The following is a 57,671-nucleotide window of genomic DNA, read 5'->3' on the forward strand; positions in this document are numbered from 1 at the left end:
AAGATGGGACAAGCCAAACAGGAGATTTTACTTTTGAAGTAGGAATTTTCCAATTATTCCTTACTAATCCAACTGAAGATGTAACTTTGGTTAACTCAGCAGGAGATATGTTCAATATCATGGCGAATACAGCAAGCCAACCAGCTAATTTTGAACTTACCGCTAATGGTAATGTCGTTAATACTCAAAATAATATTACGGACTATAATTTTGACTACATGGTAAACGAATCCACAGATTTTGTCCTAACGGCAACAGAGGTAAGTACCAATACAACACTTAGTCAAAGCTTCACCGCCATAGTAAGCCCTACGCCAGCAATGCTTCCAGTGCCAGCAGGCGCAATAGATGGTGCTAATCTTGATTTTCCTTCAAACGGTGATATCACTTTTGTACTTTATGGTGAAGGTAAGGAATTTGTCTATCTCATAGGCTCTTTCAATAATTGGGAGATTGACGATATGTTTACGATGAACTATGACTCAACGACAAATAGGCATTGGATTACCGTCAATGGACTTGCTAATACAGATACCGTACTCTATCAGTATTTGGTTGAAGCAACTATTGCTGTTGCAGACCCCTATTCTACACTCATATTAGATGAATTTAATGATCCATTTATTACTAGTGACACATTTCCTAATATTCCAGCTTACCCAGATGGACAAACCAACAATCCTGTTAGTTGGCTCAGACCTAATCAAGCTGATTATGATTGGCAAGTCGATAACTTTATTCCACCCGCAAAGGAAGACTTAGTGATTTATGAACTTCTACTAAGGGATTTTGACGACAATCATTCATTCGACGATGTTGTAGCACGATTGGACTATTTGGAAACTTTGGGCGTAAACGCTATTGAACTTATGCCAGTGAATGAATTCGACGGCAATATAAGTTGGGGATACAATCCAGCATTCCACATGGCGCTTGACAAGTATTACGGTAGTCCAGAAGATTTTAAGGCTATGATTGATGCTTGTCACGAAAGAGGTATTGCAGTTTTAGTAGATGTAGTTTACAACCAAGGTACTGGTCAGCATCCATTCTACCGTATGTGGAATACTTCTGGTGGTGGTACAGGAGGTCAAGCTTCAGGTGATAGTCCTTTCTTTAACCCAGTTGCTACTCACAGCTATAGCGTGTTCAATGATTTTAATCACCAGTCGCCAGCTACACAAGAATATGTTGAGCAAACTATCAAATACTGGCTCGAAGAATTCCGCTTGGATGGCTTTAGATTTGATCTAACCAAAGGATTTACACAAAATTGTCTTAATAACGAGGCGTGTACCAATAACTATAATCAAGATCGTGTTGATATATTGAAGCAGTATGCTGATGCATGTTGGGATGCAAATGATAATGCGCTTATAATTTTTGAACATCTAGGTTTTGGTGGGTCACGAAATGAAGAGATTGAATGGAGCAACTATCGTCTTGCCGAAGGCAAGGGCATCATGTTCTGGAATAAATACACCGATCCTTACAACGAAGCAACTATGGGCTATACACCTTCTAATTTTAATGATATGGACTGGCAGAATATAGGTCTTAGTGCGCCAATGAATATCGGTTATATGGAAAGTCATGATGAAGAACGACTAATGTATAAAAATATAGCCTTTGGTAATTCCAATGGTGGCTATGACGTAACTGATCTTAGTACTGCCCTTGAGCGTATGAAGGCAGCAGGTGCATTCTTTTTTACCATTCCTGGTCCTAAAATGATTTGGCAATTTGGTGAATTAGGTTATGATGTTAGTATTTTTGAATGTGAAGACGGAACAATACCACTCCCTTATGGTAATGATGCTTGCAGAACAGGTGTAAAGCCCGATGGTTGGGATTATCTTACTGAAGCAGATCGTACAGAAGTGTACGATACTTGGGCTACTATTCTAGATTTCAAACAAAACCTACCAATCTTTAAAACTGATGATTTTACGATTGAATCTCAGACGACAAACGGTCTTAAACGTATATATCTAACGGATGATGATGCTATTGGAACTGAAATAAGTCAAGTAGTCATCCTAGGTAATTTTGGTGTTACGACCCAAGACATAGTTCCTTTCTTCCCTGAAGGTGGTACTTGGTTCAATATGATTTCCTCAGAAATGATCGACGTCATTGATACATCAGCACCCATTACACTAGGTCCAGGTGAATTTTTGATGTATTCTAATGAAGCTGTACTGAGCACTCCTGAGTTTGAATCTCTACAGGATTTTGCTCTGTATCCCAACCCATCGCGTACATTATTTAGCATAGATACAAATGTATCTAACGTTAAAATATATGACCTTACAGGTAAAATGGTTAAAGCCTTTAGCGGTGCTTTTACAAGAACAGATACGTTTGATATTTCTAATCTTGGTTCTGGAATGTATATCGTTAAAGTTGAAAATGACAATAACCAAACTATGACAACTAAATTAGTTAAACTCTAATTATTAAGTGTTATTTGAGTGAGAGAGCGCTTCTTAACGAAGCGCTTTTTTTATTATTTTTAAATTCCAGTTTTCAGATGAAATATCCTACATTAATACTAGTACTTTCATTGTTTGTCTCAGTTAATGCACAACAATTAGAAAAACACCTATGGAAAAATCGTGTTTTATTGGTTATCTCAGAAAATGAAACATCTGACTTATTAATGCGTCAGTTAGAATTATTGGATAAGCCCAAACAACTAAAAGAGCGAAAACTGATTATTTACCAAATACATCCAAAAAAACACAAAGTGTTGAACAAGGATAAATCCGATTGGGTGAAAAGTTCGGGCTTATTTGATGAATATAATGCTGAAGGAGTAGAATTTAAGATTGTTCTGATCGGATTAGATGGCGGCATTAAGCTTAAGCAAAACGATAATGTATTGACTAGCGAAATACTATTTTCTACTATAGATCGTATGCCAATGCGTCAAAGAGAACTGAGAGATCATTAAGAGTAAAAAATGATTACGATTTAATATATCACTTAATCAAGCTAATAGCCTTTATCAATACCTCATCCTTTTCACTTAAAATTGAATTGACTGTAGGCTCAACTTTATAGTTTGGAATAACCCCATGGTTATTGAACTTGGAGCTAAAATATGGGTTCTTTAAACTTATTAGAGGAAGGTTTACCTTTACCTTGGAATTCGGAAGATCGAGTGTAGGTATATACCCCGATACATTGCCTATAGAGCTTCCTCCAGTTTCTTCTCCTACAAACACAGCTCTTTCTTTATAATAGAGCATAGAAGCAAGATCAGCAGCTGCAGAAAAGGTAAAAGCATTAATCAATACAACTACCCTTCCTTTAAAACGTTCATCAAACGGCTTAAAGCTGCCAAGCGTGCAGTGGTCTTCCCATAAATGTTCGGTAGCATCATAGGTTCCTTTCTCATTTTTCTTAAAACAATTTGGTGCAATGTCCCAATGCTTACCATCTGGTAAGAACTTATAATTGTTTTGCCTAAACGTTATCTCACTATTAACGGTGAATTCTTTATCCAATAAATAACGGAGGAGATACATTATGTATGAGTCTTCGCCCCCAATATTGCTCCTCAGATCTATAATTAGATTAGAAATCATATCCCTATTTATGGTATTTATAATGCTATCAATTTGTTTATAAAACTCACCTTTTTGATAGTATCCAGGATTTAAGGATTTAATTGCTAATAATGCTGTATTTTTTAAGGTATCAATTTTCGCATAGTGCATTGGTTTTATTTTTTCTCTTTTCTGTGCAGAAGACTCAATGTACTCTGTATAGGATAAGCCATCGAGACTAGACGATAATATTTGCCCTTTTTTATTTTTGTATTTAATGCTATAGACTTTAGATGCTTTGCCCAGAGCCATTAACACTCTGGTAAAATAAAGCTGATTTTGAAGACGTCTGTACCTAATAGTTTCTATATCTCCGTCTCTATGTAGTATGGGAATTATCTTATTGAAGAAAACACTTGTGTTTTGACCATTTATCTCTAAGATTTCAGAACCTATTTCTATATCTTCGGATGACATATTTTTAATTACATAAGGTTTTTTATTGACAAATATGTATTTGACCGGAAAAATTAGATTTCCTTTTATATCATTCAAATTAGGTAAAAAAACCTGAGCATGACCGTCCCTAAGTTCAGCTATAATTGGCATTACAATTCCTGCAAACTCATTTCCTGAAATTGATTGCTTTCGTATCACCTCTTGCCTTGCCTTTTCAAACTGATCATTTAGATTCTTTGGCGTTGTAAACCTATACGGATCACCATGAGCTTTAGTTATCCAGTGTTTTAAAGTATCTAAATCCTTTATTAAAAGTGATGAGTTTATTGTATTATTTTTTATGGGCTCATCTTGCGCTTTAGACTTTTTACACGCAAAAGTGAAGAGTAGGATTAATAAAGAAGCGTAAACTCTTTTCATTTGGACTAAATTTAGCCAAAAGAAGAAAAATCTCTAGGCATTCAATTTTCAAATATTGCTAATTTAGTATCCACTGAAAAAAGCCGCAGAATAATTTTCTTACACTTGCAAAAAAATATAACGTTTAGCAATTTTTGAAATATTAATACCTATTGTGATAGTTACTTTTAGGCAAAACAGATGTTTTATGAAAAATCTAAAGCTAAAATGTATCTATTTATCTGTCGTATTACTTTTTCTTAACTGTAATACCAAACAAGACACAAATTCCACTACAAATAAGTCAATCGCAACAACAAAAATTCCTGTTGACGGTGGTGATACTTTATCCATTGAACAATTTATGAAAAAGAGTGGGCTTAAAGGTTTGAGCGTTGCAGTATTTGAAGACTATGAGATTATATGGAAAGGCGCATGGGGCGTAAAATACGATGATATACTCCTCGATCAACAAACCGCTTTCTCAACGGCATCAATTTCTAAAGCGATTACAGCATTACTCTTTGCTATCTTGGAAGAAAAAGGGAAAATAGATCTTAAAGTACCCGTAAATACCTACTTAAAGCGATGGAAAATTCCATCGAACTACTATACCTTAGACAATCCAGTTACATTAGAGCATCTTTTAAGTCATACGGCAGGCACCACTCAACACGGCTTTGCGGATTTTTATGAAGGGGATCATATTCCTACCATTTTAGAATCTGTTCAAGGTAAACTTCCTGGATACAATAAAGAGATTGAAATAACATTTGTTCCTGGAACTAAATGGCAGTATAGTGGTGGCGGTTATACTATTGCCATGATGGCTCTTGAAGATCACTTAGGCCAATCTCTAGCTGATCTTGCACAAGAGCATATTTTTACACCATTAGGCCTAATGCATACCACAATGAAACAACCTAATGAAGCTGGATTTTTAACAAACACTGCAAAAGCACATAACGAAAGTGGAGAAGTGATAAAAACGGGATTACCTATTACTCCTCAGGTTTCGGCATCTGGGATGTGGTCTAATCCAACAGATATGTCAGTTTTGCTAATTGAAATTCAAAAAGCACTAAACGGAAAAAAATCAAAGGTTTTCTCGGAAAATGTTGCCAGACGAATTACGGATAGGGTGATTAGAGAACCTCTAGGAGGCTGGAGTCTAGGCTGGGAAAGATGGATGGCCATGGGTAATCTGGACTGGTTCTCTCATGGAGGAGCTAATACTGGTATCGGCGGCAATATCTATGCAACTATGGAGGGTGGTAAAGGCATCGTATTATTTGGGAACGGTCCTAACAACGTACGTGTACCATTACTTGACAAGTTTAGAGATCATATCATTAAAACTCATGGTTGGAAAGTTCCAATAGATCAGAATCTAGTAAAGCCTGTTCCAGAATCGCTCCTTAGTGAAATAATAGGGCGATACCAACATTCGGCTTGGGGAGGAATTGTCTATGTTAAAGAACAAGACCAAAAGCTCTATATAACATTTAACGATGATATGGAACTGATCTATATAGGTAATAACGCCTTTCTTATAGATGAGCTTTCCCATATAGAATTTATACCAAAAGATGATGGCGTCACAGAAATTAGACATGTATGGGATGATAATAGTAAGGGTGACGTAATTATGCGCAAAATCATTGGAAAACTTCCCGTTGAGCTAGCAGAAGAAAACAAATACGACGAAGCTTTGGCCGCCTATATTAAAGTAAAGAATGATACTCCTGAAAACCCCATGGTTCAAGAATCCCAATTGAACAGAATAGGGTATAATTATTTGTCAAAAAAACAATACGAAGCTGCCGTGACTATATTTAAGATTAATACCATTTTATATCCCAATAGCTCAAATACCTATGATAGTTTAGGCGAGGCATATCTAGAGTCTGGTGATACTGTGAATGCTCTTAGATATTATAAAAAGGCTTATGAAATGAATCCTGATAATTCAAACGCGGAAAAAATTATACAAAAGTTGAGTGAGAATAAAACAAGTTAATATCCTCAACTACAGGAATACACCAATGTTATAATTATTGAAGTAACCTTATAAGGACATTTTTTAAAGCTAATAGAATTTATATTCTTAAGCATGTTACTATTCTGTAAGGTATAAACTCGTTGTTTACAAAAATGCCTAATGCCCATTTAAAACCGTTGTTTTTTATATCATAGAATTTTGACATCTCTATGGCACCTTCAACATTAGAGTTATTAGGTTTTCTTGGTATTTCAATTATCTCTTCACCATCTTTCTTGACTTCATATTCAACTTTAATTAAACCTCTAGAAGTAATCCATTTATGTTTTTTAACTACCCATTTATCTGTTATGGAGTCAATTGACCGAATAGAGATTTCTGGATCATCACCATTAATCCATGTTTTATCTTTCAATGACTTACATGATTGCAGACACTCTCCTAACCAAATTCCTTTTTCGACAATCCATATTTTTTTGTCATAAGCTATAGAATCTATTCTTTCAAATTTTCCGATTAGAAAATTAAAAAGCGAATCGTTGTTAACTATCGATCTTTCTGAACCGCATTTACCCTTGGCATTGATATTAAGTGATAACAATAAGCCTAAAACAATAAGAAAATTCTTTTTCATAGATAACTTAAAGTAATTATAAGTTCAATACTTACTTTGCATGACAACAATGATTGTTTTTCTACATTGAGATTTCTAAACCTAAACAAACCTAAAGTACGGAAGGTTTCAAAAATTGCTAAATTGAAACTGCTGATGAAATTATTTAAAGTTAGGTTACATAAGCATATCATTACCAAATCAAGTATCGTTCATATTCGATATGTAACAAAAGCCCCCATTAAATCGTCGATACAAAAAGCTAGGCAATGAACAATAAAATTTTACTACATCTAGGATGGATAACTTCGACATTATTTATTCTTGGGACAATCATTTTTGCCTTACTACTACAAGACTATAGTCAAATTTCTCAAACAATAAGTGAAATTGGGGAACAGGGTTCTCTATTAAGAAATGAATGGCAACTTTTCTCAATAGGAACTAGTTGTTTATTGTTGTTGTTTTCAATCGGACTTATTCGTTTTTCAGTTGAGCATAAGCTATCGATTGTTCCATGCATTTTTTTATTACTCTTCAGCTTATCAGAAATAGCTATTGGATTTTTTCCTTCTCCACACTACTTGCATAATATTTTTGGGTTATCTTTAATAATAGGATATTTTTCACCTCTCCTTTTTGCTCTAAAATGGCGTAACCAACTCGGCACTAGTTTTATAACGTTTTCAATCTATGCCTTTATTATTATCATTTCTGGAGTAATAATGAATTTATTGCCAATTTTTGTGGATTCTAGTTTTCTTATTGAAAACTACGGAATTATACAGAGATACTTAATATATTCATTTTACACGTACTGTGCTTATGTTAGTATTCGATCGATAAACAGAATAAGAACTAAGAAAAGTAATTAACCAAGTTATTTGTAAACGAACTATTTTAATAGATTTCATTTTAAGCCGAAAATTAGCTAGCAACTCAGAATCAGTCAGCTAAGGTTTTTAAAAATTGACAATCTAAGATGTTAGTTATGGTAGATTAAGAAAACCTTTTCTGCCTTAAATAAATAAGAGCAATTAGTTAATTTTACGATTAAATAAGATTTAAAACTTTCGATTTTGAATTGTATCTATTCATGCTTTAAATAATCTTAATCATGCTTTTAACAAAGCAAGTTATATTCATATTAGTTGGTATACAAGGTATACTACTTGGAGGCTTTCTACTTACAAAGAAATCTAATCAGTTTAAACTTCTTGCAGCTATAACATTAATTATTGCCATTGATTGTCTTAGTCATGTTAGTTGGATTAATGAAATAATACATCTTATTAATCATGGAAATCTTTTTGCATTGGGGCCATTGACATTTGTATTTTACGAATCCTTAAGAAAGAAACGACTTTTTACATCTTTTTTAGTTCATTTAACTCCCTTTTTCATCTTAAAGGTGTGCTTTATCGCAATTGAATTACTTCATCTAAAAATTGAAAGCTCATTAAGCACGTATATGTCTTTTTTAATGGCAATCTATAACATTGTGTATAGTGTGGTTTTGATTTTTATTTTATACAAAGAGCAATCAAACGATATTTCTAAAAAAAAGCTATTGTATATTTCATTGATTTTTTTGTTTGGTTGGTTAGTTGCTCTTGTCGCAAGAATATCGGATATATACATTAACCCAAACCAAGCCCTATTATGGAGTATAACCTATGTAGTATCAGGAGTTCTGGTCTATTATTTAACGTTAAGCTTCCTTTTAAATCCTCGTGTTTTTGCAGATTCTACATACTCGTACTATAAAAACAAAAACCTTGAAAATAGATTGATTAGTATAATGGAAAGTGAACAATTGTATTTAGACCCTAGTATTAATCGCGATAGTTTAGCATCCAAGCTTGGCATAAGTGCTCATGAATTATCGTTTGTTTTAAACAAAAAACTAAATATTACTTTTAATGATCTAATCAACAGTTACAGAATAAAATATTGTATAAACTATATCGAATCCGATTCTAAGATAAAAACTTTATCTGCTATTGGTCTTGATTGTGGGTTTGGTTCTAAAACAACTTTTCAAAGGGCTTTTAAAAAGCATACGGGCTTAACTCCAAAGGAATTTTTAAAAAAAGACGACCAAAAAACCAATTGAGTTAATTATTTGGTTTTCTTGAAAAACACTTTGTAATTATTAACTGGAAAAACAGTGTTCTTAATTGAATAATTCTTGTTTTGTACTCTACTAGCACTACATAAATATACCAATCGAAAACAAATTAAAGCCTTAGGGAATACTGTTAAATAGTTGTAATATTAAAAGTTTATTTATATTTTTTTATTTTTTAAGAAAAATCATCAATCAAAATCAATTTAATGGATATCAAAGAAATCATCAAGATTAACAATGGAGGTAATCATATTCTCCATACCAAGGTTAACAAAAAAGAAATCAACATATCAAATTCTGGTTATTCCATAAAACTACCACAACAAGGAATAGAACACTACAAGGTAGAAGGCAAAACTTACTCGGTAAAAAATGGTTCGTTTATGCTTACAACAAAAGGGCAAAGCATTAAGACAACTATTGATCATGAATTTGATGTGATAGGCAAATGTATTTATCTAGATGGCCAATTGGTCAATGAGGTATATTCAGACATAATGCAGGGGAATATTTCTATCTTTAATAATTCCGCTAAGGATAGATTCCATCTTCAACACGGCCAGTATAGGCTCGAAAATGACGACTTTAGTCGACTATTGAAAGTAATGGTTTTAAAAAATAAAAATGCATTTACACATGAATGTTATTACAATTTAGCATTTGAGTTATTCAAACACCAGATTGGTGTAAATGAAATAATGAATAAGCTAAACGTGAAGAATACCGCTACCTTGAATGAGTTGAAGAGAAGGGCCAATATAGCAAAAGACTACATAAATGATAATTACAATAAAAATATTAGCATAAACTGTATTAGTGAAAATTCTTATCTGTCTAAGTTTTATTTAATTAGAACATTTAAGAATATGTTTAACGAAACACCCTACAACTATTTAATAAGAGTAAGACTCTCTAAGGCTTGCGATATGATGAAAACAACCGATTTAACCTTAGAAGACATAGCACTGATAACCGGATTTAAAGACAAACAGAATCTAACCAGGAACCTCCAAAAGCATAATTATAAAATAGATCGAGAGCTATTTCTTGCTTAAAACGACATATTCAGTTTTCGTATAATAACTGTAGCATAAAAATTATTTGGAGTTAAAATCTAGTGTCACTAGATAGAATATCTTTCAAATATAATTATATATGTTGTATACACTTTTGCCCTATTCTTAGTGTTTTTTCAGTGTAAACAATAATTCCTCGTTTCTAATTATTTAGCAATTTTTGAAATTATTAGATCGTAAATCATTTGTTTTTTTAATGAAACATGGAATAGCTTTTTTTGATTTTGGCAGCAATACAGTATAATAAAACAAAAAAATGAAATATATATTCTCTTTAGCTTTAAGTTTAATAAGCCTTATTAATATTTATGCCCAAAATAAAATTACCAAACACCTTGAATTTGGAAAATATCATATAGGATATAAGGTAATACACATCTATGACCATAGCCGATCATACTTTTCCAAGTATGATTATTATGGAAACAGAACAGAATACCCAATCGGTCGACCCATTCAAATTTCCATTTGGTATCCATCTCAAAAAAGCAAAAAATCATATTCGGTTCTTTACCAAGATTACCTTGGCCATACCTCATCAGAAATAGATTTTGAAAAGAATACAGAAAAGGATAGAAAAACGACCATTGATACATTCATTAACTCAATAGACGGTAAATCAAAACAAGAACAACTAAAAGAACTTCTGAGCAGTAAAACACATGCTCATTTTAATGGGCAAGAACTTAATATTGAGTTCCCAATAATTCTTTATGCACCGCCGATGAACACTTCTGCGATTGATAATAGTATTATATGCGAGTTTCTAGCAAGTAAAGGATATGTTGTATTATCTACAATGTCTAAGGGAGAATACACCCAACTGCACCAAAGAACAATAAGATCAGTTAATGTTCAAGCAGAGGATCTGGGCTTTTTATTAGACTATGCGCAAAACAATTATGCCACTGATAAGGTTGGCGTATTTGGTTTTAGCCTTGGAGGATTAGCAAACATTATATTTGCTTCAAAGAACAAGTCTGTTGATGCTACAGTTTCACTAGATGGTTCCATTATGTCAAAGGGATGGTTAAACGATTTTAAGAATAGTGAACTCTACGCTCCCAAAGCCTTTACTTCAAACTTGCTATTTATTGGTAAAAATCTAAAAGCTCCAAATCAAAACCCTTCTACATTTTTAGATAGTGTAAAATATGCCGATAAAGCACTTATAAGATATGATATTGAGGAACATAGCTATTTCTCTGGTCTGTACCTTCTATATGGTATGATTAATAATACAAAGCTTGCAAATACCGAGAAAGAAATGAATTATAGATTTTATGCAGAAATGACAGAATACATAGGATACTTTTTTGATGAATACCTAAAGGGAATCGAAAATTTTAAAGAATACGAGCATAAGAGTTATGATTTTAGTTTTAGTTTTGAGAAAGGCAATAGAGTCCCTTTAAATCCTAATACTGTTGGCCAGTTGATAGTTGACAAAGGCTTTAGCTACGTTAATACGATTATCGATTCCACATTGATATATGAAAAAGACTATTTATCGTCGTTTGATTGGAGAAGCTTAGTACAAACCGCTAAAAACTTAAAAAGTAGCTACAGGATAGATGAATCTATCCAAACCTTATTATTGGCTGACAAAGTATTTCCAAGTTGGTATGTTATCCATAACCATTTGGGGAAATTATACCTAGAGAAAAAAGACATCGCTTTAGCTGAAAATCATTTCCGCATCGCTCTAGAGGACAACCCTAAAGATGTCAAAAGTTTGGAAGCTCTAAAACAATTGAAAAAGTCAACTCCAGATTATCACGTTAGTAAGATAGAAGATATAAAACCTTATTTAGGAAAATATATCGTGGATGAAGAAAGGTACCGAGAAATATACCTTAAAAATGGTAACGTCTATCTCAAATCAAATTATTGGGATGAGCCCCTTGTGCTTTGGCCTTACCGAACGGATTTGTTCTTAGTTGAAAGTGACAATCCTGGATCTAATATGCAAGTCTTATTTCAATTTAACGAAAAGGGAGCAGTAGTTTCGATGAGTATCCGTGGTTTAAATTCTGGTAGAATAAACGTTCCAGACCAAAAGGAAAAACCTTAGCTTTTTGCACCACTAGAATCTTATTCTTAAAATGATAACCCTTAATACCTTATAATCATGAAAAAAATACTAATTGCTGTTTTATTCATCGTGATCAATTCTTGCGATCAAAATGATTCAAAAGATCAAAAAAAAGATAATGATTTTCTTTCTTCGCAGCTAAAAGAAATGATCAATGAAAGGGAAAAAGCCATGATAAATAAAGACATTGAAACTGCAATGTCACAATTTTCGGAAGATATATCTTGGATCAACTCTCAAGGTTATTATTTTGAAGGTAAAAAAGAAGTAAGGAGGTTTCATGCATACTTAGCAGGCAATGATTCATTAGACTATTACTATAAAGCTGGCAAACCTAGAATCAGAATCATTGACTCTAAGAATGCTCTGGCTTATTATTCCTGGAAAATGTTTTGGTATAAAAAATCTAACCCTTTAGATACCGTAAATAGAGAAATAGGACTTATGACCCTAACTGCCCAAAAAAATGAAAGCAAATGGCAATGGATTGCCGTGACAAATCAACACACACCTTGGTTTTATGACATAATTGAGAATGTTACCATAGATTAAAGACTGTATGCATAAGTAAATTTAACCGATAATTAAACAGATACTAGGGTTGAAAATGTAGCAAATAATGCACTCAATCGTCTTATAGTAAAAGACCAAACCATGAAAAATCAAACGTTTTCAATTCTATTGTTTTCTATTTTATCAATTACTGTTTTGACTAGTTTCACAATATTTCAAAACAATTGGATCATTGAAAAGCACGAAGGCTATGCTTTGTGCTACACAGACATGGATAGAGCTAATATTTCTGAGTACCAGAGCTATTTTGAAAAAGGCAAAACGTCTGTAGAGAAGTTTTTTAGCAATCCTTTTAAAACTGATTTTTCAATATACATTCATCCTTCTCGCAAATCTTTAGACAGCACATGGCAGAAAAATTGGAATATGCCAAACTTTAAATCTCAATGTTGGATGGTTGCCAGTGGCGTTTCAAATCAGCTAGATATTATATCTCCAAAAAAGTGGGAGAGCCTTGCATGCGAGCATATTTATTCGGACTCAACTAAAACACAAAATCTAATTACCCACGAATTGGTTCATGTATATCACGGGCAATATAATGTAAGTCCAGATTTTAGTGACGTTGTAGGTATAGATTGGTTTGTTGAAGGCCTAGCGGTATACGCTTCTGGTCAATGTGATTCAATAAGAATCAAAGACGTTAAAAGCGCTTTATCAGAAGGTGAAATTCCAGAGAAACTAGCTAATTTCTGGTCTGGCAAGCTTAAGTATGGACTTTCAGGGACGTTAGTAATGTATTTAGATAAAGCCTATGGTAGAGAACAACTCATCTCTTTACTAACATATAACAATCTCAAAGAAATAACTGAAACGCTAGGTGTTACAGAAGATGATATGTTGAGTGGATGGAAAACATTTATGGATGAGTTGTAACTTCTATTCGCAAAAAAGAGGATTTACAAAACCCATAGAACGAAGCGTAGTACCCTCAACAAATAAGGATAAAACCTTTTCCATGGATATTCTTAATCTCTATGGAGTGGTCTCGGCTTAAATACTTACGCAATTTTGAAATAAAAACATCCATACTTCTACGGTTAAAATAATCATTATCTCCCCATATTTTTTTCAACATCGCATCTCTAGAAACGATTTTATTTTGGTACTTACAGAGTTCTAATAAAATCAAAGATTCCCTCTGTGTTAGTCTTAATGTATCACCATTAATAGTTAGTGTTTGATTTGAGTGATCAAACGCGTAATCTCCTATTGAATACTCTATTTTTTGGTTAACTTCAGAATATCTGCTTAAAATTGCGCGAATCCTGGCTATTAATTCTTCTTCATCAACAGGCTTTACCAAATAATCATCCGCTCCTATTTTAAAAGCTTTTAGCTTATCTACCTTCAACGACTTTGCCGTTAAGAATAACAAAGGTATGTTCGATATACTCCGAATATATTTTGCTACTTCAAACCCATCTTTAACAGGAAGCATCAAATCCAAAATGCATATATCTGCATCCGTAAAATTGGCTATGGCATCCTGCCCATCGGTCTCAAGCTGAACATCAAAGTTGTTCAACTCTAAATACTCTTTTAATATATAGCCTAAATTAGGATCGTCCTCTACAAGATATACTTTTTTCATACGACCGGAAATACGATTTTAATTTGTGTGCCATCTTTGCCTTCAGCTAAGACAGAACCATTGAATTGCTCTACAACCATCTTCACATAAGACAACCCTATACCATACCCCTTAATATTATGAATATTTTCCGTGTTCACTCTATAGAACTCATTAAATACATTTTTTTGATCCCTCTTCGAAATTCCAATCCCATTATCTGCAAAGATCATGATAATATTTTTTCCAGTGTTTACTGTTGTAATAGTAAATTCTAAATCCTTTTCTGAATACTTCATAGAATTATCAAAAATATTATAGGCCACATTTTTTAAATGCATTGGATCCATTTCTATAAAATACTCAGTAGCCTCAAAACGTTTAGAGATATCAACATTTTTCCCTATCAATTTTAACTCTTCAATAAGCGTGTCGAGAATGCTATGCACGTCTATGATTTCCTTAGAAAACTCAATCTTTCCTGATTTTAATAAGCTTGTTTCCAGCACTCGATTTGTGTTGTTCTTTAACCGCTCATTTTCGCTATAAATAAGGTTTAAATACCGTTTTAATTTTTCATCCTTTTTAAAGATATCAAATTCAAACATGGTTTTAACAGCAACAGAAATAGAGAAGATAGGAGTCTTTAATTCATGAGTCATTGTATTGATAAACTGCTCCTTGGTTTTGGAAAATTTGTACTGCTTAATCAACATAAAGATGGTGTAGTACGAAGATATAATCAATAAAACTGTAAACAGTATGGAAACCAATATATGAATCCACATTTTTTGTAGGAAGTACCATATACCGTAGCTGGGAAAACCCAACTTTACAATGATATTGTCTGTTCTTAAACTTGTAGAGTATTTAGATTCAAACGTATCTCCTAAGACAAAACTAGGCCGAAATCTGTTATAGATCGAATATTTGACATTCTTAAGTCTAGTGTACGAGGCTATTTTCTTTTCCAATAACGGAAACCTCTTTTTGTAACGCCTTTCTGAGAGCAATCTACGAAACTCTTCCGGAAGCGGTTCGCCTGGATCTAGAGCTTCTCTAATATTTTTCAAAAGCAAAGAAACTTCATCATCAAAGATTTCTCTTCTTTCATTGTAGGTGGTCTTAAGAAATAATATCTGAATTACAATCAAAACGATTAATGAAACAGTAGTAAAACCAAATACAATTTTGATTCTATTCATTTTCGAAATTAAAATTACATATAACAATATACATTATTTCATTTAAGTAAAACGCCGTTAACATCTCACTAACACTGTTTAACTTCTCGTTAACCTATCGATAACCCATATTGATAAAAACGACCTATATCTTTGGTCTGAAACCATTTAATATACTACATGAAAACATCACTTGTTACAATTGTACTGTTCCTTTTTACCATTATAGTAGCTGCCCAAAATAAGGACGTAAACAGTAAAGCAGTTGAAAAAACAGTTTTAAACTATATTGAAAATTTTTTCGAAAACAATTTCGATGAAATGAATAAATCATTACATCCCCGACTTGCTAAAAGGGGCTTAAATCAGGATGGTTCTACCTTGAGTGAAGATTTTCCTCCCGAAAAATTAAAAGAACTGATGTCTACAAAACCAAAGTTTTTACGAGAACGCCAAAATAATGCTGTAGAGAATATTTCCATTTTTGGAAACATGGCCAGCGCATCTCTAATTACTGGATACCCAACTGTGAGGTGGGTTGAATATATTCATCTTGTAAAGCTAAAAGGTGAATGGAAAATCATTAATGTGTTTTGGGAATTCGCAAAGAAGGAAAAGTAAAATCAGTATAAAGATAGACCCATCTTATTAGCTTAAGTATCAACAGTTAACTCCTCAAAGCTTCAATTATGAAGAAAATTTTTATGCTATGTGCACTGCTAACCATGGCATCTGCTCAGCAAACAATCAGTGCTCAATCTACCTCAGACAAAATTGATGAAGTCATGGGGCTATATCATCAATATGGCTTATTTTCTGGGACTATTTTAGTTGCAGAAAATGGAAAGCCTATTTATCAAAATGCATTTGGTTTGGCCGATTTGGAGTTCGATTTACCCCATAGAACAGACATGAGATTTATTTTGGGATCTATTACAAAGCAATTTACAGCGGTATTAGTTTTGCAAATGGTTGAGGATGGAAAAATAAAACTAGACGATCCCATAAGTAATTACATCCCAAATTATCCTACATCTAGAGGAAATGACATTACAGTTCACCATCTATTGAGTCACTCCTCTGGTTTACAGCATTGGGGAGGCATTGATGACTTTTTACTCAGTAAAGCTCGTCTTCACCACGAAAAAGACTCTATTATGACCATGTTTGCAACTTTAGAAGAACGTAATATACCAGGTGAACGATTTCGATATAGCAGTATAGGATACTATTTGCTTGGGATGATTTTAGAAAATGTATCGGGTAAAACATACGAAGCGTTGCTTCAGCAAAAAATATTTGATCCTTTAAACATGATAAACTCGTCCTTTTCTAACTCAAATGAAATTATCAAAAACCGAGTGACTCCTTATCGGTATAATTTCCTTACAGCGAAGTATGATAATGCAGAGTATAGAGATCCATCCACAACCTATTCTACAGGAGGAATTATAGCAACAGCCGAAGATTTATTGAAGTGGGATCAGGCACTTTACACCTATCAATTACTATCTAAAGAATCCATTGAGCTGCTATTAAAACCAAATTTTGACAGGTATTCGTATGGATTCCATGTTAATCTTAGGGGCGAACACTCGGACTTAAATGTTCGATGGCATGGAGGTTTGGTAACGGGCTATCGGTCGCAGATTACGCGATTGATCGACGAAAATAAAACCATTATTATACTTACCAATAGAAGAGATACGGATACAAATGGAATAACCAATAAAATCGTGAGTATCTTGATGAGCAGAGATTACGAGCTTCCAAAAAAATCGCTATTCAAACTAATCTTAGAAAAAACAGCAAGTGAATCTGTGGAAAATGCAATTTCTACTGTAGAGCACTTAATAAAAATAAAATCTAATGAATACATATTACAAGACATAGAAATAGCACGTGCTGGCTTGGAATTAAAAAGTGATGGTGCCTACGAAAAGTCACTAAAGTTAATGCAAGCTATTATTGATTTCTTTCCAAATACTGCTTACAGAGCATTTTTACAATTTCAAATTTCCCAAAGCTATTCTGAGCTTAAAAACGGAACAAAAGCCATCGAGTATGCTAAAAAGGTTTTGGAAGCTGACCCAAATCATCAAGGCGCAAATAGCATTCTAAATCAGTGGTCAAATTGATAAGCTTAGGTAATATTTTATTAATTTATATCATTCTTGAGGTAATATATCAATCTATAGAGATTTTATAAGAATCGAAAATTTGTTGTTTCAATACATTGAGCTTAGATCTAGAAATCGGAATTTTTATGTCAGAATCCAGTATCAACACCGCTGTTCTCGAATTGCCAACGATCTCCGTGACCTTATTGGCATTAACAATAAATGAATTATGACATCTTAAGAACTCATGATATATATTTAACTGTGACTCTATCTTCTTTAGGGACACCTTAATTTCCTTTTCTCTTAGTTCGTTATTGACCATATAGTTCACTATGGCGAATTTTCCCCTACTTTCAAAATAGAGTACATTAGTATCTGGAATGATAAGTTCCTCATTGGCTCTCTCCCCTGATATAACTATTCTGTTCTCACGATGTAAGCTGCTACTTACTTCCTTAATTTCTATAACCTGTCTATAGTAGGTCAAAAAGTCTACCATCTTTAATAAGATAAACAACCCATACCCTATTATAAAGTTGGCATAAAAACATAGTTTAATATAATCTTCAATAAGCTGTGCATTGTAGAATACCTTGCACACAAAATGCGCATACCCAATAGTAATAAGGCTAGAAATAAACAACATAAAGGTAACGAACACTAATTCTGTCTTAAGTTTCCACTCTTTTATAGAGACTGAGATTAAAGGTACAAACACCTTGATGGCGAGTACATAAATAACAAGAGGAATCGTAGCGAAAATAAGTGAGAAAATAACCGCCCAAATATCACTATATGCAGCGAGCGTAAAAGGTTTTATTAGCCAAAGGAAAAAGAACAATACGGCAGATAACAAACAGGTAGAGCGTATGGGTCTGTAATACGAAAAAAACACAATCGATTCCGTATTCAGTAATGAATATAGTTTACTTAACCACTTCATAATATTATGAAAAAGCTTTACGATGATACTATAGTCTAAATAGGGGTAAACTGAATTCAAAAGTCAAATAGTAAACAAGTCTAATATTCTATATACCTAGCCTACTTTCTGATGCAAAATTATCGTTCAACTTATCTTTGCAGTAATACTCCTGAATCTGAAGAACTCATTTAAAGTGTAGTTTCAGGAAGCACAATGTCTACTCTAAATAGTGCAAAACGACACTACTTAAAAGCACAATAGCAGTATCATCCTTATTGCTTTCATCTCAAAGAGACACAAATAAGGATAACTAAAAAATTCTGTTCTAAATGTCTGTTTCTCATATGTTATTAAGTATAGGTTATTACTTACTATAGCTGCCAATACTTTAAACATATCTCAAAGAAAAATAGGTCGGAGTGAATAGCATGGTGCCTTTTTAATGGAGCTAAGGCAGCATAAAGACCTTTTTCTTTAGTTTGTTAGACACAGAAGTGATCCCTAAAGTCACAAAAAAGTAAAAAAAGAAGAAAATAATTTAATTTTACCTGTTGCCAAACACCTTACAACAGCTTAAATTACAGTAGTCTTAAGAATTTAATCTCTTCAAAAAATCATCTTTGTAAGTAGCACTAATTGGGATGTAATTTTTGCCAATAACAATTCTATTGCGTTCAATAAAATCAATTTTATTCAATGCAATGATATATGATTTGTGCACTCTAATAAAAAGATTTTGCGGTAGTACTCGCTCAAAGTGCTTCATATTTTCTAGTGTGAGCGTTTTGTGTTTCGAACCTTGAATAACAACATAATCTCCTAGTCCTTTAAAAAACAAGATGTCATCAAAATTGACTTTTTGCAGTCTATATTCTGTTTTAACAAACATATAATCTTGCTTTGATTGTAGCTCAACCTGTGTATTTCTTTTTTTGACTTTTTCAAAAGCCTTATAAAACCGCTCAAAAGTAATCGGCTTTAACAAATAGTCTATGGCTTCCAATTCGAAGCCCTCGATAGCATGTTCGGAATAACCAGTGGTAAAAACAATGTTTATGTCGGAAGGTAAAATTTTAGCTAATTGTATGCCACTTAACTCTGCCATTTGGATATCTAAAAATATGATATCCACGTTTTCGGTTTGAATCCTTTTAAGGGCTTCTAAAGGGTTTTTAAATGCACCCAATAGATTTAAATCATCGATTTTCTCAATGTACTCCTTGAGTAAGTTTAAGGCTAAAGGTTCGTCATCAACAATTAAACAGTTCATTTTATTGGAATTTCAAGTTCTGCTAGAAATTTATTGTCACTTTTTGACGTATTAAAGTACATATTTCCATCGAATACTATATCTAGACGCTTTTCTAGGTTTTTAAGTCCAATGCCACCAACATTGTCTTTTACCTTATCTATATAGGTGTTTTCTACACTGTAGTTAAGCTTACCATCTTTAGCTATTATACGTATAGTTATTGGATTATTTTTATCTGTTACCAAGCCATGCTTAATGGCATTTTCTACAAAAGGAATAAAAAGAAATTGTGGTACTCTTGCCTTTGGCATCTTTATATCAGTCGTAAGAGTAACGGAATAATCCTCATCGTACCGCAAGGATTCAAGTTCAATATAATTCTGTAACTGTTCAAACTCATTATTCAATTGAGAATCTGTCTTGTTTTCATAAAGTGAATATCGCAATAATTGTGAAAGTCTATCAATAGCTATTAATGCCTTTTCAGATTTTACAAATACTAAAGAATAGATGTTATTGAGCATGTTAAACAAAAAATGAGGGCTAGATTGTGAGCGTAAAAATGCTAATTCCATTTTCTGTTTTTCTTCTCGCATTTCTAGCGCGCGCTCAGTATTGTATTTAGAGAGTTGAATAAAGTACAATACGGCACCTAAAACAGAATGCAATGTAGCCATATAAAGATTATCTTTAAGATAGTTGGCGTAGGTTACATTTTCGCCATAATTACTGACACCAGTATAGTGTGTTAAGATCACTTCCTCAAAAAAATAGCGCCCTGCAATTGTAGGCATCCATAGAATAATAATTAGCAATAGTATTATGCCTAACGGTTTACGCTTATAAAACTTAAATAGTACAGTATAGGCAGCCAATACATATAAAGAAAATAATGAAAACGTACTTACGAAAACCATATAGAATATGGGGTTTTTAAGTAAGCTAACTATAACATCCCAAGTTACCGTACTACCGATAGTCTCTCTTAGTGCATCTACTAAAAAAAAGAAAAGGAAATACCATTTAAGTACATATGTCAATTTATACTTCATATTGTAAAGTTAGCTTAAACGACTATATCTCAACAGGTCACATCGATAAGTTTGGAAATTTCATCGGTGAAATCGAACCATAAAAAGTCAACGATGAATTTGCCTGCATCATAGATTGCCTTTTCTACTCTTCTATACAATTTTCAAGTTTGCATTGAATTTAAAACTATCAGTCATGAAGAAGATTTTAATGTTTACATATTCAATAGCCGCCTATGCTATTGGATTCTCATCAATCCTATATTGGATACTTTCAGTAAGCAATCTCATTCCAGAAATAGCCATAGACCAAGAGCCGAGAGTATCCCTATGGTTAGCTTTATTAAACAACTTTTTCCTCATCGCACTTTTTGGTATTCAACATAGTGTTATGGCAAGAAAATGGTTTAAGGATTGGTTTGCCAAGTATTTTCTTAGACCTATTGAACGAAGCACCTTTGTACTGGTTTCAGGGTTGTTACTTTTTAATTTGGTGTATCATTGGCAACCTATTGGAGGTATTATATGGGAAGTGGCTTCGAACAGCCTATTGTATCATATCCTTTTCTTCCTCTTTTTTGCGGGCTGGGCCATCTTGTTTATCAGTTCCTTCTTAATTAATCATTTCGATTTGTTCGGTCTAAGGCAAACCTATTTGGAATTGATGGGGAAACCATATCAACCTCTCGAGTTTCGTGTTATTGGTTTCTACAAGTTGGTGCGTCATCCCATTTATTTTGGAATGCTACTAGGTATGTGGGCAACAACAACGATGTCCGTAACGCACCTTGCCTTCGCCATTGCAGTTACAGCCTACATTATTATAGGAACCAGACTAGAGGAAAAAGACTTAACCACAGAATTTGGTGAAACCTATAAAGCATATAAAAAAGGACGAGGGATGCTGATCCCTTTTTTAAAGGGGAGCAAAACTAAAGACACATACGTAAAACGTACGAACAAAAAAATTAAACAAGTACAATAAAACATAATCAATCTTAGAAATAATGAAAACAAAAATTACAATTTTAATGACTTTGTTGAACCTAATGATGTCAAACTATCTAACGGGTCAGACAGTTGCTATCCCTGATAGTAATTTTGAACAATATCTCGTTGATGAAGGCATTGATACCAATGGGCTTAACGGAAATATCCTTGAGTCTGACGCCGAGGTCGTAAACGGGCTCACCCTTAATAACCTCAACATAAGCGACCTTACAGGAATAGAAGCCTTTACAGGTGTTTCCTTTCTGAATTGTAGAGATAATAATGTATCTCAAGTGGATTTGAGCAGTAATATCAGCTTGAGCTATGTAGACTTTTCCAACAACAATTTAGAAGCACTAGATATATCCAATCAACAATTTTTAGCTACGCTGATTTTGCCAGGAAATCAACTCAATAGTTTAAATACAAGTCATAATCCAAACTTGGGGTTCCTAAATGTAGCGAATAATAATCTGACAAGTCTGGATATTTCCCAAAACCCTTTCATAACAACCTTATCCTGTTTTTCAAATAACTTAACGAGTTTAAATCTATCAGCAAATACATTATTAGAAGGTCTCTATACATCTGATAACGAATTAACTGTATTAGATCTATCGTCAAACACTAATTTAATTGTCTTACAAGCCCAGGTAAATCAAATCACTGGTTTAAACCTTAATAGTAATGTCGCATTGACAGATTTAAATATATCCAACAATAATCTGTCTAGCTTTTCAATTCGAAATGGTGCCAATACCAATATCACATCATTCTCAGTATTGAATAATCCTAACCTCACCTGTATCGCAGTAGATGATGCAGTTTACAGTACCGCTAATTGGATTAACATAGATCTACAGACCAGTTTTAGCGAGAGTTGTGGCGCACCACCAACCATAGCCATACCAGACACCAACTTCGAACAGGAACTCATTAATCAAGGTATCGATAGCAATGGCACAACCGGGGATATTCTAGTTACTGATGCCGAAAGCCTAACCAGCTTATTGTTGAATTTTGCCAATATAAATGACTTAACAGGTATTGAAGGTTTTACTAATTTAGAATTATTATCATGTGAAGGTAATAACCTTACAACACTAGATTTAAGTCAAAACACAGCTCTAACATCCGTATCGATTGTTAATAACAACCTTGAGCACATCAATATCACCAATCTTTCGAATTTAGAAAATTTAGCATTATCGGGCAATAACTTAGAGTCTTTAGACCTAAGCACCAATACAGGTTTGAAGTTGCTAGGTGTAAGCGATAACCTCTTTGAAAGTTTAGACGTATCGGCAAACTTACAATTAGAGATATTAAACTGTGGCGAGAATACCTTAAACGGTATTGACCTTACTGCTAATGTCAACTTAAAAGAGTTATACATCCATGAAAATGATATGGAAGATTTAAATGTATCCAATTTGACCAATTTGGAGGTGCTCGTATGTGTTGGGAATCAAATTCAACAATTAGACTTAGATAACAATAGTCAATTGAAAAATGCTAATGCTGCTGATAATAATTTAGAAGCTATGTCCATAAAAAACGGCAACAACTCGGCCATAACCAATTTTGATGCGACCGGAAACCCCAATTTGCTATGTATAGATGTAGATGATGTTAATTATGCTATCAATAATTGGGGAGCCATTGATACACAAACCAGTTTTAGTACCGACTGTGATGGGGCCGTTATTGCCGTACCTGATGTTAGTTTTGAACAGGCACTTATAGACCAAGGGATTGATACCAATGGCATTACAGGTGATATTTTAGTTGCTGATGCAGAACCTGTTACAGAGCTATATGTCGCCGACAAGAATATTGCAGACCTTACAGGTATTGAAGGGTTTATAAATCTTGAGGCACTCAATTGTAGTAGCAACAACCTTGGGCAACTAGACCTATCCAATAATCTAGCGTTAAGATTGCTCTCTTGCAACTATAATGGATTATCTACATTAGACCTTTCGGCAAACACCCTTTTAGTGAATTTAATAGCTGTGGATAATAATCTTACAACGATAGATCTTTCGGCTAATACCCAATTAAGAATACTTTCTTTAAGTGACAATCTTATTACCGATATTGATGTAAGCCAAAACACCTTATTGGAAAGCATATTCCTTTTTAATAACTTTTTAGAGACCCTAGACTTGTCTAATCAAACAGCATTACTAGAATTAGGTGTCTTTGAAAACAACTTAGAAAGTCTTGATATCTTAAACTCTTCCCAATTAAGGACGCTTAACGTGAACGGTAACCAATTGGAGAGCCTTGACCTTTCAGGGAATCTTATGCTGAAAGAACTGTATTGTGATGACAATATTCTCAATGGAATTAGTCTAGCCAATAATACGGATTTAGAAATATTGTCATGTTACGAAAATGGTCTTGAAGAACTTGATGTGGCAATGCTACCCAATCTTAAGAGAATTAGCTGTAGGGACAATCAGATTGAAAGCCTCAACTTTGATGCGAATCCAGCTTTAGAAATTATAAGTGTTAACAATAACCATCTTGAGTCACTCTCAATTAAAAATGGTAATAACCCTGCTGTTTTTACCTTTATTGCAACTGGCAACTCAGAACTATACTGTATTGATGTAGATGATGAGGCATTAGCCAACACTTTCTGGACAAATATTGACCCACAAACTGGTTTTAGTACGGATTGTAATGGTCCTACCATTCCTATACCAGATGCCAATTTTGAGCAAGCGCTTATCGATTTGGGCTATGATAACAATGGGTTTACTGGTGATATTTTAGTTTCTGATGCTGAAGCAGTGACTGATTTAGAGGTAGATAACAAAAATATTGATGACCTCACAGGCATCGAAGGCTTTGTTAACCTTATAGAGCTAAGAGTTGACAGCAATAACCTTACGTCATTAGACTTAACCAACAACCCACAATTGGTGCACTTTAATGGTAGTATAAATAACCTTGAAAGTCTTGATGTTACCAACCTTGCGGAGTTGGAATCTATAGGTGCTAGGGAAAATCAACTGGAGTCCATTGATTTAAGTTCTAATACTAACCTAACAAGCTTGACTATCAACGATAATCAACTGATAAGTTTAGATGTTTCATCTAATCCAAACTTAGAATACTTAAACTGTAATCTTAACGCTATAAACAGTATTGATTTAAGCAACAATATCAATCTTCAACAACTATTCGTAAGGGCTAACAATTTGCAAGTATTGGATGTTTCTGCCCTACCCAACTTAATGACATTTAAGTGTAATGAAAATCAAATTCATGAGTTAGATTTAGATGCTAATATGGCCTTAGAGAGCTTAGATGCATCCAATAATAACATCGAGTTTCTATCGATTAAAAACGGGAACAATACCAATATCATTGAGTTTATAACAACAGATAATCCTAATTTGCTTTGTATAGACGTAGATGATGTCACTTATGCTAGTGCCAATTGGACCACTATAGACCCACAAACCAGTTTTAGTACAGCCTGTGATGGCGCGACTATTCCTATACCAGACGATAATTTTGAAATAGCATTGATAGACCAAGGTATCGATACCAATGGGTTTACAGGTGATATTTTAGTGGCTGATGCCGAGGCTGTTATAGAGCTCGATATCGTCAACAAGAATATATTTAGCCTAACTGGGATCGAAGGCTTTGTAAATTTAGAATCCTTGTATTGTGGTGAAAACAATCTTACAGCATTGGATTTAAGTAATAATACGGCATTAAAAACATTGCTCTGTAGCTCAAATGGCCTGGAGAGCATAAACATCACCAACTTGACAGACTTAGAATATTTTGGGGCTATACGTAATAACCTTGAGTTTTTGGACCTTACGAGCAATATAGCTTTAAAAACCCTTTTGTTACAAGAAAACCAGTTTGAAGGCTTGGATGTTTCATCAAACCTAAACTTGGAATATTTAGGTCTTGAGTTCAATATCCTTAATGGTATCGACCTAAGCCAAAACACTGCATTGGAAGAATTGCTTTTAAGAGACAACTTTATGGAAGATTTAGACCTTTCTGGTTTGTCAAATCTAAAAGTCGTAAGTGTCTCTAACAATCAGATTAATCAGCTTGTAATGGGTGGTAATATTAATTTAGAGTCTATCAATATCAGTAACAATAACCTTGAAAACATGAATCTAAATGATGCTGGATTATTAAGGTTGTTGGATATTAGAAATAACCAGGTTTTGGAATTAGATCTTAGTACAAATGCCAATTTAGACTACGTTGATGTTTCCTCAAATAACTTGGAAAATCTTAATCTTCAAAATGGCAACAATACCAACATCAACGAAATTGATTTGAGCGGTAATCCCAATTTATTATGTGTCCAAGTGGACAATGCCCAATACAGTACGGTAAACTGGACTTTTAGGGATGCCCAAACCTTTTTTAGCGAAAACTGTGGTACGCTTGGTTTGGATGATGTCTCGGTTTTGGATAAGCTTACGTTATTTCCAAACCCAACCAAGGACAGTTTCAGCATTAAAGGACTACAAGAAGATACCAAAATTACACTTTATGATATTAACGGAAGATTGGTTCTAAAACAGGATCTATCGGCATCACAGTCCATCTCGGTATCTGACTTGCCTTCAGGTTTGTATATGGCACATATCAATAACACATCAGGAAGCACCACAAAAAAACTCATCAAACAATAAGGGGTGATTGATTGATAGCTCGGAAAGTCATCACAAATTGCGGTGGTGGCTTTCCTTTAAAGAATGAACTAAAAACAAAACCATGAAGAAAGCATTTTTATGTATGTTATTAATCGCCTTCGCTATCTGCAATGCACAAAGTAACTGTGATTGCATCGCAGAGTTAGAGTTTGTTATCGATTATTACCAAAAAAATCTTCCCGGATTTAAAGATAATGTCTCAGCAAAAAAACTAGAAGAATACCAAATCTTTAAAAATCAACTTTTAGAGCAATCAAATACAACAACATACTTGACAGCTATTACTCAAGACAGTACTTTAGTCAACCTTATTGCCGAACAGCATAAAACATTTAAGTCATTAGAAGACTCTTTTGAAGGTGAAGGTTGGAATTTTATTGTAGACGAACTTCAAAAAAGCAAGCATGTTTTAGTCGGCGAAGACCACTTTTCTAATGAGATTCCTCAATTTATAAAAGCTGTTTTCGATAAAAAGCACTTTGACAACTTTTATATCGAAGTAGATCCTTACAGCACCAAAATTCTGGAACGCTCCTTAAAGGAATTTACACTAGAAGAGAGACAAATCTTTAACATTAACTTTTCAGATCGATTTTCGTTCTATTCATTTAAAGCAGAATATGATTTACTAAAATATATATCGGATAAAGGCACTAATATTTTGGGAGCAGACCAAATTATTGGCAATGCCGACCTTATCATTTTCAATGACTTAATTTCAAAAACAGAGAGTACAGAAGCAAAGAAATTGTATAGAATTATTTCTAAAGACTCAGAGAATGCTCTAAATCAATTTTATGAGAAAACTAAAAATCCGATGACAATGCATCTATTTTCCGATAAGTTTACAGAACAGCTGAATGCTTTAGAAGCTCTCGGTTTAAGCCATTACGAATTAGAAATCTTTTCTGCTATGAGAAAGTCTGTAAAGATTTATAAGGAACAAAACCATTATTACAGAGTAAAGCTTATACTAAACCAATTGATGAAGGACTATCCACAATGGAAAGACAGTCCTACACTTTTTAAATACGGAGCCACTCACCTAACCAGAGGTGAATCCCAATTGGGCAATTATGATATTGGTAATTTGGTTGCTAATATTACAGAGAGTAACTTTGAAGAAACCTTCCACATTATGGTTGTTGGAGAGAGCGGTCAGTTGGGTTCAATTTTTAAGATTTTTCCACCAAGAACTGTGGACAAGGAAAATGACTTTTACTTAAGCTACTTGAAACCATTTTTTGAGCAAACGGATGATTCTCAGTGGCACGTTTTTAACTTAAGACCCTTAAGGAAACAAATCTTAAGAGCTAAGCTGAAGATTGATAACTTAAATCTTGAACGGGTAATAAGAGGCTATGATGCTTTGGTAATTATTCCAGAAGTTACTGCAGCTAAGCTGATTAAGTCATAAAAAATATTTAAAACAGATCGTTTGCCATTTGATATACTGGAGCCTCTAACGTTTCGTTTAATGATTATTGAATTTTTGGTTAAATAATAATTATTAGCTTTGAGGCTCCTTTTTTTCGGTCAGAAAACTTTGCCTTATTTATCAGATACAACAAGTAATTAGTTAAAAGAATTAAAATCATTTGAGATCAACAAACATCATTCAGTTAAAACATGAACAAATGAAGGATATATGGATTGAAAACTAGCCAGTTATACCTTTAATTAGAATTACCTAAGGATTTAGCACATAACTAATAGTATATTTGCTGATTATGATAACGTTTGAAGAAGTTAATTCAGCACCTACTTTTTCTAAGCAATTAGAGAATAAGATCTTATTCTCTAATCATTCTTACGAGACCTCAGTTTCTTATCAATCCACATATACCATTAAATATGTTTTTGAGGGGCTCAAACACTACAACTACAACAACCAAGATGTAGAAGTTTCAAAAGGAGAATACTTAATATTGAACAATGGCAGCCAAATTACCACTAACGTAATTCGAGGAACAAAGGGCTTATCATTATTCTTGTCCCCAAGGCTGATAGAAGAAATATACTGTTTTTATTCGGGTAATCGTTCGCCCATTAGATTTCTTGAAATCGTACATGGAAGATCAAATCACAAAATTAAAACTCTGCTAAACCAACTTGTTGATCTTTGTAATAACGACCAAGTTATTTTAGAGCAACAAAAAGAAGATGTATTCATTCAGATTTCCGAACTAATTGTTGAAGAACAAGTCGCTTTCAATGAGAGTTTTAACAATCTAAAAATAACGAAGCATGATACCAAAAGAGCGTTGTTAAAATCAATTATAAAAGCAAATGACTATATACAGGATCATTTTAAAGATCCTATTACTCTCGACATAATGAGTAGAGATATTGGCCTAAGCAAGTATTATTTACACAGACTTTTTAAGGAAATTAATGGCCTAACTCCGCTTCAATATCTCACTAAAATTCGATTGGAAAACGCTAAAAACAAACTTCAGTATTCGAAGGATTCTATTTTTGAAATTGCCATTGCGTGCGGTTTCGACACCATATCGTACTTCTCCAATACATTTAAAAGGCATACAGGTTTGTCACCATCTCAATTTAGGGAAAATCTATAAAATCAGCAAGATTTTATAAATCAAGAACTAATTACAGCTATATCTTTGATTAAATAACATGTCATGATTAAAAAAATCGCTCATATAACGGATTTGCATCTTGATGAAGAGTTCTCTATCGGTATTAAAATCAATACGAGAAAGCGATTCGATATGATATTAGAAAGTATTAAAGAAAATGAAATCAATGAGATTATATGTACCGGTGATATTGGTATTAATAAAGGCGTTGACTATTTCTTTGAACGACTAAAAAATATGAATCTTTCAGTCACCATGGGTAATCATGATGACTTTTTTGAAATCTCTAAATATTATAGTCTTGGAGCAGATTATGAATTAAACAAAATCTACAAAAGTAGAGTCTATGGGCAGTACAAATTCATCTATTTAGACTCTTCAACAGGCTATATTGATGATAAGCAAATTGAATGGCTCAAAACAGAGCTGAAATCATCTCGACCATTAATGATTTTTGTGCATCATCCTATATTTGCTACAGGCTTAAAGATTGATGAAATTGGTCAACTTAATAACTCTAACGAACTAAAAAAACTGCTGATTGAGGTACCTAGACCTATTCATATTTTTTGTGGACACTACCATATGGAAAGTTCCCTAGTTCATAAAAACATTGCACAGCAGATTACACCCGCCGTAGTTTTTCAAGTTAAAAAAAGCATTGATAAAATAGACTTAGATGCTTCTATTTCTGGCTATAGAATCATTGAAATCAAAAACTCTGAACTTTCTTCAAAAGTTGTTTATCTAAATCATGCAGACTAAAAAACAATCGTTTATCGAAAGCTTAACTAATGTTGCCGTTGGCTTTTTAGTGACAATTATTTCATTGCATATAATTTTTCCATTATTGGGAATCGAAAATCACAGTGGTAAAAATATCCTTATTACGATGTATTTAACGCTACTAAGTATTCTAAGAAACTATATTTTAAGACGATTTTTTAACGCTAGGCAATAGTTTCATTGGTAATTCTTTACATTGCTCATTTTTTGCTGCCTGATCTTTTCCTGTGCAGAAGATTATGTTTGAAAAACTATGCAAACAAATACTCAATCACCTAAACAAAATTTAATTAACTGGTTGTTTTTTAAATAGCTATTATAATCATAATTTTACAAAAGTATCTGATCAAATGAAAACAAAATACTTTTCCCAACTAGTTCCGAAGACATTCAATTTATCAATAATAAACTTGTATAGTGCCTTTGCATTACTAGGGTTGGTTTGTCAAGAAACATTTGCACAAAACAGCTGGGAACTCAGCTTTCCGTCCGAGACAAGAAATGGTAGGTTTTTTATCAAATCCCCTCAAGGAAGTAATAACTTTTACCTTTTTGGACACGATGTTAAAGCCTTAAATAGCGTTACCCAAGAATTAAGTGACATGCCTAATCTACCATTAGACGTTTTATATAAAGAAGTACCAACGGGAATTTCAGCACCTTATCGTCATATGGACATTTTCACCTTAGATGATAATAAATGGTGGATGGTACATAAAGGGAGAATTCTTAAAACTACCAATGCTGGAGCTGATTGGCTAGAGGTATTATCCTTAAACCCTAATACTCAATATGTCAGTAGCAGCTATTTCACCAGTATTCACTTCCCCACAGAAAATGTTGGTTACGCAGTAGGAACTGCAGAAAAGTTGTTTAAAACTACTGATGGTGGTGATACCTGGATTGAATTGCAATGGAGTAATTCTACAGCACCCTACATCAGATATAGTAGTGTAAAATTTATAAATGAATTGGAAGGCTTTGCTATGGGTTACGAGGTGGATGACATTCTTTTAAATATAGGTGTTTACCGACCATTCTTAAGGCGAACCAATGATGGTGGACAGACATGGACAGAAATCAGCTTTGCAGAAAGCGATCATCATTACGTCGATATTCAAATAGCAGGTTTAAGCTGGTACTTAATGCTTCGTAACCGAAACTTTGTAGCTCCAGCAGACAGGATTCGAAGAACAATTAATAACGGTACTAATTGGAGTACCTTAGATTTACCAGGATTGACACCTAGTACCAGTTTAGTGATACGTGACATGCATTGGTTTAGTGCCGAAGAAGGGGTAATTTTAGGAACGAAAGACATTTTTGATGAAGAACACAGCATCTACAAAACCTATAATTCGGGGGCAACATGGGTAGAAATTCCTATTGACCAAGGAACGATACCTTTTTTTGCTAGAGTACCTAGTTTGGTTATGAGCTTTAACGGTAGTAACGGCCTTATCTCTGGAGCCACAGGAAATATACTGTTCTCCTCAGACAAAGGAGAAACCTGGCAAAGTCTGCAAAAAGGTTATCCAGATATTACCGATATGTCATCGGACAATGGTATTACTTATGCCGCTCTTTATGGACAATCGCTTTTAAAGCATAATGGGTCAAATTGGCAGGAATTGGACATTCCGTTTAACAGTCAGTATCAATATCCAGGCGCATATAGAAAAATCGACAATGATGGTACTGAAGTAGCACTTATTGACATCTTTGGCGAATTGCAATATAGTAACGATGGAGGTAATAATTGGTCTAGCTTATTCACAGACCTTGAAAAGAAAGCATTAGATGTTCATTTCCATAATGGACAGTTAACAGCACTTATCTATGATACAGATTTAGATGCCTTACTCTATTATCCTAATGCTCAAAACGAACAAAGTTTTGAGATGATAGAAGGTGGTACGCCACTTCCCGCATCTGTTTTTGATCTGTTTTTTGTAGAGCAAGACATTTTTGCGAGAGTAGAATCCTTCCTATTCAAAAGAACTAACGGTACATGGCAACAGATCTTTCTGAACGATGGTTTTATTCGTGGAATGCTTATGGACGAAGAAGGTAATGCGGTGATGAAGTTCTCAGATAACAAATATTACTATTCCAATGATAGCGCCGAAACTTGGGAAGAATCAGCTTTTTCAAGCTCAATAATGGATAAAGTTGATTTTGAAATCAGCACTATTTCGGGATTTGGAAAACTAGATGACAATATGCATTATGCCATAGTTCACGGAAGCCCAGATTTTAGTCAGCGTTTTGAAACTTATTTGATCGTTTCTAATGATAACGGAGCCTCTTGGGATCTAGAAGAATCTGCATTATTCGGAGAACCACAAAATCTCGGTGGTATTGGGCATACTATTGATGATGAGGGTAATCTATGGGTTGGTTCTGCCAATGCTGCCATTTTTAAGTGGAACAATGGTGCATTATCCATACCCGAAATTCCAGGAAATGAGCTGTTTACAATTTACCCCAACCCAACTTCAGGAAAAGTCAACGTAAGATCATCGCAGTCAATAGATAGCTATGAATTGTATACTATACAAGGGCAATTGATATCAAGCGGTGCATTAGATATCAATGGTAGTTTAGAGTTAGGAGCTCAATATCCTTCTGGTATATATTTGATGCGCTTAATAGATGTGAACGGAAGCAAAAGTTCTTTCAAAATTATCAAGAAATAACATTAAAAAAATCCTAAGCAGCTGTCTAACAGCGAGCTAATTCTAAGCTATACAAAAATAAGACATTCATAAATCTGGTATACACGTACTGGTTGTTATTTTATACGTTGTGGCAATTACTCTAAATTATGAGTAGTTTATTTAAGAGGGATTTATTTTCTATTACAGGAATATGATTTAAACTATTATCTTAGAAATAAAGAGAGCATGATATATAGTTTTAAACAAAAAAGGGATAAATCAAAAAATGATTTATCCCTTAAAGTACTGAAGGCGGGACTTGAAACTATCAATTTTTAATATTTAAATGACTCTACCAAAACTTAGGTGAATGTCTATTTTTCTTATAAAATACTTTATATAACAAAGAACAAATCATTTAAATAGATTGAATGATATTTAAAGAGAAAGAAATTCACCGTACAAAAATAGTACATTATCGTACAAATTCTTATTTTTTGATTATTTTTATCATCGAATTAGAATCATACATATGGCATCCGTAAACTTTCTTTATCGCTCTACAAGACAAAATGCACCTTTGACTCTTAGGTTATTATTTAGAGACTCTAACAAAGTAGATCATGTGATTAGTGGTAAGACTCAATATTTTGTTGAGGCGGAATATTGGAAAAATTTTCATAATAAGAACAAAAAAGATGCTGAGATTAAGAAAAAACAAGTACAAGTTAATAGTGATTTATTAAAAATTGGAAATCATATCCTAGAAGCATTTTATAAAGAAAATGAAAATAACATCAATAAAGAGTGGCTAAAAAACCAACTATATCTTTTCTATAATCCTAAATGTATAGATGCCAAAAGTGATTTGTTGGTTGATGCTATTGAAGATATTATCAATAATGCTAGAACCAGAAGAAATGCCTTGGGAGGAATAGGTTTATCAAAAAGTCGAATAAACTCTTATAAATCATTAAATAGAATAATTAAGGAGTATCAAGACAAAAGGTTGTTCAAAGTAAAAGATGTAGACTTAGGGTTTTCTAAATCTTTCCTAGGCTACTTGATAGATAAAAAAGGCTATCAAGAAAGCTATGCTATCAAAAAATTAGCTGACTTAAAAACAGTCTGTTTCGATGCTCAATCCAATGGTATTGAAGTTAGTTATCAGTTAAAAAAAATTCACAGCGCGAAAAAAACAAATGAAAACATAATCTATTTAAACGAATCTGAGCTAAGAAAAATTGATGAGGTAGACTTACCTTCGAAGAGCCTAGACAATGCTCGAAAATGGCTACTACTAGGATGCAATATTGGTCAACGGGCAAGCGACTTATTAAATCTAGATGAATCTAACTTTGTGGTCAGAGGCGAATTGCACGTAATCGAACTTAAACAGCAGAAAACTGGCAAAAATATTACGATACCTATATTGACTAAAACCCAAGAAGTTCTCAATTCAGGCTTACCATACAAAATATCAATCCAAAAATTCAATGAAAACGTTAAGCAAGTTTGCAAATTAGCTGGGATAGATGAAGTTATTTATGGAGGTCTAATACAATCTTTTAATGAAGAAAAAGGGAAATCTAACAACAGAAAAGTCTTAGGGAATTATCATAAATGGCAACTTATAAGTTCACATGTATGTCGACGTTCGTTTGCTACCAACTTATATGGAGAACTTCCAACACCTTTAATCATGAGTATAACTGGGCATAGCTCTGAAAAAATGCTATTAAACTATATCGGGAAAAAAGGGTTAGATTACGCTCAGCAAATTGCCGATTTTTATGCCCTTCAAGAAAACAGAGCATCAAAACAAAAATAGACGCTTATGGATGTCAATGATATTAAAAATATACTAAAGACAGACGATTATTATTTTTTCTCGCAAGATGATAAAAAAATTAGCACTTTTTTAAAAAACAACTTCTACAACCATTATAACTATGAGTGGTCTATTAAATTGTGTTGCGATTTTATCTACAAAAACAATATTCAACCAAAGCCTTTTATAGAATTTTTAGATGAATACTATACTTGGTATTATAATTTCAACAGTTCTAAAAAAGGCAAAAAACGAACATTTAAATTTATTGATAACCTAAAAGCTTCAAAGAAATTTAATTCTATCAATTCTGGTAAGATTAAATTAAAAGACAAAAAACTCAAAGCAGACTTTTTACAGGATGTAAAGAGCATTAATTCTAAATATTTTGGTGCTTCTAACGAAGATTTAATAAAGTTCCTATTTAATAATTTCGAGTTATCAACAACTCAAAGTGCTCTTAATAAGGCATTTTACGAAAAAACCGTATAAAAGTAGCCTGATAATTACGGATTTTTTATGAATTCTGTATATGATTATGTACAGGTGTTTATTCTTTGCCGTCTTTTTTGTAAAAAAACGTACATAAGGCTACAAATTTTACCACACTCTTTTTTTGCTTACCTGATATAGCTTTGTAGATGTAGGATTTGTACAAGTCAATCTATTAACAAATCGGCGCATCAATTAGCTGAGGATGCTCCACAAAAACACAAAAACTATGGATAAATCCATTATCACCCAAATTCACGGTATTAAACCAGACGACTTAATTCTAAATTTCAAAGAATTAATTAGAACCGAAATTAGTGAGTTTAAAAAGCTTTTAAAATTAAAGGAGTCAGAAGAGTATCTAACCAGAAAAGAGGTCGCAAAAATGCTTAAAATTGACCTTTCAAGCGTGCACAATTGGACTAAAAAAGGTAAACTAAAATCTCATGGTCTTGGTGGAAGGGTATATTATAAAAAAAGTGAAATCGAAAATGCTTTTGTAAAACTAAATGATTAACTATGATAGATTTTGTACGATTTGTGGTAGAAGAAGCCCCAATAAGATTTTTAGAACAGCATAAAGATTTGGACTTTATAGAAGAACGATATTGCGAATTGCCCGAAGAAAATGGTGGCAAAGGTTTTATACATGCGGATTTTAAAAGTTTAAGAATTAAAATCTGTTCACCAATGACTACTTTGAACAACGGATTGAGAATTAAAACCCCAAATGCAGAGCCATATGTAGTTATAGAAGGAAGTTTACATAAATACTGGAATGAACTCAATAACAGGGGAAGTCAAAACTATAATGACTTTGGAATTGAAGGCATAATAGAAGTCCTAGAAGATTTGGAAGACAGATTCAGAATCTCCCCTGAGAGGTGCACATTAAAGCAAGTTGAACTTGGAGTTAATATTCAACCACCTGATGACACTAAAAAAATCTTACAGCATTGCTTCTTACATAAAACTAAAGAACTTAAGTGGACATATGTCCATGACGAAGGCAGCTACAAACAAGCTGTCTATAATAATCACATAATAAAAATTTATGACAAAAGCTTACATTATAGTAAACTAGGAAAAAACATAAAGCCTACACTAAGATTTGAGATTAAATTCAAAAGAATGAGATGGCTTAATGAAAACGGTGTTTACACTCTATGGGACTTAGTCTTCTATGGTCTTCACAAATTCGAGTTAAAACTTGCAAAGGAATGGAACAATATTTTGTTTTATGACTACAATGTTCTAGATATCGTACCTCATCAGAATGACTATTGTAATCCAAATTACTGGCAAAATCTCTTAAAGACTCCACATAATTTTAAATACCATAGAGATAAGCTAAAAAAACTCATAGGTGCTAATCCACATAGCATAAAATCTAAGATGGCTGAAATTATAGAGAAAAAGTGGAAGCAATTATTCGGTGATACTAGCCAAATTACCTCTTATTATATAAGAAGAAAACAGCTAGTTGATATTGCCTAATTCATTGCTCTAAACTTTTGATTAAAAGTTTGTCTATTAATTTAGATGAGCTTTCTTTTTATGTCTATCAAAGTCTTTAGAGAAATGATATGCTTAAATAATGCTACATTAGTATCCTATAAGAAGTGAAGGGTACTTTAAATAATAAGCCCATTGGATAAAAAATCGAAAAAATATTATGAATTCTTATTTAATTTAAACCCCATACCCTAAAATGTCTCCAGTTTTCAATTAGGGGGCACTTGTTTTATTTTACCCCATAGAAAGACACTTACACACACAAATGACTTATAAACACAATCGTATCTTTTATACATAGTTAAAGTTCATAACAAAATGTAATGCACCCTGCATACTCTTAACATTAATTGAATGCACATTTAATTATGCCTTCTTAAATTAATTGAGCTTTTTTTGTTTACGTGTGAGGAAATATTTATTGAAAACAGGGTAGTGGGTGCTCATACAGAACTATGCTTGAAATCATCTTTCTTTAAAAGATTAATACTCTTTGTAAGCAACAAGAACTATTCCTCTAATTTTTGTTTTAGCTGCTTTACTTTAATTTTTTCTTTTAGTATCTCTTTTTTTTCTCTAACCAAATCGAGACTAGACTTAAATGGACGTCCAAAGTTAGTTTTCTTCAGATAGTAAATTAATGGAAAAGGAAATATTATAAGCCCTAACGAAGCCAATATAGTTTCTTTTAATAATGCCCCATCATGGAAAAACTCATAGATCAATGCAGCTATTCCAAAAGTAATAGAGGCAACTGAAGCAATTCCGAGTATAATACCTGTCACGATTAGCAAGTAGTTTTTATTCACAGCTTATAATTTGATTCAATAATATCAAAATAATTACAAAGACACAAATATGTGTCCGTATAAATTTTGAGCAATGTGCATATTGTGATGTGCTAGAAGAACAAAAAATACACAAGCAAATCTTCCTAAAAGAATTAGGTAAAAGAATTAAAAAACTCAGAGAAGATAGTGGCCTCTCTCAATTTGAGCTAGCCAATGAAGCTGGTATTGTTAAAAACCAGATAGGTAGAATTGAAAGAGGTGAGATTAATACTAGCATCTATACCCTGAAAAAAATTTCTAGTGTTCTTAAAGTTCATATATCGGAACTTTTATCATTTGAACATTAATTTATTCTAAAAGCAAAAAAAAATCCTATCTTAGAATTCTGACAATCCTCCCTTAATTATTATTAATAGCTTTTAAGATATTAAACTTATTAGCCGCCTACTTATACCTTAAAGGGAGACCTATGATTTCAATAAAATTTCTAAAAGCAATCAACGGAGATTGCATCCTTATTTCTTTTAAGGACTTACAAGGTAAAACGAAAAATATACTTATTGATGGCGGTTTAGATGCTACTTATTATGAATCAAAGTCTAATTCATATGGTGAGCTTAAGACCTCTATCGATTATTTAAGGAAGAAAAATCAAAAAATTAATTTACTGGTTTTAAGTCATATTGATAATGATCATATTAATGGTTTGCTTAAGTGGTTTGAAATGGACAACAAGGCTCACGAATTAATTGAAAAAGTTTGGTTTAATTCGGGTAAATTAATTGCTGAATGGCTAAAAGAACCTGAAAACCCTGATTTAAAGGTTGGATTAAAAATATTTGAAGACCCTTACACAGGGGTTCCTGAAGCTCTCAGATTTGAGGAATACCTTTTAAAGAGTAATATCTGGGAAAGAAAAATCATAATGCAAGGAGCAACATTAGAAGATGATGAAACAAAAATTCAAGTCCTATCACCTAGTAAAAAACAGCTAATCAGATTACTTAAAGAATATAAAAAGAAAACAGGTGATGATTCCTATACTTCAGGTAGAAAGAAGGATTGGCCTTTAGATTTAAAATCATTTATTGTGGAGGAGGATAAAAATTATACGTTTTCTCAAGATTCAAGTCCTAAAAATGGTAGCTCAATTACACTATTAATAACCTACAATGAAAAGAATTTTTTATTCTTAGCAGACTCACACCCTAAACAAATAGTTAAGTCACTAAAACGAATGGGGTATAGTAAACAAAACCCAATTGAACTTGAGCTTTTACAAGTCTCACATCATGGTAGTAAAGCAAACAATAACGTTGAATTATTTGAGATTACTAAGACAAATAATTATGTAATAAGCACAAATAGTTCTAGTCATAACCATCCTCACAAGAGAACTTTAGCAAGAATAATCAAGGTTAATCCAAAGGCTACTTTTCATTTCAATTATGAATTTGTATTAGACAATATTTTTACAGAAAACGATTTTGAAGAATTTAAAGAATTTAAAGCCAAAACAATATCAACATATACCATTTCTTAATGAGCAAAGACAAATTAAAGTTATATAGCGTTAAAGTTGCTAATGGTAGTGGTTGCATTTTTCAACCAATGATTAATGAGTATACCTATATATTAACTGCAAAACATTTATTCTACATTAAAGAAAAAAATGATAGAGGTCAAGATGTTGAAATTGAAATTGAAAATGGTACAGAAATAGAAATTTTTAAAAATCAAAAAATAGAAAAAGGTTGGAAAGAAATAAAAATCCCTTTTACTCTAAGTAAGGGAGAAAATTACTTTCCGCACCCTAATAAAGATGCAGATATTGCTATCTTAAAAATTGAATACATAGCTGATTTTAACTCAATTTTTGTACAAAATAGAACTTTTAAGGTGAAGGATTTTGAGCTATGCGGATTTCCAGAATCTCGTTATTTCAATAATGAAGGAGAAAGGTATGCTACTCAAATAGTTGAGGAATTTATGGCAACTGGCAATTTTTGTCAAGGAGCACAATTATCGAATGACACTTTACAACAAGCAGATATTGAAGGGTTTTCAGGTGGAGGCATTTTAAAAGTAATAAGAAATAACGTCTATATTATTGGCATTCAAAGTAAAATGGCTAGTAAAGCAATTAACCAAGTCGGTCAAATAGGCTTTGTACAAATTAAATTTTTTGAAGATATAATTAATCATTACAAAGATCAATTAACAGAGCTTTATCCAGATTACATGAGTAATTTTTCATTCTTGAGGGATGAATCTTTTATGTTGGAAGTTGATGCACTAGACGAAGATAAAATAGAAGCTACTAGAGCTACCCTTAAGAATAAAGCATTAGATATCATAAAATCTGATATCACACCTCACGGTATAAAAGAATTATTTAAAGAGAGAATTCTTCTTGATGACAAATGCCCTGAACACTTGTCAATTAAAAATGTTTGGATTGCGTGGTTAGAGTTCCTGACGATAATGAATATTATCAAATATGAAAATATTGAGAGTGCGACTTTGACTGAAATTTTCGATGCATTTCGATTGAAATATTCAGATAAAGATGATTGGACAGATTTAATAAAAAATGATTTGTTAAACTCAGATTATTTAGGTCTAACCATGGATTCAACTGTTGTTGTTTCTACCAAAAAAGCCCCAAGAAATAATTTTAAACTCCCAAAAGGCAAATTAGTAAATCTTGTTAAGGTGCCAGATAAAAAAGGAATGAGAACGGACAATGGAATTAATCATCCTTATAATGCTTTTAACTTTGTGCACTTAGAATATTTTAAAACTAAATGTATACAACAACGCCTCGAATTATATGAAAATATTAATGACGAAAATGAGCTTTTAAATATTTTAAAAAATCAGTATGATGAGTTATTCAATTGAAGAGACAATCACTTATTTAGAAGAAAAGTTCAAGAATATAAGATTTGATTATAGAAATGTTGATTTTGGATCAACGATTCCTGCTTTCTTTATATACTTTGAAGACGAAAAACTTCTTAAACAAAAATGGGAAGGAATAGCCAATTTAATTGCTGTAGATTTTCAGGCAAGACAAAGAAATGAGTATCAGGTTTGGAATATTTATCTGTTTTATATTATCAATAATCCAATATCAAAAGAGTTAAAATATAAAATCGAGAATGATACATTCTCTAGTAGAAAAATTGTTATCGAAAATACTAGTGATCAAGATTTAATGATTAATGAACATATTCTAAATCAAATAGATGTAAACTTGGAAAACGATAAAAATGAAACTCATAGCTTTAATACTAATAAGATAGTTGAATCTATATTGGAGGATAAAATTTTAAAAAAAATAAATATTACTAAAGAAGCAAATGCAGCATACAAAGAGTTAATTAAAGCATTAAAAGAAAAAGAAGATGAAATTTAAGCAAGTAGAGGTTTCTGCCTTCAGAATATATAATAAACCTGAAAATTCAACTTTTAATTTTACCACAAACACAGGGGAAATAGCTGATTTCGTAGCAATTTATGCACCTAATGGCTTTGGAAAAACCTCCTTTTATGATGCAATTGAATGGGGTATAACAAATAATGTTCAAAGATTTTGGCAAAATAAAAATACTCAGGGGTCAATAGATGCTTTAAGAGCATCTAATGAAAAACAAGTGAAGTTATTGAGAAATAATAACGCAAAAAGTAATATAAAGACTTATGTAAAAATAACAACTGATTCTGAGGAGCTTACCCCCAGAATCCTTAAGGTGCATGGGAAAAGAAAAACTGATATAGACAAAGCTGAAAATGTCGAAAATAGAAGCTTTCGACAAGTAATCTTATCTCAAGAATGGATTTCTTCATTTTTAAAAGAAGTTGATGGAGAGAGAAGGTATCAACTATTTATGCAAAATCCAGACCTAGTTAGAATAGATAACTACTATGAAGGAGTGAAAATTTTGTATAAAGAAAATCAAAAAATGATTGAATCACTCGAACAGGAAATCACGAAAATCAAACTTGATATTGACCCTCAGAGTGATTATAATCCATTAGAAACTATTAATAGCCAAATAACAGAGATTAACAAAGAACTGAATGAAAACAAGGTTTCCTTAATTGAGCTAAGCGCTTCAAAGGAAGAAATAAAAGACTTCAGAGATTTAATTTCAAGCAGGGTTATATCTCATGATAAGGAAAAATCATTAAATGAAATTTTGTCTCAAATCAAAAAAATTAAAATAGGTGATTCCAATATTGTTGGGATTGAAGCTTTTTATTCATTAAAGAAAGACCTAGAAGAAATAAATAAGAGAATAAAAGAAACACAGTCTAATCTTCAAAAGTTTCTGGACTTACAAAAGGCTCAAAATAAGTTAGCTAATGAGAAGAAGAATATTGCTGATTTAATTAAGCAGGAATCAGAACATAAGAAGGTATTAAAAAGCTATGATTATTATAATACAGTTAAAGAGAAAATTGAAGAAAAAACTAAACAAGGAAAATCTATAGAAAAAGATCAATTTGTTTTAGAGACAAAAATTGAAGATCTAACTAATCAAGAATCAACTATTACAAATAGAATTGAGAGCTTGATAAAGCAAAAACTAGATTTAGAAGAAAAAGAAAAGGATTTACCTTCTTTAGAGAGTAGAGCAAGCCACCTGGATAAAGAGAAATCTAAATTTGAAAAACTAAATGAAAAGAACAAGTTAGAAATTGAAAAATTATCCTCTAAAATAAATTCCATTGAAGATGAAATAAATGAATTAGAAAAAGTTAAAATTGAAACTAATAATTGTGATTATTCGTTATTACTCATACATGACCAATCAGATTTAATTGACTTAACAAATGAACTTATAAAAGCTAATGACGATAAGCGTAATTTAGAATTAAAAGTTAAAGAGTTAAACGAACAAATTAACCAGCAAAAATCATTAAATACTACTATTGAAGAGTTTATTAATGCTGGATTGAACATTGTCAATGATGTTCAAGATTCCAAGTGCCCTTTATGCGAACATCAATATAATTCATATAAGGAATTAATTAGTCGTATTTCTAACAATAAAGCTTTAAATAATATTCTTAAAGAACTTCTCCTTAATAAAAATAAAATTAGGGAAGAGATTAATAAAAAAACCAAAAAAATTAATGAAGGAAATAGAAAGTTAATTAAGTTTTATGATCAGAAAATTAATAAACTAAACAAAGGAAAAGAAGTATTAGAAGAAAAGCTTGATAGTCTAAACAAATCTCAAAGAAAAATAATTGAAAAACTGAAAAGTCTAAAAAACGAAGCAGAAGAGATAGGTATTAAACTTAATGGTTTGACTATTAATGAATATAAAAAGCAACTGAAAGATTCATTATCAAAAGTATCCACAGAAATTGATAGTTTAAATAAGAAATTGTCCGAAATCAAGAAGGAACTATCAAAATTAAAAAATATGCATAGAAACAATGTCGCTAAGTTAGATTTTATAAAAGCAGAAAATCAAAATCTCGAAAAAGGTGAAAAATATGTTTCAGTTTTGGAATGGCTTACTAATAATATAGCCTCGGAGAATTCAACAAAAGTAGATTTGCAAGAGAAGCTTACTGAGCTAACAAATAGAATCAAGCAATTAAGAAAGGACATTCTAGAGACAGAAAAATTAATTTCGGTTTATGAAAAAGATTTAAGTTCCTTTAATCAAGAAGCCCAATTAAAAATAGAATTAAGTTTACTAAAAAATCAAAAAGAAGTTGATAAACAAATTCAAGAATTCAAATATTTTGTAAAAGACAAATTTAGTATTGAAGTAGATGGTTTTAATCAAAAAACCTTGATTGAATTTTTAGGAAAAAGGGAAAATGAATTAAAAGAAGAACTAAAGAAGCATAATAAGTTAAAAGAAGGGTTTATGAAGTTGGAAAAGTATGCAGAAAATTTATACCCTTTTTTGCAGTCTGAAAAGGCCAAACTAATTCTTAAAAAGAAAGAAAACGAACTTAGTTTTTTACAGAAAAGTGTAACCCCTTTGCTTAAAGTAGAAAAGAAAAATACTAGGGATTATATTGATAAAAGAATAAAAGATTTTTTCTATGAAAATTTGATTAATGACTTATATAGTAAAATCGACCCTCATCCCGACTTTAAATCCGTCAAATTTGTAGCTGACCTTGATACAGGCAGACCTAGGTTAGATATATTTGTCAAGAATCAAGAGAATGAAGTAAGTTTAATTCCCAATCTATATTTTAGCCAAGCTCAAATAAATGTTCTTAGTTTAAGTATTTTTATGGCCTCTGCTTTGAATTCAGATGAATACAACTGTATTTTTATTGATGACCCTATTCAATCAATGGATAGTATAAATCTTCTATCTACAATTGATTTATTACGTGGGCTTGTAGTAAATGAAAACAAACAAATAATCCTATCAACCCATGATGAAAACTTTTTCAACCTTCTAAAGAAAAAAATCCCTAAAGACATCTTTAAGTCTAAATTTCTAGAGTTAGAGTCGTTTGGCAAATTGAAAAAAGAAGAAAGTAATGATATGTTAATGGCCTAATTAGATTTTCATGGAAAAAAAATATAAGATACTATCGCTCGATGGTGGAGGAAGTTGGGCAATACTTCAAGTCTTAACCTTGAAGGATATATTTCTTAAAAGGTACCCAAATAAGAAAATTAAGGGACATGAAGTTTTAAGACATTTTGATTTGGTCATAGCAAATTCAGGAGGCAGCATGGTTTTAGCAGCATTAGCATGTAACTGGACTTTTGATGACATTATTAAGCTTTTTGATGACAAAGAAATAAGAGAGAAAATTTTCACGAAATTAAATTTTAGCCAGAAGTATTTTCCTGCTAATTTCATGAGTCTATTTGGTGTAAAATCAGTTGGTACTCGATACTCTACTACAGCTAAAAAGAAAGCCTTAGAAGATATTTTAATAATAGACAACATGAAAAGGCTAAATGATGTTACTCTTTCGGAGCTTCCAAAAATAATAGGAAAAGAATCTTTAGAAATTGTTGTCACGACTTTTGATATTATCAATAAAAGGGCAAAGTTTTTTAGGTCTAATATGGATAGCAAAGCCAGAGCAGAAGTTGTAGCAGGTTTAGATCATTTCGAGCAGGTCAGCCTAGTTGGAGCAATCCATGGAGCGTCAAATGCCCCAGTGAATTATTTTGATTTCCCAGCCGTATTAGTTCCTAAAATAAAAGGACTTATAAACAAAAGAAGACGTTATTTATGGGATGGTGCTTTGAGTGGATTTAATAACCCCATAATGGCTGGGCTGACAGAGGCATTTGCAAACAATATAAATAGGGAGAACATTCATGTATTATCAATAGGAACCGCTGGAAAGTTGATTTCTAATGAAGACTCCGATAATTTTAGAGATCAATATTATAGCACTCTTTTAGGAAAAAAAATAATAAGAACAGAAGATGGGGGAAAAATTGATTTTGACAAAACACTTAATTGGAAAGTGCTTGGTTTTAGAATCAAAAAACCTAAAGTCTTTTTCCGTTTATTTAAAGGCGGTCGTTTCTATTCATCTATAATTTCAAATCTATCTCAGTCAATTTTATTTGAACCGCAATCATGGGCATCATATAGTGCCTACACAAGTTTGTTTTCAGGAAGAATTGATAATGCAAATGAAAATAACAGGAGATTTATTAGGCTGTCTCCTCAGATAATAAAAGAAAACAATTCTAATGAATTGATAAATAAATTGTACGATTTAGATATGGATGTCACTAAACAAGACGAAATACAACTATTAAAATCTTGCTATGATGAATGGAAAAAAGGCACTATAAAAAATGAACCTGTACAATGGACAAAAACGATACATGGAGATTATATTTTTGCAAAAGGACATCAGCATTACGTCGATGCTTTGAGCGATTTAAATTGGCTATAAATTATGTATTTAGATTTCAATGAAATTAAAGACGGAAGGCAGTTCGAAGAACTTACTGCTTTACATTTAGAAGAAAAATTCAACAATCATATCAAAGATATAGAAATAAGAAAATCGGGAGTAGGTGCTGATGGTGGCAGAGATATTTTAGTTGATTTTAAAGTTACTGATGGCATACAATCTTTTAATAGAAAATGGATTGTTCAATGTAAATTCCGCAATATTAATATTTCCACAAATGTCATTAACGATGTAAATATCCCATCTCTTATACATTCTTATGGAGCTTCTGGATATTTAATAATATGCAGAAAAAGACCAACAAGCAAACTTAGTAATTTCATAGAGCAATTAAATCTAAATTGTAAGTTTGGCTATAAATATCAAATTTGGTCTGGTGAACAGTTCAAGCGCTCATTACTGACCAGCACCAATCATACTTTTATGCAATTTTTCCCTAACTATTATAAATATTTAACTAGAGAAGACAAATGAACGTGTTTTTTTCATATTCTGTTCCTAATAAAGATCATTCTGTTATTACAATGTTATCTAATCGCTTGAGAGAAAAAGAATTTAAGTTTACTACAAGCTATAATCTATTAATCTCTGAAGATAATTACACAACAAATAGTCTAATAAGCAATTCCAATATTTTTATTTGTCTCATATCTAAAAAAGAAAACAAAAATAAAATTATTAAAGAACTAGAATTTGCAAAATCGGCGGGTATACTTACAATTCCGCTAATTGAAAACGGATTAAAATTTAATCCAAAATTGAAAGAAGAAATTATTGTCTTTGACAGAAATAACCTAAACCAAAGTGTTAGCCAGATTTTCCAAAAAAAAGATCGTATCAGGGGCGATTTGAATTTATTCTATTGGAGTGCCGTTGAAGAAATGATTTTAGAGATGATAAAAGCAATTTCCGTTAAAAATAATGAGTATGAAACGGATATTTGGTTTCAAGTAAGTAATCCTTATTTAGAAAAAATACATAAACCTTCTTTAGAACATAATTTCCCAAGTGTCTTCTCAAAACAATTAACTACGTCAACTTTGGGAAGAAGTCAAAATAATTTAATGGCGAATATTATTCAGGTTGTTTACAATTGGGAATTAAGCAACGAAGAAAAGTCAACTAAAGAAAGTGAAGCTATTATAAATGATGCTATTAAAGCTTTTAATAATTCAATAAAAAAGAAGGCTAAAGGTCGTCATAAAAAAAATAAAAAAGCTTATTTTAAGTCTATTAATGATGAATTAGAAAAAATAGGAAGAGGGTTGATTAAAAGGATAAATAGACTTCCAAAATAATAATCAAATTATGGTGTCAATTGCAAATACTAAATACCCAAATCATTACCGCCATTTTTTGTGCCTGATTTGAAAACTCCTGATTCTAGTTTTAATCACTTGTTAATAAGATTAAATGATAATACAAAGATTATTTAGGTATAGAACAACAAATAAGATTAATAGAACCGCTCAAGGATAAAATTAAAGACAAGTTAGATGAAAAACAATAGTTCAAATGGCAATGAACCAGAATGGTTGAAATTTGAAAAAGAAGTGGCTAAACTTTTTGAGCTATTCGGTTATGATCAAGTTATTCATGATGTAAAAATGGATGCAGGTCAATGTGATGTTTTGGCTATTTCAAATAAAAGAGATAGAGCAAATATCATTGCAGAATGTAAACTAAAAAGTAAGTCATCTTCTAAAGTTGGTATAGTAGATGTCCAAAACTTTATAAATAAAGTAAGTAACTACAGAAGTGAGGGGAAAATTGACCAAGGTTATCTAATAACAAATAATGGATTTACATCCGATGCAAAAGCGGCCATTAATGATAGAGTCAAAAACTTTGTTTTTTTACTTACCTATGATGAACTAATTCAGAGTCTATTATCTATTAAAAATTATTTAGAAGACTACATATACGAATACGACAAGAGTCGTGATGGTGATAAGTTTGTTGATTTAAAACTCATTAATACCACCACACTAAACGAAACAATCCTTGATTGTACACCAGGTGATCTAATAAAATCTAAAAAAGACAGCTGTTCATATCTAGTGGTTGATAAACAGTCCTTGTATCACAAAGAGCTAGAGTTACCTTTTATAGATTATTCTCATAGTAAATCCAACCCTAGTCTAAACATTGTAGATTTTTTAAAAGAGGAAAAAAGAATTGAAGAACTTCGTCTAAAATCACAAAATGATTATACCCGAAAAAAACTTGAGTGTCTGACAAATTCAGTTAAAAAAGTAGCAGCCAAAAAAAATGAAGAAATGCTACCGCATTTATTTATAAATGTTAAAGATCTTTTTTTAAACGAAAATAAATTGAGTCCAATAGAAGCGACAAGATTATTGTTGAATGATTGGGAGAAGTACGGAGGTGGAAGCGGCAGTAAGCTTAAGAGAAAATATAAATTAAGGTCAGAAATTCAGAGAGAAATCTTGGCTGATTTTAATACCAATTTAAAATTTGTATCATTAGAAAGCCCTAAGATTCATCCTTTTTTATCCAATTATCTCATTTATGTTTATGATAACCTAAATATACGTCGTAAAGATTTTCTTTCGGCAAGTGAGAATATTATTGAAGTTTTTGAATCAGATACTAGAACAATTCCAAAATTAAAACTACTAATTGAAGAACAAGCTTTTGATTCATTGAATGAGTTTTTACATTCCCATTCATCACAAATTCTTGTACTTATTGGAGATTATGGAGCTGGAAAGACAACAATCATTAAAAAACTAATGAGAACATTAGCTCAAGAAAAACTTAACAATAAAACTGACCCAAAACATAGAACACCTCTATATATAACACTTAAAGATTATAGTAAAGTTCCTGATATGCAAAGCCTAATAAAGCTTTTCTTGAGAGATAATGCAGACCTTGATGATGTTTCAATAAGAACTTTTAAAAAATTAAATGAACAAGGTCGTTTCGTTTTGCTTTTAGATGCATTTGATGAAATGCTCAAACAAGTCACAAAAGCAGATCGTCGAAGATGTTTCAAAGAAATATCCAACCTGGTCAATGAAAACTCAAAAATTATATTGACTGGACGACCCTCTTATTTCAATGACTACTTAGAGTTTAAAGAAAATCTTGAAATTTTAATCAATGACAATGATTTTCAAGATAAGAACCCTATTTCGTACGAAATAAGATGCTTACAACTGCTTGATGAAGAGAAGGTAGAAGAGTTAATAAAAAAGGTTATACCTAGTGACTCATCAAATATTCTTGATTTAATACTTGACAAACCAAATCTTATGGATTTAGCAAGAAGACCCGTTTTAGCAAACATGATTGCAAACAGCGGGAATGAACTAGTAAAGTTAGAATCAAAAGAGATTTCGGCCAGAGATATTTACAAAATTTACACAAATAAATGGGTTGAAATAGAGGAAGATAAGGGAGAGTTCAGAATATTAAATAGTTCAAAGAAAAAGCATACTTTTTTGCAATATCTAGCTATGCAAATGCATATTTCAGGTAATTGGCATATACACTACAGCGATTTAGATGAATCAATAAATAAGTATTTTGATCTTGATAATAATATTAAATTAGATCATTTCAGTCACGATATAAGAACTTGTTCTTTTCTTTCCAGAACAGACGATGGTTATTATTTTTTTATTCACAAATCTTTTATGGAGTACTTCATCGCTTGCGAATTTGTGCAACTGGAAAATTCGCCATTTTGTGAGTCTTTTTCAAATGATTTGACTCATGAGATTATTGATCTGCTAGATTTTAGTGCCCTTCCTGCTCATTTTAGTGATCTTTTGCATATCAGGCCTCATTTAGAAAACTGCCTGAGTGACATTATCGCATTAAAAAGTAAAATGGTGAAAGAATCATTATATGAAGAAGCCCGTTATTTTCGAGATGCCGAAAAAATAATTGAAGATACTTTGTCAAAATTCAACTCATTTTTTACAATGGAAAAATCAAATCATCTACAAGAGATGATGAAATGGCGGCAAGAATTAATTAATATTTACTCTTCATTAGACACACCTCAAAGGAATGAATTCAGATTTGTTATTCGTAAAAACTTTGAACACATAGACCTGAAATATAATATGAAATTTAATTTTGAGTAAGTGAAACAAAAATAATCGTACAAAAATCATACATTGAATGAACAAAAAAAACCGCAATCACTTAATTATTAATGAATTACGGTTTTTAAAAGTACTGAAGGCGGGACTTGAACCCGCACGGCCATAATGGCCATTGGATTTTAAGTCCAACGTGTCTACCAATTCCACCACTTCAGCATCCTAGTTGCGGACAGCAACTTAATTATATTATAGAGCGAAAGACGGGATTTGAATGCTGATGAAGCGTGCTTATCAGCATTCTGACATTTCTGCTAGAAATCGTCAGCACCACAATCCTCACTTTTATCAAACAAACTTTCCATCAACCCAGAATGTTTGATTTCTGAGCGAAAGACGGGATTTGAACCCGCGACCCTCACCTTGGCAAGGTGATGCTCTACCCCTGAGCTACTTTCGCGTAGTCTTCTAAAGAACTATTTCGCTTTAAAAGCGGATGCAAATTTAAACTATTTCTTAGAAATGCAAAGACTTTTTTGAAATAAATTGAAAGCGGCTAGGCTTGTTTTTTCTTCAACAACATCCGCTTTATTTCGTTAAGCTTCATAAGGGCTTCTACAGGGGTTAGCGTGTCAATATCAGTGTGAAGAATTTCATCCTTAATTTCTTCTAAAAGTGGGTCATCCAAATTAAAGAAACTCAACTGCATATCATCCTTAAGAGACTTTACTTTATCGGTCAATTCTTCACTAGAATGCGATTTTTCTAACTTAGAAAGTACCTTATTTGCTCGCCTAATGACTTGTTGGGGCATCCCTGCCATTTTTGCAACATGTATCCCAAAACTGTGCTCACTACCACCTTCAACTAGTTTTCTCACAAACAAAACATTGTCCTTAAGTTCCTTAACAGCAACATTAAAGTTCTTTATTCTCATAAAGGTTTCCGTCATTTCATTAAGCTCATGGTAATGTGTTGCAAATAAGGTTTTTGGTCGGGCAGGATGCTCGTGAAGATATTCGCTTATTGCCCAAGCAATGGAAATACCGTCATAGGTACTAGTACCTCGACCAATTTCGTCTAATAGTACCAAACTACGGTCGGAAATATTATTAAGAATAGAGGCCGTTTCATTCATTTCTACCATAAATGTAGATTCACCCATAGAAATATTATCACTCGCACCAACACGCGTAAAAATCTTATCCACCAAGCCTATTTTTGCCTCTCTTGCTGGCACAAAACTCCCTATTTGAGCCAAAAGGACAATCAAAGCTGTCTGCCTTAAAATAGCAGACTTACCAGACATGTTAGGACCGGTAATCATTATGATTTGTTGCGACTCCCGATCTAAACAAACATCATTAGCTACGTACGATTCGCCTAAGGGCAATTGTTTTTCAATGACCGGATGACGACCGTCTTTTATCTCTAGATCGAAACTATCGGTTATTTGCGGATGGTTATACTTGTTTAATTTTGCAAGACTAGCAAAACCACAAAGACAATCTAGCTGTCCAATCAGTTGCGCATTCTGCTGCACATTAACAATAAACTGATGCATCCATGTCACCAATTCGGCAAACAATTGTTGTTCTATAGCTAAAATACGCTCTTCTGCACCAAGTATTTTGGCTTCGTATTCCTTTAATTCTTCAGTAATATAGCGCTCTGCATTAACCAAGGTTTGCTTTCGCATCCATTCCTCGGGCACTTTGTCCTTATGTGTATTTCTTACTTCAATATAGTACCCAAACACATTATTAGAAGCAATTTTTAAGGATGGGATTCCGGTACGCTCACTTTCACGCTCTAACATACCATCTAGATAATCCTTCCCAGATTTCGATAATCCCCTTAATTCATCAAGCTCCTGTGAAAAACCTTCGGCAATGGTGTTTCCTTTCAATACATTTACTGGTGCTTCCTCATTTAAGGTCTGTTTAATTCTTTCGCGGAGCAGATCACAATTGTGCAAGTTTTCGCCTAGAATCTTTAAGGCTTCATTATTACAATTTTGAGCCAAAGCCTTAATTGGCACAATAGCTTCTAGTGAATTTTTAAGTTGAATAACTTCGCGTGGAGTGACCTTAGTCGTTGCAACCTTAGAAATCAACCGTTCAATATCACCAATATGCTTTATCTGTCCTTGAATCTTTTGAAGCACAGATTCATCATCAAACAAATACTGAACAACCTTATGACGTTGTTTTATCTTATCTGCGTGCTTTAGAGGCAGCGCTAACCAACGTTTTAAGGTTCGACCCCCCATTGCGGAGATGGTTTTATCAATAACATTAATAAGGGTTACGGCATTGGCATTGGCAGAATGATACAGTTCTAAATTTCTTATGGTGAATTTATCCATCCATACATAATCGTCGGTAGCAATACGAGAAATGTTAGTGATATGCTCTAATCTATTGTGTCGTGTTTCACTTAAATAGTGTAGTACCACACCAGCTGCAATGATACCTTCGAACAAATCCTCAACTCCAAATCCTCTCAGGGATTTCGTATTGAAATGCTTCGTCAACGACTCATGGGCATAATCGGCTTGAAAGATCCAATCTTCTAAATAAAAAGTGTGAAAATTGCTTCCAAAGATTTCAGAGAACTCTTTCTTATTTTTTTTCGATAGCAACACCTCACTTGGGTTAAAATTCTGGAGTAGTTTATCTATGTATTCCGCATCGCCTTGTGAGGTTAAAAATTCGCCTGTAGAGATATCTAAAAAAGATATACCGATATACTTTTTATCAAAATGAACGGCTGCTAAAAAGTTATTGGATTTTGAATGAAGAATATCGTCATTAAGTGCTACACCAGGTGTAACCAGTTCCGTAACACCACGTTTTACGATTTTTTTGGTTTGCTTGGGATCTTCTAGCTGATCGCAAATGGCAACACGCTCCCCAGCCTTAACCAACTTTGGCAAATAGGTATTTAAAGAATGGTGTGGAAAACCAGCTAGCTCCGTTTCACTTTCGCTACCAGCACCCCGCTTGGTCAAAATAATATCTAAAATCTTGGCGGCTTTTACGGCATCACTACCAAAGGTTTCGTAAAAATCGCCTACCCTAAAAAGCAATAACGCATCCGGATACTTTGCCTTTATGGCATTGTATTGCTTCATTAATGGTGTTTCTTTTTTTACGGATTTAGCCAAGAGTTTTGTTTATTTTTGTCGCGTTAGATATCGGAATTGTAAAATTGCTAATGTAGCCAAATAGCCTTGTTTTATAAAGTGAAAAATTAAGAAGTTATCTACAATTAACGCTAGATTTCAACAATCGCAATTAGCATTCTAAATAAAGTATAACATAAAATAGATTCCTGCCTACGCAGAAATGACAACTATGAACAGAAAACTAAAAAACAGCGAATTAGATCGTCTCAACGTTTCTGAATTTAAACAAGCCAAAAAGTCACTAATAACTATTGTATTGGATAATATTCGCAGTCTTAATAACATTGGTTCGGTATTTAGAACCAGTGACGCTTTTTTAGTTGAGAAGATTTACCTCTGTGGCATTTCAGCCCAACCTCCTCATAACGATATAAGAAAAACAGCACTGGGCAGCACCGAAACTGTGGATTGGGAATACCATGAAAATACGTTTGAAGTTATTGAAAAACTAAAGTCTCAAAATGTTACTGTCTGTGCTATAGAACAAACCGAAAATGCGACTAGGCTCAATGATTTTGAACCTCAGCCAGACACCAGATATGCCTTTATTTTTGGCAATGAAGTTAAAGGAGTTTCCCAAGAGGTGGTTAGCGCCAGTGATCTAGTTATTGAAATACCACAATATGGTACCAAACATTCCTTAAATATCTCTGTAAGCGCTGGTGTTGTAATTTGGGATGTGTTTTCGAAGTTAGAAAAGCCCATCTAATTTTCCCAGAGGTAGGACTTGTAATATGGCTGTTATTCCTGCTTTCGCAGGAATAACAAATAGTAATAGTGTATGCAGAAGTTGAAAAAGAAAATAAAAACACCATGGCCAACAAAAAATGCCATGACCCAAATTTACGATAAGCATCTCTGGGGCGGAAACGACTTCGATTTCTATTCTGGTGAGGGCTCTCATCATCCAGATATTGTAAAACCTTATGTTGAAACAGTTACTGCATTTTTAAAATCGCATCAAAAAAACTTATCCGTTTGCGATTTGGGCTGTGGTGATTTTAATATTGGTAGACAATTAGCACCATACGCTTCAAGTTACATTGCCGTTGATATTGTTAAAGATCTCATCGAAAGAAACAAGACATTATTTAAAGCAGCAAATTTAGAATTTCGCTGTTTGGATATTGCAAAGGATAAACTACCAAAAGCAGATTGTGTAATTCTTCGACAAGTGCTTCAACATTTATCTAATAAAGAGATTATAAGCATTGTAAAAAAACTCTCCAACTACAAATACATTATTCTTACTGAACACATACCAAATGGTGATTTTACACCAAATATCGATATCATTTCTGGGCAAGGAACCAGATTAAAGCACAATAGTGGTGTTAGTGTATTGAAAGCTCCTTTTAATTTAAAAGTGAAAGAAGAAACGATTCTGAATGAGGTGGTTTTTGACCATAGAAAAGGACGTATTTTGACTTTTCTTTATACCATGTAATTTGTCCGTGTCGTTTCAAGCTCAAGCAAGAAATTTCATGTTGTTTTGCTCGAAATAGTTCTGTGAGATTCCTAGTCGCTCTCCCGATAGCTATCGGGACTGCTCTGTCGGAATAACAGAAAATATCATGAAATTATCTCATTCAAAATCCACAAATAATCCTCGCGGTTTTTTATAAAATCACGCTCAGAGATATCAATAATCTTTACATTAAGCTCGGTTTGGGATTTTAAGAATTCTAAATAACCTGCGTTGATTTTTTCTAAATACTCATCTTGGATATCTTCCTCATATTTTCGGCCTCTTCTTTTAATATTTTCCTGTAATCGTTCTGTATTTTGGTAGAGGTAGACGTATAAATCTGGTCGTGCAATATCTTTATAGACCTGATAAAACAATTTGCGATATAATCTAAATTCATCTTCGGGCAAAGTGACTTTAGAAAATACCAAGGATTTATGCACATCATAATCGCTCACCATAAAATCCTTGAACAAATCTAACTGTGACAAATCATCACTGATCTGTTGGTAACGATCTGCCAGAAAAGACATCTCTAAAGTAAATGCGTAACGCTCTGGTTCCTTATAAAACTTAGGCAAGAAAGGATTATCAGCAAAACGCTCTAAAATCAATTTAGCATTAAAATCTTGGGATATTTTAGTCGCCAAACTGGTTTTACCTGCACCTATATTGCCTTCAATGGCTATAAAATTGAATTTACTAAAATTATAATGTTTCTTCGGGTTTTTTAACCAGATTTTAATGGGCTCTATTTCTGAATCATCTTCACTTTCTTGCAACAATTCAGAAATCGACTTGTCTAGCTTAGGATGTTTTAAATCTTTCGCAATATCTTGAAGGGGTTGCAACACAAATTTTCGATGATGTAATTCAGGATGTGGAATAACTAAGTTCTTCTCCTCAATAAGCTCATTAGCATAAAACAAAATATCTAAATCAATCTTTCGCGATTCATAAGAATCTTTTTTTTTCTTAGCAATTCTTCCTAAATCAAGCTCAATTTTCTTTAATGTTTTAAGTAATGTTTTTGGCTTTAACTGAGTTTCAATCTTAATGCAGGCATTAAAAAAATCTTCCCCCTCAAAACCCCAAGCAGGTGTTTTATAAACTTTTGAAATCTTATGGACTACACCTACCTTCTGAAAAATAGCATCTATGGCCAACTGCAAATACTGCAATTTATTGCCTTTGTTACTTCCTAATGCGATATAGACAGGTTTAGTAGAAATCATGTTTTTATAAAGATCCCGCTATTCAGCGGGATTAGTTATTCTAGAATTTTGAATGGTCGCTGAACAACGTTTCAAAATTCTGAACGCTCTAACAAAATAACTAAAACAAACCGACATGTTAAAAATAATTATCACTCTACAGCAAAATGCTTGTTTTTTAACATCAAAGGTTCCATCTAACAGTTTAAAGGCAATAAATATGAAAAGATGAATTATTAATAGATTATCTTTACATCAACAATTTATCAACGGTTTTCAATGTCAGTTAAAGACAAGCTTTTAGCACAACGCATATATCTTTTGCTTGGTGCGCTTTTCATCACTTCTTTAGTAGTTTCCAACTTAATTTTTCAAAAGTTTTTTTATTGGTATCCTGTAGATGTCGAAATTTTTGGCAGTAAACTTTTTGAGATCTCTGTTGGTATCCTACCATATCCAATTACGTTTTTAATAACGGACTTAATTAGTGAGATCTATGGTAAAAAGCGTGCTAATGATATTGTTGTTGTTGGGATTTTCGCTTCTGTTTTTTCTTTATTAATCATCTATGTGGGATCTCAAGTTCCTTCAACGTCATGGTCTTATGTAGACGATAAAATGTTCAATACCGTTTTTGGCAACTCTGCTATTGCTGTATTTGCAAGTATGCTTACCTACCTTTTTGCTCAGTTTGTTGATATTCAAATTTATCACTTTTGGAAACGCTTAACCAAAGGCAAACATTTATGGCTTCGCAATAATTTTTCTACATGGTTTTCCCAGTTCGTAGATACGTTTACAATTGTATTCTTATTATGCTCTTTTGGCATTATAGATTGGGAAAATTTTAAAGGTTTATTGCTTAGTGGTTTCTTATTTAAAGTTTTCGTTGCAGCTCTTGATACGCCATTTCTGTACCTAGGTGTTTATGCCTTTAGAAAACGCTTTAAACTCAAGGTGAATGAAGAAATTGATCTGATTTAATTGTTATTAAATTATTAAAATCATTATAAATTTTAATAACTGTACAACTTTTCTTATGAATTTTACGTATAATTCATAAACCAAGTTTACCTGTTATGAAGAAATTTTTCAAAATTATCGGAATCCTTTTACTCCTTTTCATTGCTATTCTCATTACAATTCCATTTATATTAGAATCTAAAATAGATACTATAGTTCAGAATTATGCCGATGAAAATCTAGATGCAGACCTAAGTTTTAACGATATTAGCCTTAGCCTTATCAGTAGTTTCCCCAAGGCTGAAGTTAGCGTTGAAAATCTTCAAATTGTCAACAGAGCGCCTTTTAAGGGCGAAACTTTAGCAACTGCCAAATTATTGTCTTTTGAAATGCCCATTAGTGCACTGTTTAAAGGTCCTGAAGAACCTTTAACGGTAAACGAAATTATAGCAGATGAAATGCTTCTGACCTTAAAAACCAATAAAAACGGAACTACTAACTACGATATCGTTAAAAGTAATGATGACGAGGTTTTAGAAAAACAGGATAGTACATCTTCGGGTTTTAGTTTTGACATCAAAAATTATGAGCTCAACAATAGCGCCTTTACATATATAGACGAAGCTTCAAACACAAGTCTTTATGCTACCGAAATTAATCACAACGGTAAGGGTATTTTCTCTGGTGAACAATCTGAATTAGACACTAATACCGAAGCTAGAATAAGCATGTCCATTGATAGTACAGAATATCTCAGCAATAATATTATAAAGCTAGATGCACTTCTTGGAATGGACTTAGCGCAAAACAAATATACTTTTAAAGAAAATAAGGGCTATATCAATGCGCTACCACTAGAGTTTGATGGGTTTATACAAATGCTTGAAGAAGGCCAACAACTTGATATTACCTTTAAAAACCCTGAATCATCTTTTAAGGATTTTTTAGCTGTTATCCCAAAAGAATATGCTAAGAATATTGAAGACGTTAATACCACAGGAAACTTTACGGTTAGTGGTATTGTAAAAGGGTTGATTTCTGAGGAAACCATTCCGACCATAGATATCAATATGCGTTCGGATAATGCCTCATTTAAATATCCCGATTTGCCAAAGCATGTTGAAAACATTATGATAGACGCATCCATAAAAAACACAACTGGTAAGGCTGATGACACTTATGTAGATTTAAATCAACTAGATTTTAAGATAGATCAGGATGTCTTTAAGTCCGAAGCACATATTAAAAACTTAACAGACAACATGCTTGTAGATGCCAATTTAGATGGTGTTTTAAACTTGGCAAATATCACCAAAGCTTATCCTATAGAACTAGAGAATCAACTAAGCGGAATCTTAAAAGGTAAACTCAACACAACTTTTGATATGGATGCCATTGAAACCAATGCGTATCAGCGCATAAAAAATAATGGTAGTATTTCGATCT

General features: G+C 32.7%; 44 protein-coding genes and 2 tRNA genes (2 of these 46 cut by a window edge). 34 read left to right on the forward strand and 12 right to left on the reverse strand.

Annotated features, from left to right (window positions below; all coding sequences use genetic code 11):
• A protein-coding gene (locus tag Q0972_RS14140) for an alpha-amylase family glycosyl hydrolase (RefSeq protein WP_299366663.1) crosses the window boundary here: on the forward strand, positions 1-2,456 show its 3' portion. It extends 340 nt beyond the left edge of the window; 2,456 of the gene's 2,796 nt are visible here — the last part of the coding sequence; its start codon lies beyond the left edge, outside the window; its stop codon occupies positions 2,454-2,456.
• A 77-nt stretch (positions 2,457-2,533) separates the two neighbouring features.
• Complete coding sequence (locus Q0972_RS14145) at positions 2,534-2,956, forward strand: DUF4174 domain-containing protein (protein WP_299366665.1); 423 nt, start codon at positions 2,534-2,536, stop codon at positions 2,954-2,956.
• A gap of 28 nt (positions 2,957-2,984) precedes the next feature.
• Here the strand turns inward: Q0972_RS14145 and Q0972_RS14150 are convergent, their stop codons facing one another.
• Positions 2,985-4,433 (reverse strand): S41 family peptidase, encoded by a 1,449-nt coding sequence (locus tag Q0972_RS14150; protein WP_299366666.1) that lies wholly within the window; start codon positions 4,431-4,433, stop codon positions 2,985-2,987.
• A gap of 187 nt (positions 4,434-4,620) precedes the next feature.
• Here Q0972_RS14150 and Q0972_RS14155 point away from each other — a divergent pair, with 187 nt between their 5' ends.
• Positions 4,621-6,432 (forward strand): beta-lactamase family protein, encoded by a 1,812-nt coding sequence (locus Q0972_RS14155; RefSeq protein ID WP_299366668.1) that lies wholly within the window; start codon positions 4,621-4,623, stop codon positions 6,430-6,432.
• Positions 6,433-6,511: 79 nt separating this feature from the next.
• Here the strand turns inward: Q0972_RS14155 and Q0972_RS14160 are convergent, their stop codons facing one another.
• Positions 6,512-7,048, reverse strand: a complete 537-nt coding sequence (locus tag Q0972_RS14160; protein WP_299366669.1) for a hypothetical protein — start codon at positions 7,046-7,048, stop codon at positions 6,512-6,514.
• 248 nt (positions 7,049-7,296) lie between these two features.
• Between Q0972_RS14160 and Q0972_RS17925 the strand changes: the two genes are divergently transcribed.
• The 6 genes from Q0972_RS17925 (at position 7,297) to Q0972_RS14185 (ending at position 13,778) form a co-directional block, all read left to right on the forward strand.
• Complete coding sequence (locus tag Q0972_RS17925; protein WP_367182407.1) at positions 7,297-7,902, forward strand: DUF998 domain-containing protein; 606 nt, start codon at positions 7,297-7,299, stop codon at positions 7,900-7,902.
• Between the two features lie 242 nt (positions 7,903-8,144).
• Positions 8,145-9,143, forward strand: coding sequence for an AraC family transcriptional regulator (locus Q0972_RS14165; protein ID WP_299366670.1), 999 nt, complete (start codon positions 8,145-8,147; stop codon positions 9,141-9,143).
• A 221-nt stretch (positions 9,144-9,364) separates the two neighbouring features.
• The gene (locus Q0972_RS14170) at positions 9,365-10,213 is read left to right on the forward strand and encodes a helix-turn-helix transcriptional regulator (RefSeq protein ID WP_299366672.1); all 849 of its coding nucleotides are present in this window, start codon (positions 9,365-9,367) and stop codon (positions 10,211-10,213) included.
• A 277-nt stretch (positions 10,214-10,490) separates the two neighbouring features.
• Positions 10,491-12,308, forward strand: coding sequence for a dienelactone hydrolase family protein (locus tag Q0972_RS14175; protein WP_299366674.1), 1,818 nt, complete (start codon positions 10,491-10,493; stop codon positions 12,306-12,308).
• 57 nt (positions 12,309-12,365) lie between these two features.
• Positions 12,366-12,881 carry a hypothetical protein gene (locus tag Q0972_RS14180; RefSeq protein WP_299366676.1) on the forward strand — a complete coding sequence of 172 codons (516 nt, stop codon included), beginning with the start codon at positions 12,366-12,368 and terminating at the stop codon, positions 12,879-12,881.
• A gap of 102 nt (positions 12,882-12,983) precedes the next feature.
• Entirely contained in the window at positions 12,984-13,778 is a 795-nt protein-coding gene (locus tag Q0972_RS14185; protein WP_299366678.1) for a hypothetical protein, read from the forward strand.
• Positions 13,779-13,833: 55 nt separating this feature from the next.
• Here the strand turns inward: Q0972_RS14185 and Q0972_RS14190 are convergent, their stop codons facing one another.
• Positions 13,834-14,496, reverse strand: coding sequence for a response regulator transcription factor (locus Q0972_RS14190; protein ID WP_299366680.1), 663 nt, complete (start codon positions 14,494-14,496; stop codon positions 13,834-13,836).
• Entirely contained in the window at positions 14,493-15,680 is a 1,188-nt protein-coding gene (locus tag Q0972_RS14195) for a HAMP domain-containing sensor histidine kinase (protein ID WP_299366682.1), read from the reverse strand. Before Q0972_RS14195 ends, Q0972_RS14190 begins: the two co-directional genes overlap by 4 nt.
• Positions 15,681-15,839: 159 nt before the next feature.
• Here Q0972_RS14195 and Q0972_RS14200 point away from each other — a divergent pair, with 159 nt between their 5' ends.
• Both Q0972_RS14200 and Q0972_RS14205 read left to right on the forward strand, forming a co-directional pair.
• Positions 15,840-16,280: a nuclear transport factor 2 family protein gene (locus tag Q0972_RS14200; RefSeq protein ID WP_299366684.1), complete on the forward strand. Its 441-nt coding sequence runs from the start codon at positions 15,840-15,842 to the stop codon at positions 16,278-16,280.
• 68 nt (positions 16,281-16,348) lie between these two features.
• Positions 16,349-17,797: a serine hydrolase domain-containing protein gene (locus Q0972_RS14205; protein WP_299366686.1), complete on the forward strand. Its 1,449-nt coding sequence runs from the start codon at positions 16,349-16,351 to the stop codon at positions 17,795-17,797.
• A 49-nt stretch (positions 17,798-17,846) separates the two neighbouring features.
• Here the strand turns inward: Q0972_RS14205 and Q0972_RS14210 are convergent, their stop codons facing one another.
• The 3 genes from Q0972_RS14210 to Q0972_RS14220 all read right to left on the reverse strand — a co-directional run bounded on the left by Q0972_RS14210 (position 17,847) and on the right by Q0972_RS14220 (position 21,011).
• On the reverse strand, positions 17,847-18,725 hold the full coding sequence (locus tag Q0972_RS14210; protein ID WP_299366687.1) for a LytTR family DNA-binding domain-containing protein: 879 nt from the start codon (positions 18,723-18,725) through the stop codon (positions 17,847-17,849).
• Between the two features lie 571 nt (positions 18,726-19,296).
• Entirely contained in the window at positions 19,297-19,977 is a 681-nt protein-coding gene (locus tag Q0972_RS14215; RefSeq protein ID WP_299366689.1) for a LytTR family DNA-binding domain-containing protein, read from the reverse strand.
• Positions 19,974-21,011 carry a sensor histidine kinase gene (locus Q0972_RS14220; protein ID WP_299366691.1) on the reverse strand — a complete coding sequence of 346 codons (1,038 nt, stop codon included), beginning with the start codon at positions 21,009-21,011 and terminating at the stop codon, positions 19,974-19,976. The genes Q0972_RS14215 and Q0972_RS14220 overlap by 4 nt, the downstream gene beginning before the upstream one ends.
• 175 nt (positions 21,012-21,186) lie before the next feature.
• Between Q0972_RS14220 and Q0972_RS14225 the strand changes: the two genes are divergently transcribed.
• From Q0972_RS14225 to Q0972_RS14270, 10 genes are all read left to right on the forward strand, one after another.
• Positions 21,187-21,975: an isoprenylcysteine carboxylmethyltransferase family protein gene (locus Q0972_RS14225; protein ID WP_299366693.1), complete on the forward strand. Its 789-nt coding sequence runs from the start codon at positions 21,187-21,189 to the stop codon at positions 21,973-21,975.
• A gap of 22 nt (positions 21,976-21,997) precedes the next feature.
• Positions 21,998-26,668, forward strand: a complete 4,671-nt coding sequence (locus Q0972_RS14230) for a T9SS type A sorting domain-containing protein (RefSeq protein ID WP_299366695.1) — start codon at positions 21,998-22,000, stop codon at positions 26,666-26,668.
• Between the two features lie 82 nt (positions 26,669-26,750).
• On the forward strand, positions 26,751-28,106 hold the full coding sequence (locus Q0972_RS14235; protein WP_299366697.1) for a hypothetical protein: 1,356 nt from the start codon (positions 26,751-26,753) through the stop codon (positions 28,104-28,106).
• A 313-nt stretch (positions 28,107-28,419) separates the two neighbouring features.
• Positions 28,420-29,271, forward strand: coding sequence for an AraC family transcriptional regulator (locus Q0972_RS14240; protein WP_299366699.1), 852 nt, complete (start codon positions 28,420-28,422; stop codon positions 29,269-29,271).
• A 63-nt stretch (positions 29,272-29,334) separates the two neighbouring features.
• Positions 29,335-30,057 carry a metallophosphoesterase gene (locus Q0972_RS14245; RefSeq protein ID WP_299366701.1) on the forward strand — a complete coding sequence of 241 codons (723 nt, stop codon included), beginning with the start codon at positions 29,335-29,337 and terminating at the stop codon, positions 30,055-30,057.
• 371 nt (positions 30,058-30,428) lie between these two features.
• A complete protein-coding gene (locus Q0972_RS14250) occupies positions 30,429-32,777 on the forward strand; it encodes a YCF48-related protein (protein ID WP_299366703.1) in 2,349 nt (782 codons plus the stop codon).
• A 586-nt stretch (positions 32,778-33,363) separates the two neighbouring features.
• Entirely contained in the window at positions 33,364-34,569 is a 1,206-nt protein-coding gene (locus Q0972_RS14255) for a tyrosine-type recombinase/integrase (protein WP_299366704.1), read from the forward strand.
• 6 nt (positions 34,570-34,575) lie between these two features.
• Positions 34,576-35,061: a hypothetical protein gene (locus tag Q0972_RS14260; RefSeq protein ID WP_299366706.1), complete on the forward strand. Its 486-nt coding sequence runs from the start codon at positions 34,576-34,578 to the stop codon at positions 35,059-35,061.
• A gap of 229 nt (positions 35,062-35,290) precedes the next feature.
• On the forward strand, positions 35,291-35,578 hold the full coding sequence (locus tag Q0972_RS14265; RefSeq protein WP_299366708.1) for a helix-turn-helix domain-containing protein: 288 nt from the start codon (positions 35,291-35,293) through the stop codon (positions 35,576-35,578).
• 2 nt (positions 35,579-35,580) lie between these two features.
• Positions 35,581-36,558: a hypothetical protein gene (locus Q0972_RS14270; protein ID WP_299366710.1), complete on the forward strand. Its 978-nt coding sequence runs from the start codon at positions 35,581-35,583 to the stop codon at positions 36,556-36,558.
• A 527-nt stretch (positions 36,559-37,085) separates the two neighbouring features.
• On the opposite strand, the gene Q0972_RS14275 is transcribed toward Q0972_RS14270, so the two are convergent.
• Entirely contained in the window at positions 37,086-37,385 is a 300-nt protein-coding gene (locus Q0972_RS14275) for a hypothetical protein (RefSeq protein ID WP_299366712.1), read from the reverse strand.
• Between the two features lie 89 nt (positions 37,386-37,474).
• Here Q0972_RS14275 and Q0972_RS14280 point away from each other — a divergent pair, with 89 nt between their 5' ends.
• The 9 genes from Q0972_RS14280 to Q0972_RS14320 all read left to right on the forward strand — a co-directional run bounded on the left by Q0972_RS14280 (position 37,475) and on the right by Q0972_RS14320 (position 49,432).
• Positions 37,475-37,714: a helix-turn-helix transcriptional regulator gene (locus tag Q0972_RS14280; protein ID WP_299366714.1), complete on the forward strand. Its 240-nt coding sequence runs from the start codon at positions 37,475-37,477 to the stop codon at positions 37,712-37,714.
• Positions 37,715-37,836: 122 nt separating this feature from the next.
• A complete protein-coding gene (locus Q0972_RS14285) occupies positions 37,837-38,910 on the forward strand; it encodes an MBL fold metallo-hydrolase (RefSeq protein WP_299366716.1) in 1,074 nt (357 codons plus the stop codon).
• Positions 38,910-40,271: an ABC-three component system protein gene (locus Q0972_RS14290; protein ID WP_299366717.1), complete on the forward strand. Its 1,362-nt coding sequence runs from the start codon at positions 38,910-38,912 to the stop codon at positions 40,269-40,271. The genes Q0972_RS14285 and Q0972_RS14290 overlap by 1 nt, the downstream gene beginning before the upstream one ends.
• Positions 40,252-40,788, forward strand: coding sequence for an ABC-three component system middle component 1 (locus Q0972_RS14295; protein ID WP_299366719.1), 537 nt, complete (start codon positions 40,252-40,254; stop codon positions 40,786-40,788). The genes Q0972_RS14290 and Q0972_RS14295 overlap by 20 nt, the downstream gene beginning before the upstream one ends.
• Positions 40,778-43,918 carry an AAA family ATPase gene (locus Q0972_RS14300; RefSeq protein WP_299366721.1) on the forward strand — a complete coding sequence of 1,047 codons (3,141 nt, stop codon included), beginning with the start codon at positions 40,778-40,780 and terminating at the stop codon, positions 43,916-43,918. Before Q0972_RS14295 ends, Q0972_RS14300 begins: the two co-directional genes overlap by 11 nt.
• Before the next feature lie 10 nt (positions 43,919-43,928).
• Positions 43,929-45,290, forward strand: a complete 1,362-nt coding sequence (locus Q0972_RS14305; protein ID WP_299366723.1) for a patatin-like phospholipase family protein — start codon at positions 43,929-43,931, stop codon at positions 45,288-45,290.
• A gap of 3 nt (positions 45,291-45,293) precedes the next feature.
• The gene (locus Q0972_RS14310; protein WP_299366725.1) at positions 45,294-45,785 is read left to right on the forward strand and encodes a restriction endonuclease; all 492 of its coding nucleotides are present in this window, start codon (positions 45,294-45,296) and stop codon (positions 45,783-45,785) included.
• 65 nt (positions 45,786-45,850) lie between these two features.
• Positions 45,851-46,609: a hypothetical protein gene (locus tag Q0972_RS14315; RefSeq protein WP_299366726.1), complete on the forward strand. Its 759-nt coding sequence runs from the start codon at positions 45,851-45,853 to the stop codon at positions 46,607-46,609.
• Between the two features lie 198 nt (positions 46,610-46,807).
• A complete protein-coding gene (locus Q0972_RS14320) occupies positions 46,808-49,432 on the forward strand; it encodes an NACHT domain-containing protein (RefSeq protein ID WP_299366728.1) in 2,625 nt (874 codons plus the stop codon).
• A 92-nt stretch (positions 49,433-49,524) separates the two neighbouring features.
• Here Q0972_RS14320 and Q0972_RS14325 read toward each other — a convergent pair.
• The 3 genes from Q0972_RS14325 to mutS form a co-directional block, all read right to left on the reverse strand.
• Positions 49,525-49,609 (reverse strand) — tRNA-Leu (locus Q0972_RS14325).
• Positions 49,610-49,778: 169 nt separating this feature from the next.
• Positions 49,779-49,850, reverse strand: a tRNA-Gly gene (locus tag Q0972_RS14330).
• 96 nt (positions 49,851-49,946) lie between these two features.
• Positions 49,947-52,559: a DNA mismatch repair protein MutS gene (mutS, locus tag Q0972_RS14335; RefSeq protein WP_299366730.1), complete on the reverse strand. Its 2,613-nt coding sequence runs from the start codon at positions 52,557-52,559 to the stop codon at positions 49,947-49,949.
• A gap of 190 nt (positions 52,560-52,749) precedes the next feature.
• On the opposite strand from mutS, the gene Q0972_RS14340 reads away from it, so the two are divergent.
• Both Q0972_RS14340 and Q0972_RS14345 read left to right on the forward strand, forming a co-directional pair.
• Positions 52,750-53,289 (forward strand): RNA methyltransferase, encoded by a 540-nt coding sequence (locus tag Q0972_RS14340; RefSeq protein ID WP_299366732.1) that lies wholly within the window; start codon positions 52,750-52,752, stop codon positions 53,287-53,289.
• A 72-nt stretch (positions 53,290-53,361) separates the two neighbouring features.
• Positions 53,362-54,027, forward strand: a complete 666-nt coding sequence (locus Q0972_RS14345) for a class I SAM-dependent methyltransferase (RefSeq protein WP_299366734.1) — start codon at positions 53,362-53,364, stop codon at positions 54,025-54,027.
• Positions 54,028-54,152: 125 nt separating this feature from the next.
• Here the strand turns inward: Q0972_RS14345 and folK are convergent, their stop codons facing one another.
• Positions 54,153-55,283 (reverse strand): 2-amino-4-hydroxy-6-hydroxymethyldihydropteridine diphosphokinase, encoded by a 1,131-nt coding sequence (gene folK, locus Q0972_RS14350; protein ID WP_299366736.1) that lies wholly within the window; start codon positions 55,281-55,283, stop codon positions 54,153-54,155.
• Between the two features lie 258 nt (positions 55,284-55,541).
• Here folK and Q0972_RS14355 point away from each other — a divergent pair, with 258 nt between their 5' ends.
• Positions 55,542-56,246 carry a queuosine precursor transporter gene (locus Q0972_RS14355; protein ID WP_299366738.1) on the forward strand — a complete coding sequence of 235 codons (705 nt, stop codon included), beginning with the start codon at positions 55,542-55,544 and terminating at the stop codon, positions 56,244-56,246.
• Positions 56,247-56,341: 95 nt separating this feature from the next.
• Positions 56,342-57,671, forward strand: partial view of an AsmA family protein gene (locus Q0972_RS14360; RefSeq protein ID WP_299366740.1) — the 5' portion only. Its footprint extends 1,316 nt past the window's final position; only the first 1,330 of its 2,646 coding nucleotides appear in the window; its start codon is at positions 56,342-56,344; the stop codon falls past the right edge of the window.

It is taken from the genome of Winogradskyella sp. (genome assembly GCF_028282165.1).
In the GTDB taxonomy this organism is placed as follows: domain Bacteria; phylum Bacteroidota; class Bacteroidia; order Flavobacteriales; family Flavobacteriaceae; genus Winogradskyella.

Coding starts and splice junctions, on each gene's coding strand:
- Q0972_RS14145 (WP_299366665.1), top strand. CDS start 2,534: ATGAAATATCCTACATTAATACTAGTACTTTCATTGTTTGTCTCAGTT.
- Q0972_RS14150 (WP_299366666.1), bottom strand. CDS start 4,433: ATGAAAAGAGTTTACGCTTCTTTATTAATCCTACTCTTCACTTTTGCG.
- Q0972_RS14155 (WP_299366668.1), top strand. CDS start 4,621: ATGAAAAATCTAAAGCTAAAATGTATCTATTTATCTGTCGTATTACTT.
- Q0972_RS14160 (WP_299366669.1), bottom strand. CDS start 7,048: ATGAAAAAGAATTTTCTTATTGTTTTAGGCTTATTGTTATCACTTAAT.
- Q0972_RS17925 (WP_367182407.1), top strand. CDS start 7,297: ATGAACAATAAAATTTTACTACATCTAGGATGGATAACTTCGACATTA.
- Q0972_RS14165 (WP_299366670.1), top strand. CDS start 8,145: ATGCTTTTAACAAAGCAAGTTATATTCATATTAGTTGGTATACAAGGT.
- Q0972_RS14170 (WP_299366672.1), top strand. CDS start 9,365: ATGGATATCAAAGAAATCATCAAGATTAACAATGGAGGTAATCATATT.
- Q0972_RS14175 (WP_299366674.1), top strand. CDS start 10,491: ATGAAATATATATTCTCTTTAGCTTTAAGTTTAATAAGCCTTATTAAT.
- Q0972_RS14180 (WP_299366676.1), top strand. CDS start 12,366: ATGAAAAAAATACTAATTGCTGTTTTATTCATCGTGATCAATTCTTGC.
- Q0972_RS14185 (WP_299366678.1), top strand. CDS start 12,984: ATGAAAAATCAAACGTTTTCAATTCTATTGTTTTCTATTTTATCAATT.
- Q0972_RS14190 (WP_299366680.1), bottom strand. CDS start 14,496: ATGAAAAAAGTATATCTTGTAGAGGACGATCCTAATTTAGGCTATATA.
- Q0972_RS14195 (WP_299366682.1), bottom strand. CDS start 15,680: ATGAATAGAATCAAAATTGTATTTGGTTTTACTACTGTTTCATTAATC.
- Q0972_RS14200 (WP_299366684.1), top strand. CDS start 15,840: ATGAAAACATCACTTGTTACAATTGTACTGTTCCTTTTTACCATTATA.
- Q0972_RS14205 (WP_299366686.1), top strand. CDS start 16,349: ATGAAGAAAATTTTTATGCTATGTGCACTGCTAACCATGGCATCTGCT.
- Q0972_RS14210 (WP_299366687.1), bottom strand. CDS start 18,725: ATGAAGTGGTTAAGTAAACTATATTCATTACTGAATACGGAATCGATT.
- Q0972_RS14215 (WP_299366689.1), bottom strand. CDS start 19,977: ATGAACTGTTTAATTGTTGATGACGAACCTTTAGCCTTAAACTTACTC.
- Q0972_RS14220 (WP_299366691.1), bottom strand. CDS start 21,011: ATGAAGTATAAATTGACATATGTACTTAAATGGTATTTCCTTTTCTTT.
- Q0972_RS14225 (WP_299366693.1), top strand. CDS start 21,187: ATGAAGAAGATTTTAATGTTTACATATTCAATAGCCGCCTATGCTATT.
- Q0972_RS14230 (WP_299366695.1), top strand. CDS start 21,998: ATGAAAACAAAAATTACAATTTTAATGACTTTGTTGAACCTAATGATG.
- Q0972_RS14235 (WP_299366697.1), top strand. CDS start 26,751: ATGAAGAAAGCATTTTTATGTATGTTATTAATCGCCTTCGCTATCTGC.
- Q0972_RS14240 (WP_299366699.1), top strand. CDS start 28,420: ATGATAACGTTTGAAGAAGTTAATTCAGCACCTACTTTTTCTAAGCAA.
- Q0972_RS14245 (WP_299366701.1), top strand. CDS start 29,335: ATGATTAAAAAAATCGCTCATATAACGGATTTGCATCTTGATGAAGAG.
- Q0972_RS14250 (WP_299366703.1), top strand. CDS start 30,429: ATGAAAACAAAATACTTTTCCCAACTAGTTCCGAAGACATTCAATTTA.
- Q0972_RS14260 (WP_299366706.1), top strand. CDS start 34,576: ATGGATGTCAATGATATTAAAAATATACTAAAGACAGACGATTATTAT.
- Q0972_RS14265 (WP_299366708.1), top strand. CDS start 35,291: ATGGATAAATCCATTATCACCCAAATTCACGGTATTAAACCAGACGAC.
- Q0972_RS14270 (WP_299366710.1), top strand. CDS start 35,581: ATGATAGATTTTGTACGATTTGTGGTAGAAGAAGCCCCAATAAGATTT.
- Q0972_RS14285 (WP_299366716.1), top strand. CDS start 37,837: ATGATTTCAATAAAATTTCTAAAAGCAATCAACGGAGATTGCATCCTT.
- Q0972_RS14290 (WP_299366717.1), top strand. CDS start 38,910: ATGAGCAAAGACAAATTAAAGTTATATAGCGTTAAAGTTGCTAATGGT.
- Q0972_RS14295 (WP_299366719.1), top strand. CDS start 40,252: ATGATGAGTTATTCAATTGAAGAGACAATCACTTATTTAGAAGAAAAG.
- Q0972_RS14300 (WP_299366721.1), top strand. CDS start 40,778: ATGAAATTTAAGCAAGTAGAGGTTTCTGCCTTCAGAATATATAATAAA.
- Q0972_RS14305 (WP_299366723.1), top strand. CDS start 43,929: ATGGAAAAAAAATATAAGATACTATCGCTCGATGGTGGAGGAAGTTGG.
- Q0972_RS14310 (WP_299366725.1), top strand. CDS start 45,294: ATGTATTTAGATTTCAATGAAATTAAAGACGGAAGGCAGTTCGAAGAA.
- Q0972_RS14320 (WP_299366728.1), top strand. CDS start 46,808: ATGAAAAACAATAGTTCAAATGGCAATGAACCAGAATGGTTGAAATTT.
- Q0972_RS14340 (WP_299366732.1), top strand. CDS start 52,750: ATGAACAGAAAACTAAAAAACAGCGAATTAGATCGTCTCAACGTTTCT.
- Q0972_RS14345 (WP_299366734.1), top strand. CDS start 53,362: ATGCAGAAGTTGAAAAAGAAAATAAAAACACCATGGCCAACAAAAAAT.
- folK (WP_299366736.1), bottom strand. CDS start 55,283: ATGATTTCTACTAAACCTGTCTATATCGCATTAGGAAGTAACAAAGGC.
- Q0972_RS14355 (WP_299366738.1), top strand. CDS start 55,542: ATGTCAGTTAAAGACAAGCTTTTAGCACAACGCATATATCTTTTGCTT.